General features: G+C 60.4%; 48 protein-coding genes. 46 read left to right on the top strand and 2 right to left on the bottom strand.

The genetic code is table 11. From position 1 onward, the window contains the following. Positions 1–165: 165 nt before the first annotated feature. Both HMPREF7215_RS09045 and HMPREF7215_RS12490 read left to right on the top strand, forming a co-directional pair. On the top strand, positions 166–891 hold the full coding sequence (locus tag HMPREF7215_RS09045; protein WP_009165522.1) for an HAD family hydrolase: 726 nt from the start codon (positions 166–168) through the stop codon (positions 889–891). Positions 892–995: 104 nt separating this feature from the next. Further along, on the top strand, positions 996–1,451 hold the full coding sequence (locus HMPREF7215_RS12490) for an arsenic metallochaperone ArsD family protein (protein WP_009165521.1): 456 nt from the start codon (positions 996–998) through the stop codon (positions 1,449–1,451). Between the two features lie 154 nt (positions 1,452–1,605). Here the strand turns inward: HMPREF7215_RS12490 and HMPREF7215_RS09035 are convergent, their stop codons facing one another. Continuing rightward, positions 1,606–2,781, bottom strand: a complete 1,176-nt coding sequence (locus tag HMPREF7215_RS09035; RefSeq protein ID WP_009165519.1) for an alanyl-tRNA editing protein — start codon at positions 2,779–2,781, stop codon at positions 1,606–1,608. 220 nt (positions 2,782–3,001) lie between these two features. Here HMPREF7215_RS09035 and HMPREF7215_RS09030 point away from each other — a divergent pair, with 220 nt between their 5' ends. The 40 genes from HMPREF7215_RS09030 (at position 3,002) to HMPREF7215_RS08835 (ending at position 48,557) form a co-directional block, all read left to right on the top strand. Further along, entirely contained in the window at positions 3,002–3,559 is a 558-nt protein-coding gene (locus HMPREF7215_RS09030) for a biotin transporter BioY (RefSeq protein WP_009165518.1), read from the top strand. A 151-nt stretch (positions 3,560–3,710) separates the two neighbouring features. Then, positions 3,711–3,986 (top strand): GNAT family N-acetyltransferase, encoded by a 276-nt coding sequence (locus tag HMPREF7215_RS09025; RefSeq protein WP_009165517.1) that lies wholly within the window; start codon positions 3,711–3,713, stop codon positions 3,984–3,986. Positions 3,987–4,074: 88 nt separating this feature from the next. Continuing rightward, entirely contained in the window at positions 4,075–5,151 is a 1,077-nt protein-coding gene (locus tag HMPREF7215_RS09020; protein ID WP_009165516.1) for a M24 family metallopeptidase, read from the top strand. 171 nt (positions 5,152–5,322) lie between these two features. Further along, positions 5,323–7,401 (top strand): sodium-translocating pyrophosphatase, encoded by a 2,079-nt coding sequence (locus HMPREF7215_RS09015; protein ID WP_009165514.1) that lies wholly within the window; start codon positions 5,323–5,325, stop codon positions 7,399–7,401. Positions 7,402–7,513: 112 nt separating this feature from the next. After that, on the top strand, positions 7,514–9,256 hold the full coding sequence (gene dnaG / locus HMPREF7215_RS09010; protein WP_009165513.1) for a DNA primase: 1,743 nt from the start codon (positions 7,514–7,516) through the stop codon (positions 9,254–9,256). Positions 9,257–9,471: 215 nt separating this feature from the next. Beyond that, on the top strand, positions 9,472–11,061 hold the full coding sequence (locus tag HMPREF7215_RS09005; RefSeq protein ID WP_009165512.1) for an ABC transporter substrate-binding protein: 1,590 nt from the start codon (positions 9,472–9,474) through the stop codon (positions 11,059–11,061). Between the two features lie 81 nt (positions 11,062–11,142). Further along, positions 11,143–12,105 (top strand): nickel ABC transporter permease, encoded by a 963-nt coding sequence (nikB, locus tag HMPREF7215_RS09000; RefSeq protein ID WP_009165511.1) that lies wholly within the window; start codon positions 11,143–11,145, stop codon positions 12,103–12,105. A gap of 12 nt (positions 12,106–12,117) precedes the next feature. After that, positions 12,118–13,041: an ABC transporter permease gene (locus HMPREF7215_RS08995; RefSeq protein WP_009165510.1), complete on the top strand. Its 924-nt coding sequence runs from the start codon at positions 12,118–12,120 to the stop codon at positions 13,039–13,041. Positions 13,042–13,049: 8 nt separating this feature from the next. After that, entirely contained in the window at positions 13,050–14,039 is a 990-nt protein-coding gene (locus HMPREF7215_RS08990; protein ID WP_009165509.1) for an ABC transporter ATP-binding protein, read from the top strand. After that, entirely contained in the window at positions 14,039–15,016 is a 978-nt protein-coding gene (locus HMPREF7215_RS08985; protein WP_040551046.1) for an ABC transporter ATP-binding protein, read from the top strand. The genes HMPREF7215_RS08990 and HMPREF7215_RS08985 overlap by 1 nt, the downstream gene beginning before the upstream one ends. Before the next feature lie 53 nt (positions 15,017–15,069). Beyond that, positions 15,070–16,248, top strand: coding sequence for an amidohydrolase family protein (locus tag HMPREF7215_RS08980; protein WP_009165507.1), 1,179 nt, complete (start codon positions 15,070–15,072; stop codon positions 16,246–16,248). 431 nt (positions 16,249–16,679) lie between these two features. Continuing rightward, positions 16,680–16,961 carry a S4 domain-containing protein gene (locus HMPREF7215_RS08975; protein WP_040551057.1) on the top strand — a complete coding sequence of 94 codons (282 nt, stop codon included), beginning with the start codon at positions 16,680–16,682 and terminating at the stop codon, positions 16,959–16,961. A gap of 63 nt (positions 16,962–17,024) precedes the next feature. Next, entirely contained in the window at positions 17,025–18,305 is a 1,281-nt protein-coding gene (gene eno, locus HMPREF7215_RS08970; protein ID WP_009165504.1) for a phosphopyruvate hydratase, read from the top strand. 16 nt (positions 18,306–18,321) lie between these two features. After that, entirely contained in the window at positions 18,322–18,993 is a 672-nt protein-coding gene (locus HMPREF7215_RS08965) for a redox-sensing transcriptional repressor Rex (protein WP_040551045.1), read from the top strand. Positions 18,994–19,093: 100 nt separating this feature from the next. Next, positions 19,094–19,552: a preprotein translocase subunit YajC gene (gene yajC / locus HMPREF7215_RS08960; protein ID WP_009165502.1), complete on the top strand. Its 459-nt coding sequence runs from the start codon at positions 19,094–19,096 to the stop codon at positions 19,550–19,552. Positions 19,553–19,639: 87 nt separating this feature from the next. Beyond that, entirely contained in the window at positions 19,640–21,043 is a 1,404-nt protein-coding gene (secD, locus tag HMPREF7215_RS08955) for a protein translocase subunit SecD (protein ID WP_009165501.1), read from the top strand. Positions 21,044–21,057: 14 nt separating this feature from the next. Then, complete coding sequence (secF, locus tag HMPREF7215_RS08950) at positions 21,058–21,936, top strand: protein translocase subunit SecF (protein ID WP_009165500.1); 879 nt, start codon at positions 21,058–21,060, stop codon at positions 21,934–21,936. 284 nt (positions 21,937–22,220) lie between these two features. Beyond that, on the top strand, positions 22,221–22,562 hold the full coding sequence (locus HMPREF7215_RS08945; RefSeq protein WP_009165499.1) for a lipopolysaccharide assembly protein LapA domain-containing protein: 342 nt from the start codon (positions 22,221–22,223) through the stop codon (positions 22,560–22,562). Between the two features lie 68 nt (positions 22,563–22,630). Beyond that, on the top strand, positions 22,631–24,289 hold the full coding sequence (locus tag HMPREF7215_RS08940) for a DHH family phosphoesterase (RefSeq protein ID WP_232205556.1): 1,659 nt from the start codon (positions 22,631–22,633) through the stop codon (positions 24,287–24,289). 73 nt (positions 24,290–24,362) lie between these two features. Beyond that, a complete protein-coding gene (locus HMPREF7215_RS08935) occupies positions 24,363–26,813 on the top strand; it encodes a RelA/SpoT family protein (protein WP_009165497.1) in 2,451 nt (816 codons plus the stop codon). Between the two features lie 3 nt (positions 26,814–26,816). Next, positions 26,817–27,275, top strand: coding sequence for a D-aminoacyl-tRNA deacylase (gene dtd / locus HMPREF7215_RS08930; RefSeq protein ID WP_009165496.1), 459 nt, complete (start codon positions 26,817–26,819; stop codon positions 27,273–27,275). Beyond that, complete coding sequence (locus HMPREF7215_RS08925; protein WP_009165495.1) at positions 27,272–27,901, top strand: MBL fold metallo-hydrolase; 630 nt, start codon at positions 27,272–27,274, stop codon at positions 27,899–27,901. Before dtd ends, HMPREF7215_RS08925 begins: the two co-directional genes overlap by 4 nt. 4 nt (positions 27,902–27,905) lie before the next feature. After that, positions 27,906–28,625: a JAB domain-containing protein gene (locus HMPREF7215_RS08920; protein ID WP_009165494.1), complete on the top strand. Its 720-nt coding sequence runs from the start codon at positions 27,906–27,908 to the stop codon at positions 28,623–28,625. 47 nt (positions 28,626–28,672) lie between these two features. Further along, entirely contained in the window at positions 28,673–29,719 is a 1,047-nt protein-coding gene (mreB, locus tag HMPREF7215_RS08915; protein WP_009165493.1) for a rod shape-determining protein, read from the top strand. 12 nt (positions 29,720–29,731) lie between these two features. Continuing rightward, positions 29,732–30,508, top strand: coding sequence for a rod shape-determining protein MreC (gene mreC, locus HMPREF7215_RS08910; RefSeq protein ID WP_009165492.1), 777 nt, complete (start codon positions 29,732–29,734; stop codon positions 30,506–30,508). After that, the gene (locus HMPREF7215_RS08905; protein WP_009165491.1) at positions 30,505–30,987 is read left to right on the top strand and encodes a hypothetical protein; all 483 of its coding nucleotides are present in this window, start codon (positions 30,505–30,507) and stop codon (positions 30,985–30,987) included. The genes mreC and HMPREF7215_RS08905 overlap by 4 nt, the downstream gene beginning before the upstream one ends. Beyond that, positions 30,968–32,746 (top strand): penicillin-binding protein 2, encoded by a 1,779-nt coding sequence (gene mrdA, locus HMPREF7215_RS08900; RefSeq protein WP_009165490.1) that lies wholly within the window; start codon positions 30,968–30,970, stop codon positions 32,744–32,746. The genes HMPREF7215_RS08905 and mrdA overlap by 20 nt, the downstream gene beginning before the upstream one ends. A gap of 33 nt (positions 32,747–32,779) precedes the next feature. Further along, entirely contained in the window at positions 32,780–33,448 is a 669-nt protein-coding gene (locus tag HMPREF7215_RS08895; RefSeq protein ID WP_009165489.1) for a septum site-determining protein MinC, read from the top strand. 355 nt (positions 33,449–33,803) lie between these two features. After that, a complete protein-coding gene (gene minD, locus HMPREF7215_RS08890; protein ID WP_040551043.1) occupies positions 33,804–34,604 on the top strand; it encodes a septum site-determining protein MinD in 801 nt (266 codons plus the stop codon). Positions 34,605–34,613: 9 nt separating this feature from the next. After that, positions 34,614–34,919 (top strand): cell division topological specificity factor MinE, encoded by a 306-nt coding sequence (gene minE, locus HMPREF7215_RS08885; RefSeq protein ID WP_232205554.1) that lies wholly within the window; start codon positions 34,614–34,616, stop codon positions 34,917–34,919. Beyond that, the gene (rodA, locus tag HMPREF7215_RS08880; protein WP_009165486.1) at positions 34,919–36,073 is read left to right on the top strand and encodes a rod shape-determining protein RodA; all 1,155 of its coding nucleotides are present in this window, start codon (positions 34,919–34,921) and stop codon (positions 36,071–36,073) included. Before minE ends, rodA begins: the two co-directional genes overlap by 1 nt. 83 nt (positions 36,074–36,156) lie before the next feature. Further along, positions 36,157–37,974, top strand: coding sequence for a TIGR03960 family B12-binding radical SAM protein (locus HMPREF7215_RS08875; protein WP_009165485.1), 1,818 nt, complete (start codon positions 36,157–36,159; stop codon positions 37,972–37,974). After that, entirely contained in the window at positions 37,971–38,582 is a 612-nt protein-coding gene (locus HMPREF7215_RS08870) for a TIGR03936 family radical SAM-associated protein (RefSeq protein ID WP_009165484.1), read from the top strand. The genes HMPREF7215_RS08875 and HMPREF7215_RS08870 overlap by 4 nt, the downstream gene beginning before the upstream one ends. A 208-nt stretch (positions 38,583–38,790) precedes the next feature. Beyond that, complete coding sequence (locus tag HMPREF7215_RS08865) at positions 38,791–40,293, top strand: Rne/Rng family ribonuclease (protein WP_040551041.1); 1,503 nt, start codon at positions 38,791–38,793, stop codon at positions 40,291–40,293. Continuing rightward, complete coding sequence (locus HMPREF7215_RS08860; RefSeq protein ID WP_009165482.1) at positions 40,268–42,907, top strand: AAA family ATPase; 2,640 nt, start codon at positions 40,268–40,270, stop codon at positions 42,905–42,907. The genes HMPREF7215_RS08865 and HMPREF7215_RS08860 overlap by 26 nt, the downstream gene beginning before the upstream one ends. Then, entirely contained in the window at positions 42,838–43,668 is an 831-nt protein-coding gene (locus tag HMPREF7215_RS13850; protein ID WP_332248893.1) for a coiled-coil domain-containing protein, read from the top strand. The genes HMPREF7215_RS08860 and HMPREF7215_RS13850 overlap by 70 nt, the downstream gene beginning before the upstream one ends. Continuing rightward, positions 43,659–44,426: a tRNA1(Val) (adenine(37)-N6)-methyltransferase gene (locus HMPREF7215_RS08855; RefSeq protein ID WP_009165480.1), complete on the top strand. Its 768-nt coding sequence runs from the start codon at positions 43,659–43,661 to the stop codon at positions 44,424–44,426. The genes HMPREF7215_RS13850 and HMPREF7215_RS08855 overlap by 10 nt, the downstream gene beginning before the upstream one ends. Positions 44,427–44,590: 164 nt before the next feature. Continuing rightward, positions 44,591–45,406, top strand: a complete 816-nt coding sequence (rsmI, locus tag HMPREF7215_RS08850; RefSeq protein ID WP_009165478.1) for a 16S rRNA (cytidine(1402)-2'-O)-methyltransferase — start codon at positions 44,591–44,593, stop codon at positions 45,404–45,406. A gap of 117 nt (positions 45,407–45,523) precedes the next feature. Continuing rightward, positions 45,524–47,479 (top strand): methionine--tRNA ligase, encoded by a 1,956-nt coding sequence (metG, locus tag HMPREF7215_RS08845; RefSeq protein ID WP_009165477.1) that lies wholly within the window; start codon positions 45,524–45,526, stop codon positions 47,477–47,479. A 247-nt stretch (positions 47,480–47,726) separates the two neighbouring features. Continuing rightward, on the top strand, positions 47,727–48,557 hold the full coding sequence (locus tag HMPREF7215_RS08835; protein ID WP_040551050.1) for a pyridoxamine kinase: 831 nt from the start codon (positions 47,727–47,729) through the stop codon (positions 48,555–48,557). Between the two features lie 101 nt (positions 48,558–48,658). Here HMPREF7215_RS08835 and HMPREF7215_RS08830 read toward each other — a convergent pair whose 3' ends face one another. Continuing rightward, entirely contained in the window at positions 48,659–49,708 is a 1,050-nt protein-coding gene (locus HMPREF7215_RS08830) for an alpha/beta hydrolase (protein ID WP_009165475.1), read from the bottom strand. Here HMPREF7215_RS08830 and HMPREF7215_RS13645 point away from each other — a divergent pair. From HMPREF7215_RS13645 to HMPREF7215_RS08810, 4 genes are all read left to right on the top strand, one after another. Continuing rightward, positions 49,662–50,798 (top strand): alpha/beta hydrolase, encoded by a 1,137-nt coding sequence (locus HMPREF7215_RS13645; RefSeq protein ID WP_198004589.1) that lies wholly within the window; start codon positions 49,662–49,664, stop codon positions 50,796–50,798. The genes HMPREF7215_RS08830 and HMPREF7215_RS13645 overlap by 47 nt on opposite strands. Then, entirely contained in the window at positions 50,795–51,586 is a 792-nt protein-coding gene (locus tag HMPREF7215_RS08820) for a TatD family hydrolase (RefSeq protein ID WP_009165473.1), read from the top strand. The genes HMPREF7215_RS13645 and HMPREF7215_RS08820 overlap by 4 nt, the downstream gene beginning before the upstream one ends. Further along, positions 51,579–52,706 carry a tRNA guanosine(34) transglycosylase Tgt gene (gene tgt, locus HMPREF7215_RS08815; RefSeq protein WP_009165472.1) on the top strand — a complete coding sequence of 376 codons (1,128 nt, stop codon included), beginning with the start codon at positions 51,579–51,581 and terminating at the stop codon, positions 52,704–52,706. Before HMPREF7215_RS08820 ends, tgt begins: the two co-directional genes overlap by 8 nt. Further along, positions 52,693–53,111: L-threonylcarbamoyladenylate synthase (locus tag HMPREF7215_RS08810; protein WP_009165471.1), on the top strand; the 419-nt coding region annotated here is incomplete at its 3' end. The genes tgt and HMPREF7215_RS08810, both read left to right, overlap by 14 nt.

The following is a 53,111-nucleotide window of genomic DNA, read 5'->3' as shown; positions in this document are numbered from 1 at the left end:
GAACGGGAAACGGGTAAAAAAACGGAGAGCCGCGGAGCGTTTTCGCTCCGCGGCTCTCCGTTTTTTTACGCCTTCGTGGCCGAAGCGCGAAGACGCGGGGGAACGCGGACGGTTTTTCTGGTACAATCGAGGAGGCTTCGGAAGAACCTCAGGGAGGCGGCGGAGATGTTCGGCGGGAAAAAAACGGTTATCTTCGACATGGACGGCACGCTGATCGACTCGGTGGGCGTGTGGAACGCCGTGGACGTGGAGCTGGTGAAGCGGATCGGCGGCGGCGAACGGGACGGCGGCGATCTGCAGAGGCAGCGCGACGCCCTGCTGCGCGAGCGCGCCGCCAGTCCCGACCCGTACGGCGACTACTGCGCCTATTTAAAGGAAAACTACGCTTCGCCGCTGACGGCCGACGAGATTCACAGGCTGCGCTACCGCATCGCCCGCGACTTCCTCGAGAACGTCGTCGATTACAAACCGCGCGCCGACGAGTTCGTCAAGGCGCTGAAAGCGCGCGGCTTCCGCCTCGCCATTGCCACCGCGACGCGCCGCGGCACCGTCGATATTTACCGTACCGTCAACCGCAACATCCTCGCCAAAGCTCCGCTCGACGAGTACTTCGCCCCCGTCTACGCGCGCGAGGACGTGCGCGCGATGAAGCCCGACCCGGAAGTGTATTTCCGTATCCTCGGCGACCTCGGCGCGGCGCCCGCCGAATGTCTGATCTTCGAGGACTCGCTGGTCGGCGTGGAATCGGCCCGCAACGCCGGCATCGAAGCCGCCGCCGTCTACGACCGCTACGCCGACGCCGACCGCGCCCGCATCGACGCGCTCGCCGATTACCGCCTCCGCGACTATGGCGAGGCGATCGAGATTCTAAAACGGGAAACGTCCGAGTGATCCCCTGCGGCTCGTGAGGAACGCCGCTTTATGGTAAGATACGGCTGTTCGGCGTCGAACTTTTCCCGGATGATACCGTTGTTTATTTCAAGGAGGAACCGATCATGCGCAAACTGGCAATTTACGAAGCTGCGGCCGAATGGGACGACGAGCAGGAGCTGGCCGATCTGGCCCAGTCGCTGGACGTGCTGACGCATCAGGGCGTCGAATGGGAGCGCCACGACTTGGCCAAAGAGCCGGCGGCGTTCGAGGCGAATCCCGCCGCCGCGCAGTACCTGAAAGTTTTCGGCGCGGAGCGCCTGCCCGTAATGCTGGTGGACGGCGTTATCGTCATCGCCGGACGCTATCCCGACGACGTCGATCTGATCGACTGGCTCGAACTGCCGCCGGAAGTCCTGGGCTACGATTGGGTGGACGAGGATGACGTTGAAGAGGGGCGCGACGGCGAGTGCGGCTGCGGCCGTGAGCGCTACGCCGAAGACGGCTGCTCGGACGACGCCGAAGGGCGCGAGCACGGCCACGGGCATCATTGCGGCTGCGGCCATCACGGACATCATTAGAAAAAGCTGCTGCCCCGTTTCTTTGGGGGGGCGGCGGAGATCTTTCGCGACGAACAGGGAGCGTTTCCGTTTTTTGGTCGGAGGCGCTCCCTGTTCGTTTTCACGCGCTGATTTTTTTTCGGAGTGTCCCGCGGGGAACGTTTTTTGCAAATCGTCATCGGCAGATCGCTTCGAGCGCGCGCTCGATGTCGGCGCGCCCGGCGAAGAACGTTCCCTGTACGAGCGTCGGGTCGCCGCCGCCGCGGCCGCCGAGCTCTTTGTTGAGCGTTTTGACGGCCTCGCGCAGCACGGGTTCGCGGGCGCAGATCACGTAGTTCCAGCCTTTTCTGCCGTTGCTTTCGGCGGGGGAGAGAACGGCGGCCGTCTTCGCCTTGCCGCCGGAGACGAGGGCGTCGCAGAACTTGCGCAGCTCCGCGGGCTTGAAGCCTTCTTCGAAATCGATCAGCAGACCGTCGCCGGCGGGGAACTGCGCGGTGCGCAGTTCGAAGTAGCGGCGCGCCAGCTCGGAGGCGCGGGCTTCCGCCGCTTCGGCGGCGGCGACGTGCTGGCGCACGGCTTCGACGGTCTCGTAGGGCTTGGCGGAAAAGATGCGCCCGATCTCGCGCTCCTGCTCGTTTTTGCGCGCGTAATCCTGCATGGCGAGACGGCCGCAGAGCATCTCGATCCTGACGCCGCCCTTGTAGCGGGCCATGGCGATGAACTTGATCAGGCCGATTTCGCCGCTGCGCTCCACGTGAGTGCCGCAGCACGCGCAGAGATCGACGCCGGGAAATTCGACGAGGCGCACGGCGCCGCTCAGTTCCTTCTTGCTGCGGTAATCGAGCGCCGCCAGCTCTTCCGGCGAAGGGAACGCGACGCGCACGGGAAGGTTGGCGTAGATCGCGGCGTTGGCATCGCGTTCCAGTTCGGCGAGCTGTTCCTCGCCGATGGGGCCGTTGAAATCGACGGTGACTTTGTCGGCAGCCATGTGGAAGCCGACGTTGTCGTAGCCCCAGCGCCTGTGGACCAGACCGGAGACGATGTGCTCGCCGGAATGGGCCTGCATGTGGTCGAATCGTTTCTGCCAGTCGATCGCGCCATGCTGGACGCTGCCGACCGGGAGCGGCTTGTCGGCGTAATGGACAATGGCGCCGTCTTTGCGGCGCGTGTCGCTGACGGCCGCATCGCCGATAACGCCGCTGTCGGCGAGCTGGCCGCCGCCTTCGGGATAGAAAGCGGTCTGCGAAAGCGTCACCTCGAAGCCGTTTTTGCCGGGCGCACAGCCGGTGACGACGGCGTCGAATTCTTTTACATAAGGAAGCCGGTAGTACAGTTCGTTCATCTCGTCCATGAAAATGTCCTCTTTGCGTCGGGAGTGTAAAACCGTGCGTTTCATGAAAATGATTATGCCACGTCTTACGCGCTTGCTCAAGCGGGATTGGCGGCGCGAAATTTTTTTTGCGCCGCTTTTTCGTTTATTGTCACCAATAAGATTTAATGAGTTGACAATATATCGGCGGAGACGTATGATCGTGGCGCGGTAAAAATTTTGCGAAGACGGAGTGAAAGCGATGGAGAAGAATCGTGTCAGGAATATGGCGGCGGTCGCAGTGATGACGGCGCTGATGTGCGTGCTGGGGCCGCTGTCGGTGCCCGTCGGGCCGGTCCCTTTTTCCCTTCAGGTATTCGTCGTCTACCTTTCGGTGTATGCTCTCGGCGCCCGGCGCGGCGCGTTAGCCGTCGTCCTCTATCTGCTGATCGGCTGTGTCGGGCTGCCGGTGTTTTCGGGATTTGCCGGCGGTCCGGGCAAACTGTTCGGGCCGACGGGCGGCTTCCTCGTCGGCTTTGTTCCACTGGCGGCGGTCAGCGGCTGGTTCATCGACCGCTGGGAAAGCAACGTCGTCGTGCAGTTCGCCGGGATGCTGCTGGGGCTGGCCACGCTTTATCTGTTCGGCGCCGCGTGGTTGGCGAAAGTCGCGAATCTGAGCTTTGACACGAGCATGGCCGCGGCGGTTTACCCGTTCATCCCCGTCGACGCACTGAAGATCGTGTTGGCGATCCTGCTCGGCCGCGTGCTGCGCCGCCGCCTGCGCGCCGCCGGGACACAGGGCGAGCCCCCGGAACGTTAAAATTTGGAACGTCATAAAACGCCTGACGGCTGCTGAGCCGTCAGGCGTTTTTCGTAAACGGTGTTCCACGTGGAACATTGCCAGATGTCTTTCCCGCAAAAAAAACTTCATGATACAATAACGTCATAAACGATGGAAAGGGAGCGTTGCCGTGATCGAAATCGTCTTTGAGGAAACGGAGAAACGCACGGCCGCCTACGACGGCGAAAGGCGCGTGGGACTGTGCGCCTATGCCGAAGACGGCGCAGTCTGGACCGCGTATCACACCGAAGTCGATCCCGCCTACGGCGGGCGGGGCATCGCCGCGCGCCTGGTGGACGAACTGGTTCGGGCGGCCCGCGAGCGCGGCGTCAGAATTGTGCCGACGTGCTCCTATGTGCTCCGTCGGTTTGAGAAGAAGGCGGAGTGCCGCTCCGCTCAGAGCTGAGAGCGACTTACGGACGACGCCTTGGCGGCGGGCAGGTGTGTGGAGAAGATTTTCTGGACTGGAGAGCCCGAGGAGGAAAGAGAGAATCATGAATCAGCGGCGAATCGACAAAATCATGGACAGTCTGAAGGAAGCGGGGCTTACGCAGGCCCTGCTGAGCGATCCTTTCTCGCTGACCTACGTGACCGGCGACAACTTCCGTCCCGGCGAACGTTTTCTGGCGCTTCTGCTGCGCGAGGGGCAGAAGCCGGCACTGTTTTTGAACCGGCTGTTCTTCGCTCCCCATGTGGCGCCGGGGAACATCGTCCCCTACGACGACACAGAGCGCGGCGCGCTCAAGGCGCTGCCCCTGATCGACCGTTCCCGGCCGCTGGGCGTCGACAAGAAAATGCCTGCCGAGTTCCTGCTCGAACTTCAGCAGCGAAACGCCGCTTCCGGCTATGTGAACGCTTCTCCCTGCGTGGATCATGTGCGCGCCTGCAAGGATGCCGAGGAGATCGCCCTGATGGTGCGCGCCTCGCAGATGAACGATCAGGCCATGCTGGCACTCCGTGAGCGAGTCCGCGAAGGCGTGACGGAGATCGGGCTGGCCGACGAACTGGCCGGCATCTACCGCGAGCTGGGCGCCGACGGCCTCTCGTTCCCGTCGATCGTCAGCTTCGGCGCCAACGCTGCCGATCCGCACCACTCGCCCGACGGCACCGTGCTGAAGCCGGGGCAGTGCGTGCTCTTCGACATCGGCTGCGTCAAAGACGGCTACTGTTCCGACATGACGCGCACCTATTACTTCAAAACGGTCGGCGCCAAAGACCTCGAAATTTACGAGATCACGCGCCGCGCCAACGAGTCCGCGGAAGCGGCGATGAAGCCCGGCGTGCGTTACTGCGATCTGGACGGCATCGCCCGCAAAGTGATCGCCGACGCCGGATACGGACCGTATTTCACGCACCGTCTCGGACATTCCATCGGCCAGCAGGGGCACGAGTGGGGCGACGTGAGCAGCGCCAATACGGAACGGGTCAGGCCGGGGAACGTTTTTTCCTGCGAGCCGGGCATCTACCTTCCCGGCGAGACGGGCGTGCGCATCGAAGATCTGTGCCTGATCACCGAGACGGGCGTACAGATCCTCAATCGGGTTCCCAAGGAGCTTCAGATCATCGAATGACGCCGACGCCGCGCCGGGGATGCGAGAATAAAATCGTTTCGCTCTCTGCGCGCGGAAAAAGTTTTTTATCGCTTGTATTTCGTCAGCGCTGCGCATATAATAATCAAGCTTTTATAGAGGATACAACGGCCCTAAAAAGAGTTGTTCTTAATTTCTAAGGAGGTTTGCGTAATGGTATCGTTTCTGTTTTGGGTGCTGCTGCTGGTAGTTCTTGGCAGCGCTGTGCTCGCTCTGGGGTACGCTTTCATTACCTACGGCTTCGTCAAGAACATCGTCATCGACGAAGAGCACAAAAAGGTGACTGAGCTCTCCGACATCATTCACGAGGGCGCGATGGCGTTCCTCAACAGCGAATACAAATGGCTCGCGCCGTTTGTCGTCATTGTCGGCGCCCTGCTGTGCACCTTCCTGAGCGTTCCTTCGGGCGTGTGCTTCGTCTTCGGCGCGCTGTGCAGCGCCCTGACCGGCTACTGCGGCATGATCGTCGCCACCCGCTCCAACGGCCGTACGACCTTCATGGCCACCAAGAGCATGAACGACGCTCTGGGCGTTGCGTTCCGCGGCGGCTCCGTGATGGGCATGACCGTGGTCGGCGTCGGTTTGGCCGGCGTGGTGCTTTCCTATGTGCTGTTCCGCGATGCGAACGTCATCACCAGCTTTGGCCTTGGCGCTTCGTCCATCGCCCTGTTCGCCCGTGTCGGCGGCGGCATTTACACCAAGGCCGCCGATGTCGGCGCCGACCTTGTGGGCAAGGTCGAAGCCGGTATCCCCGAGGACGATCCCCGCAACCCCGCCACCATCGCCGACAACGTCGGCGACAATGTCGGCGACATCGCCGGCATGGGGGCCGATCTGTTTGAATCTTACGTCAACTCCATCATTGCCGCCATGGCCGTCGGTTTCGCGACCACGCTGTCCGGCGACGGCGCGCCGCTCGGCCTCATGGGGGTGCTCTATCCTTTGGCGCTGTCCGCCCTGGGCATTGCCGCGGCGATCTTCGGTTCGGCCTGCGTCACCGGCAGCCTGACCGAGGAGAACGACAGCAAAATGGGACAGTTCGCCAGCAAATACCTGTTCAAGTTCATGCAGTCCGAGCACGGTACCGATCCTGCCAAGGCCCTGAGCCTGGGCACCTACATCACCGGCATCATCGAGATCGTCGGCGCGTTGATCCTCTCGCTGGTCCTGCTTCAGGACATTCGCATCTTCTTCGCCGTCGTTTCCGGCGTTGTGGCGGGCGTGGCCATCGGCGTCGTCACCGAGTACTATACCTCTGCCGACTACAAACCGGTGCGGAAGCTCGCCGACACGACCGAGACCGGTGCCGCTACCGTCATCCTCGGCGGCATCTCGCTGGGCATGACTTCCACGGTCGTTCCCGTGCTTCTGATCTGCGCCGCGACGCTGATCAGCTATTTCTTCAGCGGTCTGTACGGCGTGGCCTGCTCTGCCGTGGGCATGCTTTCCATCACCGGCATGAGTCTCAGCGTCGACGCTTACGGCCCCATCTCCGACAACGCCGGCGGCATCGCCGAAATGTCCGAACTGCCCGAGGGCGTCCGCAACATCACCGACAAGCTTGACGCCGTGGGCAACACGACCGCCGCCATGGGCAAGGGGCTGGCCATCGGTTCCGCCGCCCTGACCGCGCTGTCTCTGTTCTCCGCTTACGCTCAGGCGGCCGGACTCAAGTCGATCGATCTGAACAATCCCCACGTCATGGTCGGACTGTTCCTCGGCGGCATGCTGCCCTTCCTGTTCAGCGCTCAGACTATCGCCGCTGTGCAGGAAGCGGCCGGCAAGATGGTCGAAGAAGTGCGCCGTCAGTTCAAGGAACACCCCGGCATCATGGATTACAGCGAGAAGCCCGATTACAAGAAGTGCGTCGCCATTTCCACCGAGGCTTCGCTGCACAAGATGATCGTGCCCGGCCTGCTGGCCATCGTCGCTCCTGTCGTCGTCGGTTTTGTGCTTGACGCCGAAGCTCTGGGCGGTCTGCTCGGCGGCGCCATCGTCACCGGCGTGATGCTGGCCGTTTACATGTCCAACGCCGGCGGCGCTTGGGACAACGCCAAGAAGTACATCGAATCCGGCGTGCACGGCGGCAAGGGGTCCGCCAACCACAAGGCGGCCGTCGTCGGCGACACCGTGGGCGATCCTTTCAAGGACACCGCCGGTCCCAGCCTGAACATTCTCATCAAGCTGATGACCGTCGTCGCTCTCGTCATCGCTCCTCTGATCATGAAGTAAGGGCGCGTTCTCGACAGGACGAAAAGAAAAAGCTAAAATAAAAAGCGGGGAGGGCGCAAAAGCTCTCTCCGCTTTTTCTGTCGGATTTCAAAATTTGAAGAGGTGAACGCTCATGGCCGACGAAATCGTCGCGAAAATAAAGGACGCCGTCGACATCGTGGAACTGGTCGGCGATTCGGTGCGGCTCGTGAAAAAAGGACGCAATTACAGCGGCCTCTGTCCTTTTCACGACGAAAAGACGCCGTCGTTCATCGTTTCGCCCGACCGCGGCACCTGGCACTGTTTCGGCTGCGGCAAGGGCGGCGACGTTTTCAGTTTCGTCATGGAGAAGGAAGGGCTGAGCTTTCCCGAAGCGCTCGAGTATCTGGGACGGCGCGCCGGCATCGAGATCCCGCGGCGGAAAAACCGCGGGCAGACGACGGATCTTTATTCGGTCATGGAAATGGCCGTCGACTTTTACCGCGCCGAACTGAAAGGCGCGGCCGGCGCCGTCGGCAAAGGCTATCTGAGCCGCCGCAGCATGTCCGTGCAGGATGCCGACGCCTTTGAACTGGGGTGGTCCCCGTCGGCGTGGCGGGCTCTGAACGACGCGCTGCGCCGCGAGGGCGTCACGCAGGAGCAGCTGCTTAAATGCGGACTGGTGATCCAAGGCGAAAAAGGCTGTTACGACCGTTTCCGCGGGCGCGTAATCTTTCCCATCCGCAACGTCTCCGGGCGCGCCATCGCTCTGGGCGGCCGCATTGTTGACGGCGAAGGCGCCAAATACTTGAACAGTCCGGAAGGGCCGCTCTACAACAAGAAGGAAAACCTTTACCTGCTGGACAAGGCCAAAAACGCGATCCGCGAGAAAGGACGCTCGATCCTCGTCGAAGGCTATATGGACGCCATCCGTCTGCACATGCACGGGCACAGGGAAACGGTCGCCTCGCTGGGCACGTCGCTGACGGAAGAGCAGGCGCTGCTGCTGAAGCGATTCTCCGACAAATGCTATATCTGCTACGACTCCGATACGGCCGGGCAGAACGCGACCCTGCGCGGCATGTATATTTTGCAACGCGCCGGGCTTCAGGTATTTGTGGTGCTGTTCCCCGGCGGCAAGGATCCCGACGAGATGCTGCAGAGCGAGGGCGGCGAGCAGCTCTTCAACGAAGCGGTGGAGAACGCCCGGCCGCTGGTGCTCCATCACATCGGCCTTTTCAAGGCGGCGGCCGAGAAGGACGGTCAGGCCAAAGCCGCCGAAGAATTGCTGGAAGGCATGGCGCAGCTGACGGCCGTGGAACTTGCCCCTTATATGCAGGAGATCGCCCACGCCGTGGGGCTGCCCGATTATCAGCTGGCGTCGGAACTGAACCGTCTGCGCCGCGGCCGCCGCCTCAGCCCCCGCGCGGAGGAAAGTCTGGCCGGCGACGTGCAGCCTCTCGAGCTCGAAACGGCCGATTCGGAAACGCCGCCAAACTGCGATCCGGCGGAGACAGGGCTGCTTTACCTGCTTTGGATCAGCCGCGAGTTGCGCATGTCGGCGTCTGTGGCGGAAGTGGTCCGCATGTTCCAGGATCCCCGCCTCAAAGACATCGCCGGCGCGCTGCTGACGGGCGAACAGCCGGAGAGCCTTGAGCACCGCTGGCTGGAAATGGGAGATCATTTTCCCATGTCGGCGCTCTCCGGCGGCGCGTCCTTCTGCGACACGCTGTCCGGCACCGACATGGAGAAATGGCAGAAACTGAGCGCCGATCAGGGACGCCGTGTCAAACAGGCTCGCTACATTCAACTGAAAGCCATGATGTTCCGCGGCGAAGCCTCGCCGGAAGATCTGACCGAGTACTCGGCGCTGGCCGCGGAACTGAAACGTTATTGAGCCTTGGAATTCATTCTTGAGCAATACTTTTTCAGAGTAATTGCGATTCCTTGCTGAGGAAGAGCAGTTACTCTGAAAATTTTATAAATAACAGATTAATATAAAATAATGAACGTTTAGCGTTTACTTATTTTCATGATTGCTGTATAATTAATAGAGTAATAAATATATTTTATTACGTATTTCTCTAGAAAATGAAACGGGGGGCGAAGGTAATGAAAAAGAAGTTGGGGATATTTATCTTGTTGGCAGTGGTTTTGAATTTATTTTCGGTTGTCCCGGCGCTGGCTGCTGAAAAAACGCTTAAAATCGGCACCTATATGACGATCACAACGTTGTGGCCGTGGAGGACGACGTCCGACGGCGACGGGTACATTATTCGCCAGATTTATCACACCCTTGTTGAAATGGATGAAAATTCCAAGTTTACTCCCGGACTGGCGACCAGCTGGGAATGCGCTGACGACGGAGTGACGTGGACCGTTCATCTTCGCGACGACGTATATTGGCAAAGGGGCAACGGTCTCTTCGGCGATGAAAAAGTCAAGGTGACGGCTGAAGACGTCAAATTTTCGTACGATTACTATCTTGATCCTGCAAATGGTTCCGTGCGCTATGACGCTTTAAGCAAAACGCTGAAAGAAATCAGAGTGATCGATGATCATACGGTTCAGTTTGTAACAAAAGATATAGACGTTTTGTGGGAATACTCTATGTATCAGAATTATGTTATCCCTCGGCGCGCGATTGAAAAGAAATGGGATCTTGCAAGCTACCCCGTTGGATCGGGAGCGTATAAGTTTCAGGACTATGTAACTGACACGTCATTGACGTTGATCAGGAACGAAGATTTCTGGCGCGAACCGGCTCTTGACAAAGTGGTCTATAAGTTCATTACTGATAAATCCGTATCGTCGATGGCGCTGCAAAATAAGGAGATTGACATCGCCCTTGCGATTTTGCCCACTGAAATCGAAAACATCGCCGGCAAGGATTATTTGACCGTAGCGCCTTCGGCGATCGGATCTCTGCGCTGGATCGGGTTCAATTGCAAGAAAAAGATCTTTTCCGATTCAGAAGTTCGCCGCGCATTGGCCATGGCCGTGGACATGGACGGCGCGATAAAAGCTATTTTTTCAAACAAAGCGGGCGCAAAGCTGGCTGTGCGGGGGTATGGATGCATTCCCTACGAACGGCCGGGCGGGGACCTTGAGTCTAACAAGGCCGTAACTCCCCGGTATAATCCGAAAGAAGCCGTAAAACTTCTTGATAAGTTGGGTTGGAAGACGGGGCCTGGCGGAGTGCGGAGCAAGGACGGACAGAAAATGAGTTTTGTTCTGCAAGTGGGGAACAACGACGCGAACCGGGAAAAACTGTCAGTTATCGTGGCCACTCAGCTGAAGGCTATCGGCGTAGATTGTACGGCCAGAACCGCAGAATGGGCCACGCATACCTCCGACATCGCGAAAGGCACTGTGGAAATGTATATCATGGGAGGTTACAGCAATCTGGACGGCGGTAAACGTTTGATGGAAACAAACACCAAACGCTTCAGTCCTAACTGCGGTTATTCTAATGAAGATGTTGATAAGCTGATTCAAGAAGCGTTCCGCACGATGAATTATGACAAACGTTGCGCTCTTCTTCGCAAAGCCGATAATATTTTCTCGTCTGAATGTCCTCATCTCGGCGCATATTTTGAATATTCGCAAGTCGGATACAACAAGCGCGTCACGGATTTTGGATACGCCACAGTCTATCAGGCGCTCTGTTCGCCTGTGCGCAATGTGGGGGTCGCCGAGTAATTCGTACCGGAACGATTTATTTACGCGGGCTTATGGGGCGTTTCTCCATAAGCCCTTTATTTAAAAGACGAGGGTAAAATCATGTGGGCTTATATAATAAGACGTATTTTTCAGACTGTCCCGACGCTGCTGATCAGCTCTCTGCTCATATTTTCGCTGCTGTACGTGACCCCAGGCGATCCTGTTGAACTGATCCTTGGAACGGAAGATGCGAACGTGTCGGAAGAACAGCGTAAACTCGTTGAAGAGCAGTGGGGGCTGGACAAACCATTCCTTGTCCGTTACATACGTTTTATAAAAGGCGCATTTGTAGGCGATCTTGGCACGTCATACGCTACGGGGGAAGACGTGTTCTCCAGCGTGGCAAAACGTATGCCGAACACCCTCAAGCTGGCTGGGAGCGCTATGGTGATTGCTCTCGTCGTTTCGTTGCCTTTGGGGATATTGGCGGCTCTGAAACACAACGGCATCTTGGATTCTGTAGCAACAGCTCTGGCGACGATTGGCGTATCGCTGCCAAGATTCTGGTTCGGTTTGGTTCTGATTATATTCTTTGCTCTGCATTTAGGCTGGTTGCCGACTATGCCGGAAACTACGAACATCGCGGACGGCGTTGTGCCTTTTCTGCGCTCGATCATACTGCCGGCCTCATCTTTGGCGTTAAGCATGGCGGCTACCCAAACGCGGATGATCCGGTCCAGCATGCTGGACGTTCTGAATCAGGATTATGTGCGGTACGCGCGTAGCAAGGGATTGAAGGAGCATGCCGTTATTTGGGGGCATGCGCTAAAAAATGCCATGATTCCCGTTGTCACCGTTATAGGCGGAGAAATCGGCAGTTTGCTGGGCGGAGCGGTCATTACGGAGTCTATTTTCTCTTGGCCCGGCGTCGGCCGTTTGACGATTAGTTCCATTGCGCGGAGGGATTATCCAATGATCCAGGGCGCGACTCTCATGCTTTGTATAAGTTACATGCTCGTAAATCTGGTTGTCGATATTTTATACGCGTGGTTCAATCCCCGCATTCGCCTCGACTCGAAATAGGAGACTCGTGCTATGAATGATAATTCAAAAAATGCGCGGAGCAGGAGCGTTGTAGCGCAGAATCAAATTGGAAACGAGTCGTTGCCTTTGACCACGTATTGGAAGGACGTAAGACGCCGTTTCTTGAAAAATAAAATCGCGGTCGTTGGCCTGGCGATCCTTCTGATTATCATTGTCCTTTGCGTCGGCGCTCCGTGTTTTACACGATATGATCCTATGATGGACATGGATCTGATGAACACCTTGGTCCGGCCATTTTCCCAGGAGCATATTTTCGGCACTGACGACTTGGGGCGCGATATTTGGTCGCGTCTGTTGTATGGAGGACGTATGTCGGCAATGACGGGGATGTCGGTCACGTTGCTCTCCGCAGCTTTTGGCATTGTGATCGGTTTAGCCAGCGGCTATTATGGCAGTTGGGTTGACGCATTACTTATGCGCTTTACAGATATCATGTTGTCTTTTCCGTTTCTTATCATCGCCATTGCTATCATGGCGGCTCTAGGATCGAGCCAGGGTAACGTGATTTTGGCGTTGGCAATCGTCGGATGGCCAAAGTTTGCCCGTCTTACTCGCGGGCAGGTACTGGCGATTAAAAATACGGAATACGTTGAGTCTGCGCGCGTCGCTGGTTTTAAAAATACACGCATTATATTCAACCATATTTTCCCTAATTGTATCGGCCCGCTGATTATCCAGGCTACGCTGTCAACAGGAAGCGCGATTCTTTCGGCGTCGGGGCTTTCGTACCTTGGTTTGGGATGCGATGCGGCTGCGCCTGACTGGGGCGTCATGCTGAACCAGGGACGTAATTACCTGCAGCAGGCGTCGTATCTAACGACGATCCCAGGCATCGCGATCTCGCTTACGGTTCTTTCTATGAATTGGATCGGCGATGGACTTCGAGACGCGTTTGATCCTAAGATGAGGAAGTAGGTTGGATCATGGCGGAAAAAATGAACGATGAATATCTGCGCGTGGAGAATCTGCACACTTACTTCCATACACCCGAAGGTGTTGTAAAATCGGTGGATGGCGTTTCGTTTCATATCGATGCGGGAGAAACGCTCGCGCTGGTCGGCGAATCCGGTTGCGGCAAAACCGTGACGTCGCTTTCTCTAATTCGTCTCTTAGCGGATTCGGCGGAAGTCTTTGCCGACAAAATGACGATTGACAGGCGTACGATTAAAGGTCTCTCTAAAGAAGAGGCGCGAAAAATTCGCGGTAAACAGATCTCCATGATCTTTCAGGAACCGATGACTTCGTTGAATCCGGTTTATCGTATTGAGAAACAGCTAGGCGAGGTGTTCCGCCTGCATGACCCGAAGATCTCCAAACGCGAAATCTATGAACGTTCCGTTGCCATTTTGAAAAGGGTTGGCGTCCCCAAGCCTGAAGAACGATTGAGAGTCTATCCTCATCAGCTTTCCGGAGGGCTTCGTCAACGAGTGATGATCGCGATCTCTCTGGCGTCTGCTCCGCGCATGCTCATAGCCGATGAGCCGACGACGGCTCTTGACGTCACTATCCAGGCTCAAATTATCGATCTGCTTAAGAGTCTGCAAAAGGACATGAACATGGCGATTCTACTGATCACTCACGACTTCGGCGTTGTTTCTCAGATTGCCGATCGAGTGGCGGTGATGTATGCTGGTAAAATTGTGGAGAGCGGGAGACTTGAAGATATTTTTCAGGATCCTTGGCATGTTTACACCAAGCTGCTGATCATGTCCATTCCAGGGATCAAGGTGACTCGGGGCGGACGGTTGGAATCTATTGCGGGGACGGTGCCAAATCCTCTGAACTGGCCGAAGGGCTGCCGTTTTGCGCCGCGCTGTCCTGAAGCTTTGGATATCTGTTTTGAGGATGAACCTCCCGAATATGTATGCGGCGAACGCCGCGTGCGCTGTCATTTGAAGCGGGGGAGCGTCTGATGGATAATAAAGAAACTATTCTCAAGATCGAGGACCTTAAGGTGCATTTCCCGATAAAACGCGGCCTTATGCAGCGTACGGTCGGGTACATTCGGGCTGTCGACGGGGTATCTATGGATATATACCGGGGCGAAACGGTTGGGCTGGTCGGTGAATCAGGATGCGGGAAAACGACCATAGGCCGCGCTATTGTTCGTCTGAACGAGCCGATGTCGGGCAGAATTATTCTGGATGGCAAAGATGATATCTTGAAAATGCATGGCGACGCGCTTCGACGACTGCGCAAAAAGGTGCAGATCATCTTTCAGGATCCTTATTCTTCTTTGAATCCTTCGCAAACAGTACGCCGACTCATTTCTGAAGTGCTGACGGTGCAGATGGGCTATGCGGCGAAAGAGGCGGCGGAAAAGACGGCCGAACTTCTTCGGCAGGTAGGTCTTGCGCCGGTCTATGCGCTTCGATATCCACACGAATTTTCCGGCGGTCAGCGTCAAAGGGTCGCGATTGCCAAAGCGATCGCCCTGCAGCCGGAATTCCTCGTTTGCGACGAAGCTGTGTCAGCATTGGACGTTTCCATACAGTCTCAGATTATCAATCTTCTCATCGATCTCAAAGAACAGATTGGCAACATAACATATCTCTTTATTTCTCATGCCCTGAACGTGGTGGAACATATTTCGGATCGGGTCGCCGTTATGTATTTGGGAAAAATCTGCGAGTTCGCCCCAACGGAAGAGCTCTTCGATCATGCGCTGCATCCTTATACTCAAGCGTTATTATCGGCTATACCGATTTTATCGGGACGCAAAAATCGCGAACGTATCTTGCTGAGGGGCGAAGTTCCCAGCGCGGCTTGCGTGCCCATCGGCTGCCGTTTCCATACGCGCTGTCCTTATGCGGAAAAACGTTGTCTGGAAGAGGAGCCTCTCTTCAGGGAATGCGCGCCGAACCATTTCGTGGCATGCCACAGGGATTGACGAAAAGAATTCAGCAGCTAGATCGTTATTTTATTAGGAGGGAATTTTTGCTTATGTTGGCGCTGAAAAACGCAAAGGTTATCACTGTCGCTGGAACAACGTACGAAAAAGGAACGATCCTCGTTGATGCGGGCAAGATAAGAGCCGTGGGAAAAAACGTGAGGATCCCCCAGGGATGCGAGGTCATGGATCTGACGGGAAAATGGGTCACTCCGGGGTTTATCGACGCCCATACGCATATTTCCACGTTCAACGAACCTACGACGCTGCCGTCGATTGTCGATGGGAATGAGAAGACCGACCCCGTTACGGCTCAGGTTCGCGGCATCGACGCCTTGAATCCGTTCGACATGGCCATAGAAGCTTCCCGACGTGCCGGATTTTCTACCTGTTACACTGGGCCTGGTTCCGCAAACGTGTGCGGCGGGATCGGCGTCGGCTTCAAGACGAAGCAAGGTTCTACAGTGTATGATATCGCGCTTCCCGGCACAGAGCACATGAAGTTCGCCATGGGTGAAAATCCCAAGCGCGTGTACGGTCTGGAGCAGCACAAGATGCCCATGACCCGGATGGGGCTGGCCGCGGTGATGCGTAAAGTTTTGTACGAAGCTCTTGACTATTCGGATGAACTTCGTCTTGGCGAAAAAGATCTTGCGAAAAAGCCCAAGCGCAATTTTTTGCTCGACGAATTGGTCCCGGTCGTGCGTGGAACTCGTAAATGCCGTATCCATGCTCATCGCGCCGACGATATTGTTACCGCCGTACGCATCGCCGAAGAATTCCATCTTGATTTTTCTATCGAGCACTGTACCGAGGGTTACAAGATCCTTGACTTTCTTAAGGAACATCGTGTCGACTGCGTCGTTGGCCCGCTGACTATGGGGCCGTCGAAAATGGAAATTTGGGGACGGCGTCTTACGACTCCCGCCCAATTTGAAGCTGCGGGGATCAATTTCTGTCTGACTCAGGATACTTCTTCAGGAACGAAGTATTTGCCTGTCTATGTTGGTATGTGCATTGCCCGTGGTTTAAGCGAGAAGACGGCGTTTGAAGCCGTTACGATCCGCCCGGCCAGATTGCTTGGTCTTGCTGATCGTATAGGCAGTATCGAAGTCGGCAAGGATGCCGATCTTGCCATATGGAGCGGGAATCCGTTCAGCAATCTGACGCTGTGCGAAAAGACCATCATTGACGGAGAAGTGTACGATAACCTTGCGGCTGGATTAGATTAAAAACGACATAGCGCCGATTGGAAGGCGTCTTTTCGTTTATGTGAGCATTTACCTCTGAAGATCTCATGAAAGAACCGTGAAAAGGCCGCCTCAGTCATACCTGAGACGGCCTCTTTTTTGCGCCGGGAAAATTGTCGCCGCGGATGAAGCGGAGTCTCTATGATTAGAAGAATGCGGCCGAAATTGTGAATATCCGGCAGAAGCCGGTATTGAAAATGTTGAAAAAACAATGTAAGTAAATGCGGGATGCAAGCGCGAGCTTCGCAGACCTGACATCCTCTCCGTTCTTCAGCCTCTAGGATTGACGCCGGTTGGCGTTGTTTCGTAAGCGCGATCGCCTGAAAGGGCTTTGTTAAAAGATGAACGCTTTGTGAAAAAACTGCTATAATAAAACGTCGTTGTAAATTTGAGGAAACGAGGCGATGCGCGTGATTCGGCTGGACAAATTTTTGAAGCTTTCGCAGCTGGTGAAGCGCCGCGCCGCGGCGCAGGAAATGATCGAGGTCGGCGCGGTGCGCGTCAACGGCCGGAAGGTCAAACCGGCCAGCGACGTCAAAGCGGGCGACCTGATCGAGGTGGCTTTCCCCCGGCGCGTGATTGCCGCCGCCGTTCTCGTTGACGACGAAGCGGCGCTTCGCCGCCGCGGTACGGTTGCTTGCGAGATGCGCGGCGAACGGAGGGTCGATCCCGCCGAAGATCCTTGGAGTGAATAGCCTTCATTCCGACGTTGCTTGGCGATAACTGAGAACAGAATTCTTGAGAGGAGTTTGGATAAGATGAGCGCAATCGTAGGCGTACATGCAAGAGAAATCCTGGATTCCCGCGGCAATCCAACGGTGGAGGTCGAAGTTGGCCTCGAGACCGGCGAGATCGCTCGCGCCGGCGTGCCTTCCGGCGCTTCCACGGGAACGTTCGAAGCCGTTGAACTGCGCGACGGCGGCGGCCGTTACGGCGGCAAGGGCGTTCTGAACGCCGTCAAGAACGTCAACGACGTGATCGCTCCCGAGATCTGCGGCATGGACGCCGACGATCTCCGCGCCGTGGATCGCGTTATGCTTGATCTCGACGGCACGTCTAACAAGAGCAGACTGGGCGCAAATGCGATCCTTGGCGTTTCCATGGCCGTGACCCGCGCCGCGGCTCTGGAGCACGACATGGCCCTGTGGGACTATATCGGCGGTCTGAACGCCAAGACGCTGCCTACGCCGATGATGAACGTCATCAACGGCGGCGCTCACGCCGACAACAATCTCGACATTCAGGAGTTCATGATCGTCCCCCATGGCGCCGAGTCGTTCTGCGAGGCGCTGCGCATGGGCGCCGAGACGTATCACGCCCTGAAGAAACTGCTTGTCAAAGAGGGGTTCAGTACCGGTCTGGGCGACGAAGGCGGCTTCGCGCCGAACTTTTCCAGCAACCGCATGGGCTTCGAATATCTCGTCAAGGCCATCGAAGCGGCCGGCTACGAACCCGGCAGGCAGATCTCGATCGCCTGCGACGTGGCCATCTCCGAACTGTATTCCGAGGGAAAATACCGCTTCAAGGGCGAAGGTCGCGATTTCACGCCCGCCGAGCTAGCCGATTATTACGCGCAGCTCTGTGCCGACTTCCCCATCGTTTCCATCGAGGACGGTATGAACGAGGAAGACTGGGAGGGGTGGAAGCTGCTCACCGAGAAGTTGGGCGGCAAAGTGCAGCTCGTCGGCGACGATCTTTTCGTCACCAATCCCGAACGTCTCGCCAAAGGCATCGAGACCGGCGCGGGCAACTCGATCCTGATCAAGCTGAATCAGATCGGTTCCGTTTCCGAGACGCTCGACGTCATCGGCATGGCTCGCGACTCCGGTTACAGTTGGGTCGTCTCGCACCGCTCCGGCGAGACCGACGACAGCTTCATCGCCGATCTGGCGGTGGCGACTGCGGCCGGACAGATCAAGACGGGGGCCCCCGCCCGCATGGACCGTATCGCCAAGTACAACCAGCTGCTCCGCATCGAGGAGGCGCTGGAGGGCGAAGCTTCCTACGCCGGGCTGTCCACCTTCCGCTGCGCCAGATGAAACGGACGTGAACGAAATGGGATTCCTGATCCCGTCGAAGAAGGAACGGATCACCGACCCGACCGTAGGACGTCTCGTCGCCTACCGGCGTCTGCTGATGCGTCTTGTGGACGACGGCGTGCCGGTGGTCTCTTCCAAGGAGATCGGCGAAATGCTGCGCCTGAAGTCCAGCCAGGTCCGCAAGGATCTGTCTTATCTGGGCGAATTCGGCAAGCGCGGCGTCGGATACGATGTCGGCCGTCTTCTGGAAGATCTGGCCGGCATCTTGGCGCCGTTTGAAATGTGGCGCATCGGTCTGGTGGGCATCGGCCGTCTGGGCGAAGCTCTGCTGAACCACCGCTCGTTCCTCAGCGAAAATTACGAAGTGACGGCTGTTTTCGACTCCAACCCCGACAAGATCGGGCGCAGCTATGCGGGAAAGCCCTGCTACCATATCGACGATCTGCCGCGGATCATCGCGGAAAAGAACATCACCGTGCTGATTCTGACCGTCCCGCAGCAGGCGGCGCAGACGGTGCTCGACATGGCGGTCAAGACCGGGAGAATCGAAGGCGTGCTGAACTTTTCAGCTGCGGTTCTGCAGGCGCCCCCCGGCGTTCAGATCAAGGACGTGGATATTTTCATCGAGCTGGAGAAGTTGCTTTTCAAGCTGAAAGCCTCTGAGCAGAAGAAGAAACAGAACTTTTGATCTCCCGTCCTCCGCTAATTTGTAAAAACATGTCTTCACATGTTAAAATATGCCCCGTGTTCTTTAGTTGAGAGAAAAAATTTTTAGGAGGTTTCAGTACATGAAAAAGACTCTGTTCGCTTCGTTTTTCACTCTTCTCCTGGCCGGTGCGGCCGGTGCGGCCGGTGCGGCCGACGCTCCTGCGGCTGCTCCAGCTGCTCAGGGCGGCAGCGCGTTGCAGGCGTTTTTCCCGCTGATTATTTTCGTGGTGATCTTCTATTTCTTCATTCTTCGCCCTCAGAAGAAACGCCAGAGGACCCACGACAGTCTCGTCAACAGCTTGCAGCGCGGCGACCGTGTCATCACCGCCGGGGGCTTCTTCGGCATCGTCCGCGAAGTGAAGGATGACAGCGTTATCATCGAAATCGCCGAAGGTCTGGTCGCGCGTGTGCTGAAGAGCTCCATCTCCACGAAGATCACCCCCGAAGCCCCCAAGGCGGCCCCCAAGGCCGAAGAGGCTGCGAAGCCCGAAGAACCTGTCACGCCCGAAGAAGCGCCTGCGGCCGAGGACAAACAATAAGGCATTTTTGCTGAGGGGCGGATGGATTACCCCGTCCGCCTCTTTTTTGCTTATTGCAGGAATGACTTCTTCTGGGAGGTATGAAAAATGTTGAGAAAGGATCGTTGGCGGCTGATTTTCATGGCGGCCGTCATCGCAGTTTCGGCCATCGTGGTTCTGCGCGGCAAAGTGAATTTGGGGCTGGACCTTCGCGGCGGCGCTCATATCGTGCTTCAGGCCAGCGGCACCAAGGACGTGCCGCTGACGCCCGACAGTCTTGACCGTCTTCGTACGGTGCTCGAGAAGCGAGTGAATCAGTACGGGCTGACCGAGCCGACGCTGCAGAAGCAGGGTGTCGATCGCATGATCGTCGATCTTCCCGGCGTGGAAGATCCTCAGGCGGCCCTGAGGCTGATCGGCAGTACCGCTCTGCTGGAGTTCCGCGAAGTGATACAGACGCTTTACAGCGCCGCGCCTCTGCCGCCTCAGGCGGAGCGCAAGAATTACGACAGCGACGAGGAATTCAACGCTGCTGTCAAGCGCTGGAACGATTACAGGACTCAGCTCGAAGAGAGCCAGGCCAAGGCCATGGAACAGGCTAAGGATTTCAAGGGCGAAGAAGGGCAGATCGTCGCCGGCGACGACGGCGGTTCCATTTATCTGCTCGGCAGGCCGATGCTGACGGGCAACGAACTGAGCAACGCCACCTCCGGCTTTGACCAGCTGGGGCGTCCCGATGTCTCTCTTGAGTTCAACAGCAAGGGTTCGGAGCTCTTTGAGAAGGCGACGGAAGCGACCGTCGGCCGTCAGCTGGCTATGGTGCTCGACGGTTCGGTCATCTCGGCTCCCCGAGTCAACGAACGGATTTCCGGCGGCAAAGCGCAGATCACGGGACACTTCTCCGTGGAAGAGGCCAAAGGGCTGGCAGTCATGCTCCGCGCCGGCGCGTTGCCTGTGAACGTGTCCATTCTCGAGAACCGTTCCGTCGGCCCGTCGCTGGGGTCGGACTCGATCAACGCCGGCGCTTACGCAGGAATGATCGGTCTGGCGGCCGTGTTCCTTTTCATGCTGCTCTATTATCGCCTGTGGGGCGTCACGGCCGATCTGTCGCTGTGCACCACGCTGCTGGTGCTTTTCGCGCTGCTGATGGCGTTCAAGGCGACGCTGACGCTGCCCGGCATCGCCGGCATCATCCTCACCATCGGCATGGCCGTAGACAGCAACATCCTGATCTTCGAGCGCATCAGGGAAGAAACTCGCGCGGGCAAAACGCCCAATGCGGCGCTGACTTCGGGGTTCAGCAACGCTCTGACGACTATCCTTGACTCCAACATCACCACGGTCATCGCCGCCGCCGTTCTGTATTATTACGGCAGCGGCCCTCTGCGCGGCTTCGCCATGACGCTGACGCTCGGCATCATCGCCAGCCTTTTCAGCGCGCTGGTGGTCAATCGCGTGCTGCTGCAGCTCATGGTGAACTACGGAAGCAAGACCTTTCAGGCGCGCAAGTAAGGAGCGGAGCAAAAATGAGACTGAATATCCCTTTTATGCGTTATCGTAAGGTCTGGCTGGCGATCGCGGCGTTCTTCGTGCTCGGCAGCTTGGGGCTGGTTGCGGCTCGCGGCTTCAACCTCGGCATCGACTTCACGGGCGGCAATCTGCTCCAGATCGAATTCCCCGAAGCGGTCGAGGTCGGGCAGGTGCGTGAAGCCATGGCGAAAGTCGGCTACGGCAGCGCCGTGATCCAGTCGTACAGCGACAAGGGCGTGATGATCCGTTTGCAGGGCAGCAGCGAGCTGACGCCGGCAGAATTGCGCGACAAGATCATCAAGGCGGTGGACGCGCTCCATACGGGCAGCGTCAAGCTGGTCAACTTCGAAATGGTCGGCCCCACGGTCGGCTCCGAGCTGCGCAATCAGGCTATTTTTGCCTCGGCGATCGCGCTGGCGGGCATTTTGCTGTACATCACGATCCGCTTCCGCTTCCGCTTCGCGCTGGTCAGCGTGCTGGCGCTGGTTCACGACACAGTGCTGACGCTCGGTCTTTTCAGCTTGCTGCACGTGGAGCTGGGCATGACGTTCATCGCCGCCATTCTGACGACGATCGGCTATTCGCTGAACAACACCATCGTCATTCTGGACCGCGTGCGCGAGAACTGGCGCACCCTGCCCAAGGTCGGAATGCCGCAGCTGCTGGACAATTCCATCAACCAGACGCTGGCCCGCACGATCAACACGTCGCTGACCACGTTCTTCCCGGTGTTGGCTTTTTACATTTGGGGCGGCCCGGTCCTGGCCGGCTTTTCGCTGGCCATCATGGCGGGCATCATCGTCGGCGGTTTCAGTTCCGTCTGCGTGACGACGTCGATCCTGTGCCTGTGGCATGAGATCTCTCCCGAAAAATAACGTGAACCATGGAACCCGTTCGGAAATATCCGGACGGGTTTTTTCGTTTGAAGTTTTTGAGACAGCGGATTTCGTTCGGCGCTTTTCAGCGGGGCGGAAAACGTCATACGGAAGAAAATTCCCGCGCGGGCGGGAAAAGTTGTTTCGCCGCGAAGAAAACTTGATGTTACTGCGGTTTTGTGAGCGCAAATCTGGTAAAATGTCTTTGGTATTGTCGGTCGCCGTTTTTGTCCGGCGCAAAATTTCAACGCGCGTGAAAAGGCGCGGCGAAGGAGGAGTGCCTGATGAGAAGTTACGGGCTGGGGCTTGGCTTTGTCGCCATCTGGGCGGCGACTTACGCGGTGCAGAATCAGGATATTCTGGCGGTGCGCTTTTTGGCCTGGGATTTTGCGCTGTCTCAGGGACTCTGGGAGATTTTTTTGTTTTTCTTCGGTATCGTCGTGATGTGGCTGATTTCGCTGGCCGCTTCATGGGAAGGCCGGTTCCGCAGCCGTCGTGAGATCGAGCGCGCCCGCCGCCGCATCGCCGCGCTGGAGAAGGAGCGCGGCGCGTTGCTGGCGGCGATGAAGGCTGCCGGCGCGTCTCAGGAAGAGATCACTTTTATCGAAAACGGTACGTCGCTGTAAATCAAAAAAACGCCGCCGCTGGGTTCGCCGGCGGCTTTGTTGAGGAAGGACTGTTTGCGTTGATCCCTGTGTGTTCGTTCAATGATTTGGATATTTACCAGCCCGGCGAGAAGACCCGCGACCTCGCCCGCCGGCTGGAATGTTCGGAGCTGGCCGCCGCGGTGCTGGACAGCCGCGCGGCGGACGAGGAACAGTTCCGGCAGCTGCTGAACGTCCCTGATCTTCGCCGGCAGTTGGACGAGCTTTTTCTGGGGCGCGCGGCCTCGGCGGCGCGGGAACTGTGGCTGAAAGCGGTGCCCGGGAAAAGGGTTTTCGTCTACGGAGATTACGATGTGGACGGCGTCTCGTCCACGGTGATCGCGCTTGAATTGGCGCAGCAGAGCGGCGCGGCCGAAGCGGTCTATTACATTCCCGACCGCCGTTCCGAAGGCTATGGCCTGCATCCTGCGAACATGCGGCGCATCATCGCCGACGGTTTCGACACGCTGATCGTGACCGACTGCGGTTCGAAGGACGTTGAAGCCGTGGATCTGGCGCGCGCCGCCGGGATGAACGTCCTGATCTTTGACCATCACGCCGCGGAGGGCGACATCGTTCGGCTCGAGTCATTGGTCAATCCTCAGATGGACGGTGACGCCGAAGCCAAACGGCTCTGCGCGACGGCCGTTTTATGGTGCTGGGCCTGGCAGTCGCACATTCTGCCCGAAAATCGCCTGGCCGGCATGCTTCAGCTGGCCGCGCTGGCCACGGTGTCGGATTGCATGCCGCTGGGGCCGCTGAACCGCTCGCTCACGCGCGAAGGCATCAAGATGATGCGCCGCGCGCCTCGCCGCGGGTTGCGCGAGCTGCTTCGCTCCCTGTGCCCGAACGAACCCGACTCGATGATCGACGAAAATCGTCTGTCCATGAGGGTGATCCCCTGTCTCAACGCCGCCGGGCGCGTGCAGGTGGCCGACGTGGCGGTCAACGTGCTCTCCGGGCTGGGATCGCCTCTGGAACTGCAGCGCAGCGTCGATCAGCTGCTGGATCTCAACCGCCGCCGCCGCGACATTTCCGCGTCGATCTGCGCGAGCATCAACGCCGGTTTGGAGCAGGGCGACCGGTCGCAAGTCCTGTTCAACGGCAGCTGGCCGGTGGGGATCTTGAGCGCGATCGCCAGCCGTCTGTGCAATGAACACAACAAGGCTTTCGCGCTGGCCGCGCCGTCGGGTGGCGGGATCCGCGGCACCCTGCGCGTGCCCGGCGGCGCCAATGCGGTGGAGCTGCTGAAAAGCCTCGACGATCTGCTCGACGCCTGGGGCGGGCACAAAAGCGCCGCGGGCTTCTCCGTCGATCAGCTCAAGTGGCCCCGCCTGGAGCGGGAGCTGAACAGTCTGCTCCAAAATATCAAAGTCGAAAAAACGCCCGAAGAGGTGATCGAATTCGAACCCGATCGGATCACCGGCGCGGCCTGGGACGAAGTGCTGCGCATCGGGCCGTTCGGCAACGGCAACCCTTTGCCGGCCTTTTTCGTGCCGCTGGATTCCCGCACGACGTACGCGCCGCTGGGCAAGCGCGGCCTGCATACCCGCGTGCTCTTCGGCGGCAACGCTCTGATCGCCTTCAACGGCGCCGAGCAGATCGGGCGCACCGAAGGCATCCGCGGCTGGATTTACCGCCCCCGTCCGAATCTCTGGCAGGGGCGCGTCAGCCTGCAGTACATCGTTGAAGGCATCGTCGTGGCTTGATTTCGTGAGAAAACAGCGGAAGCGCCCGCCGGCGTTTCGCGGGAAAAAATAAAAGCGCGGGGGAGTGAGGATCATGGCATTGACGGAAGATACGGTTGCCGCCGCGGCCGCACGTGACCGGAAAAAGAATACGGAAGAGCTCGGCGCGCCCGTCGCGCAGGGAACCGCGGAAACGCCGCGCCATCCCGAGACGGAAACTTTCAAGTTCGCCGTTTCCCGCGTCAACCCCTCGATCCCCGACGGAGAAGGCGCCGGCGTCGTCCCGGCGCGGGATGACGCCGGGGCGGCGCTCAAAAAAGAGTTGAATATGCTGCGCGACAGCTACATGGGGCGCCTGCCGGCACCGCAGCGCTCGGTGACCGTCAGCTTCGCCTGGAAGGAGCTATGGGGCAAGGCGTCGCGCTACCTGTCGCATGACGACCTCAAACAGCTTGGCGAGGCGCTGGTGTTTGCCGCGCAGGCACACGGCGATCAGATGCGCGCCTCCGGCGAGCCTTACGTCATTCATCCCGTTTACGTCACGTCCATCCTCGCCGACATGCGCATGGATCTGCCAACGCTGCAGGCCGGCCTGCTGCACGACGTGCTTGAAGACACGCCCGTGACCGCCGACGAGATGAAAAACCGTTTTGGAGCGACCGTGGAAATGCTCGTGGACGGCGTCACCAAACTGGGCAAGCTGCCGTTCAAGACGTTCGAGGATTATCAGGCGGAAAACCTGCGCAAGATGTTTCTTGTCATGGCCAAGGACATCCGCGTCGTCCTCATCAAGCTGGCTGACCGCACGCACAACATGCGCAGCCTCGGCGCCCTACGCCGCGACAAGCAGCAGCGCATCGCCAAGGAAACGCTGGAGATCTATGCGCCGCTGGCGCACCGGCTTGGCATCTATCAGGTCAAGCGCACGCTCGAGGATCTTGCCTTCAAGTATTATGATCCGACCATGTATTACGACATCAAGCGGCGCGTGAAAAAGCGCCTGCCGGAGCGCGAGGCCATCGTCAACCAGGCCATGGAAGTTTTGGGCGAACGGCTCAGGTCCATAGGCATCGAAGCTCACATCAAGGGTCGGGCCAAACATTTTTACAGCATCTTCGAGAAGATGAACCGCAAGAAATTGTCGGTGGAACAACTTTACGACCTCCTGGCCCTGCGCGTGATCGTGAATGACGTGACGACCTGCTACACCGTCCTCGGCATCGTCCACACGCTGTGGAAGCCCATCCCCGGGCAGTTCGACGATTACATCGCCAACCCCAAGAACAACATGTACCGCTCCCTTCATACGACGGTCATGGGGCCGCAGGGCGAACCGCTGGAAGTGCAGATCCGTACCTGGGAGATGCACTGGCTGGCCGAGTACGGCGTCGCCGCTCACTGGCGGTACAAGGAAGGACAGGGACATATCGACGAGCTGGACCAGAAGCTCGAATGGATCCGCAAGACGCTCGAGAACGGGCCGGAGACCAACAGTCAGGAGTTTATGGAGCGCCTGCGCGACGACGTGCTGACCTCGGACGTATTCGTCTTCACGCCCGAAGGCGACGTCAAGAGCCTGCCCCGCGGCAGCTGCCCCGTGGATTTCGCTTATGCCGTGCACAGCCGCATCGGCGAGCAGTACGTCGGCGCCATGGTCAACAACCGCATCGTCGCCGCCGATTACGTGCTGCACAACGGCGACATCGTCAAGATCATGACCTCGCCGCAGGGAAAACCCTCGCGAGACTGGGCCAATTTCGTCAAGAGCAGCAAGGCGAAAAGCCGCATCCGCAGCTATTTCAAACGCCTCGATTCGCAGGAAAAAAACGAGAACATCCAGCGCGGCCGTGAGCTGTTGGAGCGCGAGCTGAAGACGCGCCTCGGCGAGAATTTCAAGCCCGTGGACGAAGTCATGCCCTGCATCAGCCGCATCGCTCACGACGTGAACTGTAATAACGCCGAAGACGTGCTGGCGGCGATCGGTTCCGGCGCGATTGGACCGGCAGGCATTGCCCGGAAAGTCTGCGCGGCGCTGAACACACCCGTCGCCGACGCGGTACCGCAGGTTCCGGAAGCGACGGGGCAGAAGCCACATGGCTTTGCTCAAAAAGGGGCCGACGTGATCGTCGAGGGCGCATCCGGCATCGTCGTGACATTGGCTCACTGTTGCCAGCCCGTGCCCGGCGACGCCATCGTGGGATTTTCCACGAAGGTGCGCGGCATCATGGTTCACCGCGAAAACTGCCCGCGCATCGAAAAGGCCGCGCCAGACCGCCTGATTCCCGTGTCGTGGGGCAACACGGACAAAAAGAAGTACGACGCGCGCATCGTCATCGACGCGCTCGACCGCCCCGGCCTTTTCGGCGACATCGCCCAGGTCTGCGGCAATGGCGGCATCAACATCACGTCGGTGATGGCCAGTCAGATGGGCAGCGGCAATTCGCGCATGAAAATGGATATCGCCGTGCAGGATCTGGAGCAGCTGTATTCCATCATCGCCCGCGTGAACGGCATCCGCGACGTGATCAACGTATACAGGGGGTAGAGCATGAGAGCTGTGGTGCAGAGGGTGACCTCGTCCTCCGTCGATTCCGAAGGCGCTCGCGTCGGCGCCATCGGCAGGGGCTTCTGCGTGCTGCTGGGCGTGACGCACGGCGATACCGAAGCCGACGCCCGTTGGCTGGCCGATAAAATCGCGGAACTGCGCGTGTTCGAAGACGAAAACGGCAAATTGAATCGTTCGCTGGCCGACGTGGGCGGAGCGATGCTGATCGTTTCCCAGTTTACGCTGTACGGCGACTGCCGCCGCGGCCGCCGCCCGTCCTTTTCGGAGGCGGCGCGCCCCGAACAGGCGAACGCGCTTTACGAAAAGTTCGTCGCATGCGTCCGCGCGCGGGGCATTCCCGCCGAAACGGGCGTGTTTCAGACCATGATGACGGTGAATATCGTCAATGACGGACCTGTCACGTTGATTATCGATACTCCGGAGAGAGAGAAAGAGTCATGAATTACAAACGTATTCCTCTTGGCCCGCTGTGGACCAATTCCTACGTGATCGACGACGACCGCGGCACGGCCTTCTGCATCGACGCCGGGGGCGATCCAGCCGACGTGCTTGCTTACCTGCGCAACGAACGGCTGAAGTTGGCGGCGATCGTTCTGACCCACTGCCATATGGATCACATCCTTGGCTGCGCAGCGCTGAAAAAAGCGACCGGCGCCGTGCTGTACGCGCCGGCGGACGACGAACCGTTGCTCGCGGATCCCAACAGGAACCTGGCCGGCGAGTTCGGCTACGAGATCGAGGCGGTGCAGCCCGACCGCCTTGTGCGCGACGGAGACGTTTTTTCCGTCGGCGGCATCTCGCTGACGGCTCTGCACACGCCGGGGCACACGCCGGGCAGCACCTGTTACGTCGCCGAACAGGACGGGGAAAAACTGCTCGTCTCCGGCGACACGCTTTTTGCCCGCAGCATTGGCCGCACCGATCTGACCGGCGGCGACCGCGAGGCCATGTCCCGTTCGCTGGCCCGTCTCAACGCCATTGCAGGCGACATGCCTGTGCTTCCCGGTCATGGTCCCGAGACGACGCTCCAAAAAGAGCGCGAATGGAATCCTTTTTTGAAGGGCTGAACCGATGGCGCTCGAGATGAACGCCAGCGAACGCCCGCGCGAACGGCTTGTGACCCGCGGCCCCGAGGCGCTGAAGACGGAGGAACTGCTGGCGATTCTTTTCGGTACGGGGCGCGAGGGCTGCAACGTGATCGAAATGTCGCGGGAGCTGTTGAACAAATACGGCTCTCTGAAAAATCTGTCTCGCGCTCACGCCTTGGAGCTGGCGGGGCGAAACCGCCCTTACGACGGCGTCAAAGGAATTGGCCTCGCCAAGGCAGTGACGCTGCTGGCGGCGCTCGAGCTGGGGCGGCGGGCGACCGGCGAAGAAGAACGCCGCGACAGCCTGAAAAGCCGTCTTGATTTTTGGACCATGCAGCTGTCGGCGGACGAACGCGAGTTCATCATCGCTATCTATCTGGATCGCAAAGACGTTCCGATTGCGGACGAACGCCTCTCGTACGGCGGCGTCGACGGCGCCATGCTGGACGCTCCCTATCTGATGCGCCGCGCCGTGCGGCTGAACTGCGCGGCGCTGGCGCTTGTGCACAACCATCCCGACGGCGACCTGACGCCGAGCGACGACGATCTTTTTCTGTCACGCTCGGTGGCAAGAATGCTTCAGGTGCTTCAAATCGGTTATTACGGACATTACATTGCCGGTGGCGGCAGAATCCGGCGCATTCCTGGCGACGGCAGCACGGGCAAAGATGTTGTGTTGAATGCTGCCGCGGTAAAACCGTGAAATCGTTCTTTTCCGCGCGGAAAAAGAACTGTTGAGGAGGAACAATCGTGGCTCTTTTCGGAAGATCCGGCGGCGTTGGCGTGGGCATCGATCTTGGCACTGCCAATGTCGTTGTTTTTCAGAGCGATCGGGGAATCGTCTTCGACGAGCCTTCCTGTGTGGCGGTGCGCAAGCTGCCGCGCGGCGGCGTGGAGGTAATCGCTTACGGTCACGAGGCGAAGGCGATGATCGGCAAAACGCCGATGGGCGTTTCGGTGATCCGACCGTTGCGCGACGGTGTCATCGCCAATTTCGACATGACCGAAGCCGTGCTGCGCCATTTTATCTCCAAAGCCTGCACGGTCGGACATTTTTCCAATCCGCAGGTCGTCGTCTCGGTGCCCGCCCGGGTGACCGAGGTCGAGCGCCGCGCCGTCGTCGACGCTGCTCTGGGCGCCGGCGCCCGCGAAGCGTACATTCTCGACGAGCCGCTGGCGGCGGCGCTTGGCGCCGGACTGCCGATCAACGCGCCGGAGGGCAGCATGGTGCTCGACATCGGTTCCGGAACCAGCGAAGTGGCTGTCATCTCTCTCGGCGGCCTGGTGGTGAGCAATTCGCTGCGCATCGCCGGCGACAGCATGGACGAGGCGATCATCGGCCTGTTCCGGCAGAAGCACGCGCTGCTGATCGGCGAGAGCACGGCCGAAAACACGAAGAACGAGATCGGTTCGGTGCTGCCGCTCAAGGAAGAACTGGAGATGGAAGTGAAGGGGCGCGACCTGGCCGACGGCTTGCCCAAGGTGAGCCGCGTCAGTTCGGTGGAAGTCCGCGAAGTGCTGTTGCCGATCGTGTCCCGCATCGAGGACATGGTGAAAGTGGCCCTCGAACAGACGCCCCCGGAACTTTCCCGCGACATCGTGGACAACGGCATCGTGCTGACCGGCGGCGCTTCGCAGCTGCGCGGCCTGCCGGAAAAACTGACGCGAGTGCTGAACGCCCCCGTGATCCTTTCCGAAGATCCCATCCACGCGGTCGCCAACGGCGTGGGCCTGACGCTGCAGAATTTAGGAGAAATGAAAAGGATCCTTACGACCGTCCACAAGAGTCAGCTCTAACGAGTCCCGATCATGGCAGAGCGTTGGAACTTTGAGCGGGAGTTGGTTATCGGCCTGATCTGCGTCGTCGCCTGCGTGCTTCTCGCCCTGGGAGCGACTGGAGGCGAGCGGACGCGCCATGCCATGGATATAACCGCATCGGTGCTGGCACCGCTTGAGAAACCGGCAGTCTTTGTGATCGATCGCGTCGAGCGGTTTCGTCGTTGGACCTCGGAACGCCGGGATCTGCTGATGGAGCTGGAGGAGTTGCGCGAAGAGAATCGCGCGCTGCGTCTGCAATCGGGAGAAAAAATCTCGGCGGAGTTCAAACGGCGCGCCCGCCCCGGCAATCGTTTCCCGATCATTTTTCGCGACCCCGGCATGTGGTGGGAAGAACTTCGCATCGGCACCGGCGCCGAGAAATACGATCCCGGCTGCGCCGTGCTCGACGGTTCCGATCTGGTCGGCGTGATCACTTCGCAGAGCGGCGGCAGCTCCTGGGTGCGTTTGATTACCAGCGCGGGCTTTTATGTTCCCGTGGTCGTGGAAGAGACGCGTGAAATCGGCGTTGTTACGGGGGATAACGAAGGCGGCGTGTGGGTCAGGTATCTGCCTTCCGACGGAGATTACAAGCCGGGGATGAAGATTCTCACGGTACTGGGCAGTCGTTTGCCGGTCGGCTTGCCGGTGGGCGAACTGACTTCCGAACGCCGGACGGTGACGGCGGGCGTCGATGAATTTCGCGTCAAAACGGGCGCCGATCTGTTCAGACTTCAATATGTGTCTGTGCTGGGAGGTTTGCAGCCATGAAAAATTTTCTGGCGCTGATTTTCGGCTGGTACGCTCAGGACATTGTGCAGATCATGATGACTCAGACCTTTCTGGCGCCGGAAATCTATTTGATGATGTTGATCTGGTGCGTGACTCAGGAGAAGCAGCTGAGCGTGCCGTGGCGGTGGTTCGCCGCGGCGCTGTGCGGCGGTTTGCTGATGGACCTGCGCTGGATCGGAGTGCCGGGATTATATGGAGCTCTTTATACGGCGGCGGTTTTGGTTGCGCATTGGGCGTGGTTCCAGATTCCCGCGGCCAACCGTCGGACGTTGCCCTATGTGGTCATTACGACGTCGCTCTGCGCCGTGATGACGTTGTCGCGACTGCTCTTTTGGGATACCGGCGTCTTAGCCGGTCGAATGGGGCTCGTCATCGGCGTGCAATGGATCGCGAACGCCGTGGTGCTGACATTTTCGGCACTTTTGAGGTTTCACCTTCATGACGACCAATCTTTCTGAACAGCCGACTCAGCGCCTGCTGTCCGACACGCGCTTGAATTTCTGGCGTGCCGTCGCGACCGGATCCTTTGTGGTTTTAGCTGCCGCGCTGGCGCTTTTTCAGGTGCTCTGGTCCGACCGCTACGTAGGGCTGGCACTGAAAAACCGCCTTCGGCTGATCCGCATGCCGCCGGCTCGCGGACAGATCTATGACCGCAAGGGACTGCCGCTGGCTCTGAACGTGATGACGTTCGATATCATGGGCTATCCGCTGGACCTGCAGCGCGACGAGGTCAAACAAAAGCTGCTTGGCGCCCTGCAGCGCGCCCGTTTGCCTCATGATCCGGAGAAACTCGAACGGCGCATCAAAAACCTTTACTGGGCTCCGTATCGGGCTATTTCGCTGGTCTCGAATCTGACGCTGTTGCAAATGACCAGCCTGATGGAAGATCCGGAATTTCCCGAAGTGCTGTTTCCGTTGCCGGTGTGGCGCCGCACCTATCCTGCCGGTCCCCTGGCATCTCACGTGGTGGGATACGTGGGCGAAATTTCCGAACAGGAGCTGCGCAGCGTCGAAACTGATGAAAACAAAAGCTACATCGGCGGCGACGTGATCGGTAAGTCCGGCGTAGAAAAATATTATGAAGACGTTTTGCGCGGCTCCATTGGCGAATGGGCGGTAGAAGTGGACGCCCGCGGCCGCCAACGCCGCACGCTGAATGAAACGATGCCGGGCATCGGACAGGATCTGACGCTGACGCTCGATCTGAGCGCGCAAAGTTATGCCTCGGATCTCATGAAGGATTACAATGGCGTAATGGTGGCTCTCGACGTAAACAACGGCGAAGTGGTCGTCATGTGGTCGAATCCTTCTTATGATCCGAATCCGTTGGCGTGGGGAGTATCCGGGACTGAATGGGCCGGCCTGAACTTCGACGCCTCTCGCCCCTTGTTGAATCGGGCTATCAGCGGGCAGTACTCGCCCGGCTCCATATTTAAAGCGGTAACCGGCTATGCGGCGCTTGAGTCCGGCGTGGTCGACAAAAACACGGCGATTCACTGTTCCGGAGTCTTCCGCCTTGGCAGTAACGTGTATCGTTGCTGGCGACGCGGTGGGCATGGGCGCGAGAGTTTCGTGCATGCGTTGCGCGATTCGTGCGATGTTTATTTCTACGAAACCAGCCAAATGGTCGGCGTAAAAAGGTATGATGAAGTGGGAGAGCGCTTCAGTCTCGGTCGTCCGCTGGGCATCGATCTTCCCGGTGAGGCGGCAGGCCTTCTGCCCAGTCCCGATTGGAAAAGGAACGCGATGCATCAGGGCTGGTTTCGGGGCGACTCGGTCAACATGTCGATCGGGCAGGGTTTTGTACTGCTTACGCCGCTGCAGATGGCCAGCGTCTACGCGACTATTGCCAACGGCGGCATTTTCTATCGTCCGCACGTGTTGAAAACAGCCAAAGTGGAAGGGCAACCTACCGGGCTTCGCCAGGAATATCTGAAACTGGTCAAGGCCGGATTGCGAGCGGTGGTTGCCAAAGGCGGCACCGGTCATCGCGCCGCAATGTCCGGAGTGGAAATCGCGGGCAAAACCGGTACGGTTCAGCACGATCACGGCAAGGATCATGCTGTGTTTGCCGGTTATGCGCCGGCGTCAAAGCCGCGTTATGCCGTCGTCTGCTTCATCGAAGGCGGCGAGAGCGGCGGGCGGGTGGCCGGCCCCCTGGTTGGACAGCTGCTGAGCTTTCTGCTGAACGAAAATGGTGGCACGAAAGAAAGATAAATCCGCATTTCAGTGAAAGGAATGGAAAAATAGATGGAACTTGCCTCACAGAAGAAGGAAATCAGCTTCAAAGGACGCGGCACGTCGGTGTGCGTGGCCTTCGAAGGCGCGATCCTGCCGGGCATCCCGGACGTGCTGCGAGAGCTGCGCGATGCCGGGGGCATGGTGACCGGCCATCAGATCGTCTTTGATTTCAAGAAACTTCAGGTGCCGAGAAACTGGCTGCTTGATCTGCTGCGCGACGTGATTTTCCCGATGAACCTTTCCGTCTCGCTGTGGAGCGCTGAAGAGCCGTCGACGAAAGAAAATCTGGCGTCGCTGGGATTTAAAGTCGATGGTTCGGAACGTCCCATGGTGACGCAGGGAACTCTCAAGATCGTCTCGATTCCTCTGCGCGGCGGACAGGCGCTGCAGCATGACGGAGATGTGCTGATGCTGGGCGACCTGCATCACGGCGCCGAGATCAATGCCACCGGCTCGATTATCGTCCTTGGCGCCATTCAGGGGCAAGTGCACGCCGGATGTAACGGCGATAACAGCGCTTCGGTGATCACGCTGAGCTACCGGACCAATCAGCTGCGTATCGGTTCCATGATCAGCAACGCCATGGAGCCCGGGGCTTCGCCCTGGTGGGGCAGGCCCGTACGGATTGTCGTGGAGGGCGGTGTCTTTGTAGCCAGCGATATCTCGTGGGAAAAATAGAAAGGCAGTCCTGATGAGCAGAAAAGACAGACAGAAGAAGCAGAACAAGTTGGAAAAGAGGCAGGCTTTGATCGCCGCCGCAAGAAAAAGCCAGGCCCAAGCCGTGGCGCGGTCTGCGGAGAACGAAAAGCAGCCGGAACTTTCCGAAACAACACGGCTCGCAAACGAGTCGGGACAGTCGATTGTTTCCGTCGCTGAGGAAAATGTAACGGCGGCACATCAGCCTGACGTCCCCCAAGCGGCGCCGGCTGAAAAGAAAGCGAAACGGCCCGACGTTTCCGGAACGTCGCAATCTGCACCGGAGACAGGGGAGAAAACGGCATTGACGGAAAGAACTCAAAGGAGGAGATCCCCCATGGCGGGACGCGTGATCGTAGTGACTTCGGGAAAGGGCGGCGTCGGCAAGACGACGACGACGGCTAACATCTCCATGGCTTTGGCGAAGCTGGGCAAAAAAGTCGTGGTCGTCGACGGCGATACGGGACTTCGTAACCTCGACATCATCCTCGGATTGGAAAACCGCATTGTCTATACGCTGGTCGACGTCGTCGAAGGCAACTGCGAGCTGAAGAAAGCTTTGATCCGCGACAAGCGCGTCGATGGACTCTATCTGTTGCCTACGGCTCAGACCCGTCAGAAGGACTGCGTCAGCGAAGAGCAGATGAAGAACCTCAGCGACGAGCTGAAGAAGGACTTTGAATTCGTCCTCTTCGACTGCCCCGCCGGCATCGAGTCGGGATTCAAAAACGCCTCCGCCGGCGCCTCCGAAGCCCTCGTGGTGACCACGCCCGACGTAGCCCCCGTGCGCGACGCCGACCGCATCATCGGCATGCTCGAGGCCCAGGGCAAAGAGCAGATCCATCTGATCATCAACCGTCTGGTGCCGAAGATGATGCGCAAAGGCGACATGCTCGGCGTCGGCGATGTGCTCGACATTCTTTCCGTGCCCCTGATCGGCGTGGTGCCCGAGGACGATCTGGTGTTGCGTTCGTCCAACAACGGCGAACCTCTGACGCTTTCGCCCAACTCTCCGGCGGCGACGGCTTTTACCAACATCGCGCGCCGGCTGCTGGGCGAGGAAGTCCCCTTCCTCGACGTGGAGAGCATGGACAAAGGTTTCCTTGCCAGTCTTCGCCATTTTTTTGGCCGTAAGTAGGTGATCGTGATGGCATCTATGACTGATTTTCTGAACCGGATCTTCAAAAGGACGAAGTCCAAGGACAACGCCAAAAAACGTCTGCAGATCGTGCTCATGCACGACCGCAAGGATATTTCTCCCGAGGTTATGGCGGCGATCCGCGAGGACATTCTTAAAGTCATCAGCAAGTACATGGACGTTGATAACACAGGAATCGATATCGATCTGAACGACGACGAGAACATGGTGGCGCTCGAAGTTTCCGTGCCTGTGAAAGGCATGAAGCGGGCCTCTACGGCCATAGGCAGGGTGGCCAAGAAAAACAACGCTTGATGAACAACCATGGTTCCTTGCGGAACACGTTGCATGCGCTGGATTATCCGCTGCTGATCGCCGTCTTGTTGATGTACCTGACGGGCGTGGCGACGATCTACAGCGCCGGCGGCGGCCCCGCGGGGCTGGGAAAATTTTATGCCGGGCGTCAGCTGATCTGGGGCCTCGCGGCGATCGTGATGCTGGCCGTCGTGCTGCGGTTGGATTACGAGTTTTTCCTCGACGCTTCCTATTGGCTCTACGGCGGCTGCTGTTTGCTGTTGTTGCTGTTGTTTGCGATGGGGCATCGGGCCAAGGGCGCCCAGTCATGGATCAACTTGGGATTCTTCAAGATTCAGCCGGCGGAATTTGTCAAATTGGGATTGGCCTTTGTGATGGCGCATCATCTGACTCTGTTTCCGCCGTACAATCTGAAAAATTTTGCCGGAGCGCTGGCGCTTGGCGGCGTCTCTGCGCTGCTGGTGCTCGTGCAGCCCGATCTCGGCAGCACGCTGGTCTATGGCGTCATGATCTTTGTGGCGCTGCTGGTGGCGGGCGCTCCGAAACGCTATCTGCTCTCGCTGATGGGCGGCGCGGCGGCGCTGCTGCCGCTGGGCTGGATGTTTCTGAAGGAGTATCAGAAGAAGCGCATTCTCGTGTTCATCAACCCGGAGCTGGATCCTCTCGGCGCCGGATATAACGTGATCCAGTCGCGCATCGCCGTGGGCTCGGGGCGTTTTTTCGGGAAGGGATTCATGCAGGGGGCGCAGAGCAAGCTGCGCTTTTTGCCGGAGCCGCATACCGATTTCATCTTCAGCGTTTTCGCCGAGGAGTTTGGCCTGGTGGGCGGGCTTTTTGTGCTGGCGCTGCTGTCGTTCATTCTCTGGCGCATGATCCGCGTCGCCCTGAGGGCGCGCAGCGTGACGGTCAAGATTCTTGTGGCGTCGCTGTCGGCGTCGCTGTGGTTTCACAGCTTTGAATCCGTCGGCATGAGCATGGGGCTGCTGCCCGTGACGGGGCTGCCCCTGCCGCTGATGAGCTACGGCGGCAGTTCGCTGCTGGCGACGGTGCTGGCGATCGGCGTAACGGTAAAGCTTGGCGCCCAGAACGAGATCAGCCGCCGCGAAAATTCGGTGCCGGATTCGCGGACGCCGTATTCCGTCCGCCGTTCCTGATGCGCTTCTGAACCTGCGAATTCAGGCGCGGCGATTTCTTCGCCGCGCCGCGAGCTTCTTTACTCGATTGAGGATGATTGATTTTGCGATTTGAAGAATTTGACGATCCGCGCTGGCCTTTGATCGCCGGAGCGAAATGGCCGTCGCGGTACGCCTGCTCCGAATGGGGGAACACCAAGCCGAAGGAAAACGCCGATTTTCGCGTGTGCTTCTGTTTTCCCGACGTGTACGAGGTGGGCATGAGCTATCTTGGCTTTCAGCTGCTCTATCCCCGTACGAAAAACATGGACGGCGTCGACGCGGAGCGCGCCTACTGTCCGTGGATCGACATGGAACAGTCGCTGCGGAAAGCGCGGCTGCCTCTGGGGTCGATCGAATCGGGGCGGGCGCTGAAAGATTTCGACGGGTTGGGCTTTACGCTTCAGCACGAGATGAGCTTTACGAACATCCTCACCATGCTCGATCTGGGCGGCGTGCCGCTGCTGGCCGCACGCCGGGCGGACGGCGACCCGATCGTCATGGCCGGCGGGCCGGCGGCGCTGGTGCCGGAGCCTGTAGCGGATTTTATCGACATTTTCTGCCTCGGCGACGGCGAAGTCGTCAATCCGCCGCTGTTCGATCTGCTGAAAAAGACGAAAGGACGGCCGCGCGCCGAACGGCTGCGCGCCGCGGCCGAACTCGACGGCACATACGTTCCGGCGCTGACGTCGTGTACTTACGACGAGGCGGGGACGCATTTTGCCTCGGAATTTCCGCTGCCGCGGCAGCGCCTGATCTGCCGCGACATGGACGCGATCGTTCCCGAGAGCATGATCGTGCCCGCTTCGGGCATCATCCACGACCGCGTGGCGGTGGAGCTGTTCCGCGGCTGTTCGCGCGGCTGCCGTTTCTGTCAGGCGGGCATGATCTACCGGCCCATCCGCGAGCGCAGTCCGGAGGTTATCGACGCGTGCATCCGCGCGCTGATCCGTCAGACGGGCTGGGAAGAGTGCAGTCTGGTTTCGCTGGCCAGCTGCGATTATCCGCAGATCGGCCCCTTGCTCCAGTCGCTGGCGGATCTTCATGACGACGGCATCAAGGTCAGCCTGCCGAGCCTGCGCGTGGATAATTTTTCCGTCGGCTTGGCGGCCGGGCTGGAAGTGATGAAAAAGGGCGGGCTGACGCTGGCGCCCGAGGCCGGGTCGCAGCGTATGCGCGACGTGATCAACAAGGGCGTGACCGAGGCCGATCTCGACGCGGCGCTGAACGCGGCGTTCGAACATGGCTGGCAGAAAGTCAAGCTCTACTTCATGATGGGGCTGCCGACGGAGACCGACGACGATCTGCAGGGCATCGTCGAGCTGGCAGAGCGCGCCGCTTCGATCGGCCGCCGCCACACTAAACGCGCGGCGATCAACGTATCCGTGGCCGGCTTTGTGCCGAAGGGGCACACTCCGTTCCAGTGGGCGGCGCAGAATACGCGCGAAGAACTGGCGCGCAAGGGCGCTTTTATGAAAAAGCAGATCCGTTCGCGCGCGATCAGCTTTAAATATCACGAATCGGAGCAGTCCTTCATCGAAGGCGTGCTGGCCCGCGGCGACCGTCGCGTCGGCCGCGCGATCCTCGAAGCGTGGCGGCTGGGCGAACGCTTCGACAGCTGGAGCGAGACGTTCAGTCTCGAGCGCTGGATGGAAGCGTTCGCCCGCGCCGGCGTCGATCCGGCGTGGTACGCTCAGCGGGAGCGCGCCGAGGACGAGGCGTTCCCGTGGGACCATATCGATACGGGCGTGTCCAAATCGTTTTTGCTGCGCGAATATCGCCGCGCGCAGGCAGCGAAAGTCACGCGCGACTGCCGTTCTTTCGGCTGCAACGCCTGCGGCTGGGAGCGGCGCGGCTGCGAGTGGAGCGCGGCGAACGCATGAGCCGCCTCCGCGTTGTTTTCGAGAAGCGGGGCTTCGCCTGCTTCGTGCGCCACGTGGAACTGCCGCAGCTTTTCGGCCGCATCGCCCGCCGCGCCGGGCTGAAAGTCGCCCTGACGCAGGGCATGTCGCCCCATCCGCACATCGTCATGGGACCGGCGCTGCCCGTGGGCGTGATCTCGCTCTGCGAGGCGGCGGAGATCTGGTTCGAAGAGAACGTCCCGCCCGAGGAAGCTCTGGAAAAGATGAACGCCCAGGCGCCGACGGGGTTCCGATTTCTCCGCGCCGCCCACATCGCGCCCGACGCCATGTCGCTGAACAAGTGCTTCGACGCGGCGTCTTACTGGCTCTGCCCGCGCGATCCGGACAAGCTGGCGGCGGTGAAGCGGATCCTGTCGGAAGAGTTCGGCGCGGAAATTCTGCTGGCGCTGCGCGAATGCGGCGACGGGCTCGAGCTGGTCATGCACGATCCGTCGCAGACCGGCCCCGGCGCGCTCGTCAAGGCGCTGGTCGCCCGCGAAGCGATCTCCGGCTGGCCGGAAGTCTGTATCGCCCGACTCTGCCTGGGACGCTGGCGCGCCGACGCGGGCGGGATCGCGCCGCTGCTGTGAATCGCTGGGAACGAAAGCCGCCGCTTCCTGGAAGGGAACGTTTCGCGGCGCCTCGCTTTCGTCCGCGATGTTCCACGTGGAACATTGCGGACGAAAAATCCGGCGGGGCGCGCCCGCAAATTTTTCATCCGTTTTCTTCGCGTTCGGGCGGCGGCTTTTTGTTCCAGGCGTTTTGTCGATAAAATCATGTGTTTTCGGAGGCGTGGAAATGAACCAGCCGGATATACTCATCCTGGCGAACACCATCGACCCTGAAGAAGCCCGTGTGGCGATCGTGGAAAACGGCCGTTTGAGCGAGCTCTTCATCGAACGGATGTGGGAATGCCAGAAGAGCGGGGAAATATACAAAGCGCGCGTGGAAAGCGTTCTGCCGGGAATGAACGCCGCGTTCGTCGGACTCGGCGACGGGCGGAACGGTTTCCTCTATCTGAACGACGCGCGCGGCGTGAAAGTGCAGCAGAACGGCGAAGTGCTAGTGCAGGTCGTCAAAACGGCGCGCAAGAACAAAGGGGCGCGCGTGACCGCGCGCATTTCGCTGCCCGGGCGCTATCTCGTGCTCGTGCCCGGCGGCCGCGACGTGGGCGTGTCCAAGCGCATCGTCAAGGAAGAAGAGCGGATGCGTCTCAAGGAAACGATCCGCAGTCTGGATACGGTCGGTTACGGCGTGATTTTGCGCACGGCGTCGGAGGGCGTCGACGCCGACGCGCTGGCCGACGATTTGAAGCGGCTGAAAAAGCTCTGGCGCGACATCGAGGACAGCGCCGCCAAGCAGACGGCGCCCTGCCTGCTCTACAAGGACATGGGGCTGGTCGGCCGCGTGCTGCGCGACGAGCTGAGCTCGGAAGTGTCGCAGATCGTCGTCGACAATCAGGAGGAATACGACCGCGTCGCCGATTATCTGGAACGCTACCGCGCCGCGGAAAAAACGCCGACGCTGAGCTTTCACCGCAGCAACATCCCGCTGTTCGAATACTACGACGTCGAAAAGGAGATCGACGCGCTGCTGGACAATAAAGTCTGGCTCAAGTCCGGCGCCTATCTCGTCGTCGATCAGACGGAAGCGCTGACGGTGATCGACGTGAACACGGGCAAGTACACCGGCGGGCGCAATCTGCGCGAGACGGTGCTGGCCACCAATCTCGAGGCGGCCGAAGAGATCGCCTGGCAGCTGAAGCTGCGCTCCATCGGCGGCATCGTCGTCGTCGATTTCATCGACATGGAACCTGAAGAGGACAAAAAGGCGCTGCTGGCGAAACTGGACGAGGTCTTCGCGGCGGACCGCTGCCGTGTGAGGGTCTATGGGATCTCGCCGCTCGGCCTGGTGGAAATGACGCGCAAGCGCGCGCGGGCCGACCTGAGGTCGGTGCTGACGCGTCCCTGCCCGCTCTGCGGTTCCGGTTCGCGGGTGCTGAAAGAAGATTCGCTGGCGCTGATGCTGAAGCGCTTCATCCGCAAGGTCTTCCTTTCCGGACGCGCCGAGGCCGTGCTCGTGGACGTCAACGAATCGGTGGCGGCTTATGCGGCTCAGGTTTATCTGAGTTCGTGGGAAGAGACGTTCGGTCGGAAAATTTTTTTGCGCGGGCGGCTGGACATGCCGCTGGAAAAGTTCCGTCTCGACCTGCAGGGCTCGCTGAGCAGCGTAGAATCGCGCGTCGAACTGACGCGCAGCAGAGGAGATACCAGCGTTGTTTATCGAACGACTGACCCTTAAAAACTTCAAGAGCTTTGGCGGCACGCACGAGCTTCCTTTCGCGCCGGGCTTCACGGCCATCGTGGGGCCGAACGGCAGCGGCAAAAGTAACATCCTTGACGGGCTGCGCTGGGTCCTCGGCGAGAGTGGCGCGGCCCGTCTGCGCATTACCCGCCAGAGCGACCTGATCTTTCAGGGGTCGGCCGGCCTTTCCGAGGCGGCGGAGACCGACGTGGCGCTCGATCTGAACGACGGAGGCGGCCGCGGCAGCCTCCGCCGCCATCTTGACGCCTCGGGCGGCGCGCTTTACGTCAACGGCGTCCGCATGCGCATCCAGGACCTGACGCAGTTCAAACAGCAGTGGCGGCTCGAAGGCGACCGCTCGGCCTTCATCGGTCAGGGCGAAGTGGGCGCGGCCGTTCTGCAGAAGCCGTTTCAGCGCCGCCTGCAGCTGGAAGAACTTTTCGGCATCGACCTGTACCGCAAAAAACGCGACGGCGCCCTCGACGAGCTCAAACAATCCGGCGACGAGCTGTTGCGCCTGCACACGCTGATGGGCGAGCTGCGGGTCCGCCGCGAGGAAATCGCGCCGGATCTCCAGAACGCGCGCAAAGCCAAAGACTATCAGGAACGTCTCGAAGACCTGCGCCGTGTTCTGTATCATTACCGGCGCTGCAACGAAGAGGCGCGGCTGAAAACGCTCGAGCGAAAGCACGAAGAGGCCGGCTCGCAGCTCGATTCGGCGGGGCGCTGGGCGTCGCTGTGGAAGAACGCCCTCGAACGCCTCCGCGCCCGGGGCAGCGAGTACGCGCGGCGCCGCGGCGAACTGAACGACCGGCTGGAAGAGCTGACGCCGCGACTTGACGACGCGCTGCGCCGCGAGATGGCGCTCAACGCGGAAAAAAGCGAGAGCGAATTCGCCGCGCGCCGCGCCAGCGAAGAGCGCGACCGTCTCGACGAACAACTGAAACAGGAAGAAGCGCAGCGCAGCGGGCTGGCCGTTCAGGTCGGACGGCTGACGCAGGAGTCGTCGTCGCTCGACGTGCAGATCCACGATCTGGAAGACCGTCTCGCCTCCCGCGACGCGGCGCTCGAAGCGTCGCGTCGCAGACGCCGCGAACTTCTGGAACGCGAAGCCGGACTGCTCGAAGAGGCCCGTCAGATGGAAACCCGCGCCGAGACTCTGGGGCTGCAGAGCCGCGAGCGCTCCGCCGTGCTCGAAGACCTGCGCGCCAAACGCGACAGCCTGGTCTCGAAGATGACCGAATCCGACGAAGCGCTGGAAGCGCTCGAGGACAAACTGGAACAGCTGGAGAAAAAGCGCGGCGAGGCGGCGGCGCAGAGTCAGGAGATGGCGATCCGCGCCCAGAGCGTGCGCCGTTCCGTCGCCAAGGCCGATGCCGAACTCGATACGCTGCTGCAACGCGCCGAGGCGGGGCTTTATCCGCGCCCCGTGCAGATGGTGCTCTCGGCCGTCAAGCTCGGGCGCCTGAAGATCGAGACGATCCCCGCCGTCGAAGGCTTTTCCTGCGACGGCGCGCTGGCCCCCTGCCTCGAAGCCTATCTGGGGGGCCGCCAGTATTGGCTGCTCGTCGACACGATGGCGCAGGCCCGCGTCGGCATCGACCTGCTGAAAGAACGCAGCGGCGGGCGCGCGACGTTTTTGCCGCTGGAACGCTGCCGCAGTTCCCGCGCCGGCAAAGCTCCCGCGGGAAATGGCGTGCTGGGCTGGGCCATCGATCTGGTCGCGCCCGATCCGCGTTGGCTGCCCGCCATGGAGCATTTGCTCGGCGACCTGCTGGTCGTCAAAGATTACGATACCGGCGCGCGCTTGGCGGCGACGGCCCGTTACCCGATCGTCACGATCGACGGCGAAGTCTTTTCGCCTTCCGGCACCGTCAGCGGCGGCAAAAACGCCCGTTCCGCAGGCGCGATCACGTTGCGCAACATGATCGACGAGACGGAAAAACAGATCGCCGCCGACAAAAAAGCGCAGGCGGAGATCGCCAAATCTCTCGAAGCAGCCGAGCGCGCCGAAGCGAAAGCCGGCGAAGCGCTGGAAAAACAGCGCGCCGCCGCCGCCGAACAGAAGTCGCGGACCGAGGCGCTGCGCCGCGTCTTGCGCGAACAGACCGAAGAACTGAACGCGCTGCTCCAGGAAGACAGCAATTCGGCGGAACGCATCGGCCATTGCCGCGCCGAAGCGAAGAAAATGCGCGAGAGCGCCGCCCAGGCGCGCGCCGAGGTCGACGCCCTGCCGCTGTCCGACGGCGACGACGCCGAAAGCGCCCGCCTCGCCGAGCTGCGCACGCAGGGACTGCTGGTCGGCGAGCGCCTGACGGCCAAAAGGGGCGAACTGGAAAAGAGCGTGCGCGCCGTGAGCGACCTGCGCCGCGCGCTCAGCGACAACAACGAGGAATCGCGCCGCATCGTTCAGAAACTGGCCGAGCTGGCCGAGCGGCAGGAATCGGTGCTGAAGGAAAAGGGGGGCGCGAGGCCGAGAAACGAGCCGTGCAGGAGCAGATTGCCGAGCTGGACAAGCACAACGCCGACGCGGCGCGGCGCATGGAGCGCCAGCTGCTGCGCAGCCAGCGCGCCCAGACCGCGTTCGATTCGCTCACCCGCGACGAGCTGATGGCCCGCAACGAGATCGAAAAGGTTCGTGAACGCCTCGACAGCCTGATTGCCGACAACGAGGAGAAGTATCCCTATCCGACGGATTTCGTCCCCGGCGACGAGAGCGCCGACAAACTCGAAAGCAGCTGCCGCTATCTCGAACGCTCGCTCAAGGAACTCGGCGACGTGAACATGGGAGCGCTGTCGGAAGATCAGTCGCTGGCCGAACGCCTCGAATTCCTCGGCGGCCAGCTCAAGGACGTGCAGCAGGGCATGGACGAGCTGCGCGCCCTGATCGCCAATACCGACAGGCAGGCGGGGACGATGTTCAACGGCGCGCTCGTGAAGATCGACCGCCGCTTCGACGAACTGTTCCAGCGCCTTTTCGGCGGCGGCGAAGCCCACCTGAAAGCGCAGGAAGACATGGACCTCTGGGAAGCCGGCGTGGAGATCGTCGCCCGTCCGCCCGGGAAGAAGCCGCTGTTCCTCGCCCAGCTTTCCGGCGGCGAGCAGTCGCTGACGGCGCTGTCGCTGCTGTTCGCCTCCATGGAAGTGGCCAAGGTGCCGCTGGCCGTGCTCGATGAGGTGGACGCGGCGCTCGACGAGGCCAACCTGACGCGCTTCGCGCAGATGGTGGCCGATTATTCGAAGAACCTGCAGGTGATCGCCATGACTCACCGCCGCCAGACCATGGAACACGCCGAAGTGATGTACGGCGTCACCATGTCCGAACCCGGTTTGTCGCAGATCGTTTCCGTCAAGGTGGACCAATGGGATTAGACCGCGAAAAAAAAGAAATCGCCCCGCCCGCGGACGGCGAGGCGATCCTGTACGGATTTCTGCGCCTGCACCAGCCCGACGTGGGGCCGCGCGTCAACATGGACACGGTGCTGCTGGCCGGCTTCGCCCGGCCGCGCCCGGGCGAGCGCGTGATCGAGCTGGGCTGCGCCCACGGCGGCGTGTCGCTGATCCTGGCCAAGCGCTTCCCGCACAGCCGTTTCGAAGGGCTGGATATTCAGCCGCGGCTGATCGAGCTGGCGCGGGAAAACGCCGCGCGCAACGGCCTGACCGCCAACGCGCGCTTCGAAACGGGCGACCTGCGCGAACACCGACGGCTGTACGAACACCAGAGCTTCGACGCGGTCGTCGTCAACCCGCCCTACGAAGATCCCGGCTTCGGCCGCCGCGCCGAGGCGGAAACGAACCGTCTGGCCCGCCAGGGCGAGATGTGCCCGCTCGCCGATGTGTGCGAGGCGTCGCGCTTCCTGCTGAAAAACGGCGGCCGCCTGTACATGGTCATGCGCGCGCTGCGTCTGGCCGAAACGCTCGGGCTGCTGCGGGCGCACAGGCTCGAGCCGCGCGAGCTGCTGATGGTCCATCCCGCGCCGGGCAAAAACGCTTCCGTGTTCCTCGTCGAAGCGCGTCGCAGCGGCGGAGCGGCCATGACCGTGCCGCCGCCGCTGTTCATTTACAACGCGGCAGGCGAATACACGCCCGAGCTGCGGCGCTTCTACGCCCCCGCCCCGCCGCTGCCGTGAAACGGAACCTGCCGCGGCGAAGCGGCGAGAAGCGAAGACGCTCTCCAAGCCACGAAGACACGGAGAATTTCCCGCCGAAAATCCGCCGCCAGTTTGATTGTTTTTGTTTTCTCCGTGTCTCCGTGGTTGCTTTTGTTTTATGACAAAGAAAGGACGCTGGAACGATGCCGCTGATCCTGATCCCGACGCCCATCGGCAACATGGGCGACATCACGCTGCGCGCGCTGGAAGAGCTCAAGTCCGCCGACCTGATCGCCTGCGAGGACACGCGCCATAGCGGCCTGCTGCTGAGCCGTTACGGCGTCAAGCGGCCGCTGATGAGCTACCAGAAGTTCAACGAGCAGGCCCGCGTCGATGAACTGCTGGCGCGCCTCGCCAAGGGCGAAAAAATCGCCGTGATCAGCGACGCCGGCACGCCCGGTATGTCCGACCCCGGCTACGTTATTTTGAAAGCCGCCGTCGAAGCCGGGCTGCCCGTCGATGTTCTGCCCGGCGCGACGGCCTTCGTGCCCGCCGTGCTGCTGTCGGGGCTGGAGCCGCATCCGTTCTCGTTCGTCGGCTTTCTCTCCGATCAGAAGGGCGAGCGCGTCGCCGCGCTGGAAAAACTGAAAGGCCATCCCTACACGATGGTTTTTTACCTCTCGCCGCACAAGGCCGCGAAGCAGCTCGAAGACTTCCTCGCCGTGCTCGGCGACCGCCGCGCCGCGCTCGTGCGCGAGATCAGCAAAGTCTATCAGGAAGCGCGCCGCGGCTCGCTGTCCGAGATTCTTGCTTCGGTGGCCGAGGGCGTGAAAGGCGAGCTGGTCCTCGTCGTCGAAGGCGGCGTCGCCGAAGCGCCGTCCGACGGCGCCTGGCGGGAAGAGGCGCTGCGCCGGCGCGCCGAAGGGATTCCCGTGAAGCGGATCGCCGAAGAGCTCGCGGAGCGTTTCGGCGCGCCGAAGAACAAAATCAAATCGTGGTTGCTTGAGCAGAAGCGCTGAAAATCTGTTACAATAACAAAATATTCCGCCGCGTACGGAATCGCGGCGGAATTTTTTTGTCGCGGGACGAAGCGGCCCCGGCGGCCGCATTTTTTACAGGCAATGGAGGCATGAGCAATGGCTGAAAAAAGTTTCTACATCACCACGCCGATTTATTACGTCAACGACGTGCCCCACATCGGGCACGCCTATACGACCATCGCCGCCGACGCCATGGCGCGCTACAAACGCATGGACGGCTGCGACGTGTTCTTTCTGACCGGCACCGACGAACACGGCCAGAAAGTCAGCGAAAGCGCCGCCAAGAAGGGCATGACGCCGCAGCAGCTCACCGACGAGCTGGCGCAGAATTTCCGCGACCTGCTGCCGCTCATCGACGCCAGCAACGACGACTTCATCCGCACCACCGAAGCGCGCCACGTCAAAGTCGTGCAGCAGATCTTCAAAAAACTGCTCGATCAGGGCGACATCTACAAGGGGACGTACAAGGGCTGGTACTGCGTGCCCTGCGAGACCTACGTGCCCGAGGCCAGCCAGGGCGAGAACCACACCTGCCCCGACTGTCATCGCCCGCTCAAGGAGATGGAGGAGGAAAGTTATTTCCTGCGCACTTCTGCCTACGCCGACCGGCTGCTCGAATTCTACGAGGCGCACCCCGACGCCATCAAGCCGAAAGTCCGCTACAACGAGGTGGTCAGCTTCCTGCGCATGGGCATGAAAGACCAGTCCATCTCGCGCACCAGCGTGCCGTGGGGCATCCCCGTGCCCGGCGACGAGAAGCACACCGTCTACGTTTGGTTCGACGCTCTCATCAACTATCTCACCGCCTGCGGCTACGGCAGCGACGAGGCGAAGATGAAAAAGTTCTGGCCCGTCGTCAACCACCTCGTCGGCAAGGACATCATCCGCTTCCACTGCATCGTCTGGCCGATCATGCTGCTCGCTCTCGGCCTGACGCCGCCCGCGTGCGTATACTCGCACGGCTGGTGGACCCGCGACGGCGAAAAGATGTCCAAGTCCAAGGGCAACGTCGTCGATCCGCACGAGATGGTCGGCCTTTACGGTTCCGACGTGTTCCGCTATTTTCTGCTGCGCCAGGTCACCTTCGGCTTCGACGGCGACTTCTCCGAACTCGCCCTCGTGCAGCGCGTCAACTCCGACCTCGCCAACGACCTCGGCAATCTGCTCAGCCGCACCGTCACCATGATCGAAAAGTACCGCGGCGGCGCCGTGCCCGCGCCCGCCGCGCTCGAATCCCTCGATGTGGAAGTGAAGGAACAGGCTTTGAACGCCTTCGCCGAGTACCGCGCCTTCATGGACAACTATCAGTTCGACGACGCCCTCAAGGCCCTGTGGAGCATGATCGGCCGCGCCAATAAGTACATCGACGAGACCATGCCGTGGAAGCTCGGCAAGGACGAGTCGCTGGCCGCCCGTCTCGACACCGTGCTGGCCACGCTGGCCGAGGAGCTCAAGCTGGCCGCCCTGATGCTGGCCCCCGTCATGCCCAAGACCGCCGTCAAAATCTGGGCGCAGCTCGGCCTGCCCGGCGACGTGAAAGACCAGCGCTTCGGCGACTATCGCTGGGGCGGCATGGGCGAAGAGCGCCCGACCGTCCGCCGCGGCGAAGGCGTGCTCTATCCCCGCATCGATCTCGACGAGTGGAAGAAGCAGGCCGAAGCGCGCGCGAACGCCAAAAAAGGCCTCGCCGCCGACCCCGGCGAGCACGAGCCGGAAATCTCCATCGACGACTTCGCCAAGATCGAGCTGCGCGTCGCGCAGATCGTCCACGTGGAGGCCGTCCCCAAGTCGCGCTCGCTCTACAGGCTCGATCTCGACCTCGGCTACGAGAAGCGCGTGATCGTGTCGAGCATCAAGGATTTTTACAAGCCCGAAGAGCTGGAAGGCCGCCGCATCGTCGTCGTCGCCAACCTCAAACCCGCCAAGATGTGCGGCGTCGTGAGCAACGGCATGCTCCTCGCCGCCGGTTCCGGCGCGCCCCACACGCCCGAGGAAAAACTCTCGCTGCTCGCCCCCGCGGAAGACATCCCGCTGGGCAGCCGCGTGCACTGAATCTGAGCGATCTCAATGAAAAAAAGCGTCCCGAAAATCCCGCGCGGGATTTTCGGGACGCTTTTTTCATTCATTGACGCCGCGCGGCGGAAACAAAAGCGTTCGCCATGCAATTTTATTATTGCGTGGCGATTTTTCATGTTCTATAATAGGAACCGCATCTCGGGATCGTTTCGCGCCGGAAAGCTCCGGGTGCTTTTTTGCGTTCCCGGCGGAAGGAAATAAAATGGAAAAAGGAGAACGGAACATGTCGTACAAAAGGATTTTGACGGTGCAGGACATTTCCTGCGTCGGGCAGTGCTCGCTGACGGTGGCGCTGCCGATTTTGTCCGCCTGCGGGCTGGAGACGGCGATCTTGCCGTCGGCCGTGCTTTCCACGCACACCGGCGGCTTTACGGGCTACACGTTCCACGACCTGACGGCGGAAATGCCGCGCATCATCGAGCACTGGGAACGCGAACAAATCCGTTTCGACGCGGTGTACAGCGGCTATCTGGGCAACGCCTCGCAGACCGAATACCTCAAGGAAATTTACGGCACGCTGCTTCAGCCCGGCGGGCTGCGCATCGCCGACCCGGCCATGGCCGACAACGGGCGGCTCTATCCGGGATTCGACGCGGCGTACGTGGAGGCCATGCGCCGCTTCGTCTTCGCCGCCGATCTGATCCTGCCGAACATCACCGAGGCGGCGCTGCTCACCGGCGTGGAATACCGCGAGCGGTACGACGAAAGCTACGTCGACGCCCTGCTCGCCGCGCTGCGCAAAGCCGGCGCCAAAACCGTGGTGCTGACGGGCGTCAGTTACGACGACGCGACGACGGGCGTCGTGGTGGACGACGGCGCGCAGAAACGCTATTACCGCCACGAAAAGCTGCCGAAGGGCTGCCACGGCACCGGCGACGTTTTCGCCTCCGTGTTCGCCGGCATGCTGACGGGCGGAAGATCCGCCTACGACGCGGCCGTCGCCGCCGCCGACTTCACGCTGCACTGCATTCGGTTCACCGCGCAGGATCCTTCGCACTGGTACGGCGTCAAGTTCGAGCCGCTCCTGCGCGAGCTGACCGAACAGTGCAAGTAGCGCCGGAACGTTCCGGCGAAGTTTTGTTGGCCTCGCGACGCAAAAACGCCGCCCGTTCCGAAGCGCGCTTCGGAGCGGGCGGCGTTTTTGCGTCGCGTTTTCTACAGATTCTTTTTGAAGAACGCCTCGATGGCGTCGAAGGGGATCTTGTCGAGGCGGTCGTACAGATCGGTGTGATTGGCGCCGGGGATGATCATGAGCTCTTTGTTGCTGCCGGTGAGCTTCTTGAAGGCGTCCTCGCTGAAGTAGCGGGAGTGCGCCTTTTCGCCGTGGACGATCAGCACGGCGGAACGGATCTCGGAAGCGTAGGCGAGGAGCGGCATGTTGAGAAAGGAGAGCGCGGACGTGACGTTCCAGCCGCCGTTGCTGTTGAGGGAGCGTTTGTGATAGCCGCGCGGCGTCTTGTAATAATCGTAATAATCGACGAGGAACTGCGGCTCCGCGGGGCGGACGTCGGGCAGGCCGCCGGCCAGGGCGCAGCTTCCGTTCCGGTAATCTTCGGTGCGCTGGGCGTTCAGCTGCCGACGCAGCTCGGCGCGGCCGTCCGCATCCATCTGGTCGAAGTAGCCGTTGGCGATGACGCGGCTCATGTCGTACATGGTGGAGGCCACGGTGGCCTTGATGCGGGTGTCCATGGCCGCCGCGTTCAGCGCCATGCCGCCCCAGCCGCAGATGCCGATGACGCCGATCCGTTCCGGATCGACGCTGTCCTGAACGGACAGAAAATCGACGGCTGCGGAGAAATCCTCGGTGTTGATGTCGGGCGAAGCCACATAGCGGGGTTCGCCGCCGCTTTCGCCGGTGAAGGACGGATCGAAGGCGATGGTCAGAAATCCGCGTTCGGCCATGATCTGGGCGTACAGCCCGCTGGACTGCTCCTTGACGGCGCCGAAGGGGCCGCAGACGGCGAGGGCGGGAAGTTTTGTGCCGCCGCTGTCCTTGGGAATGTACATGTCGGCGGCGAGAGTGATTCCGTAGCGGTTTTTGAAGAGCACTTTTTTATGCTCCACCTTCTCGCTTTTGGGGAAGACCTTGTCCCATTCCTGTTCAAGCTGCGGCGCGGCGGCCGTCGTTTCCGCCGCGAAGGCGGCCCCCGCCAGCGACATGGCGCCGAAGGGCGCCCCCAATGAGAATTTTTTACCGATTTTCATGACGTTTTCTCCTTTCGTATGCCGGCGCCCTGCGCCGGACGCATCGTACGTCGCCGGACCGCGCGATGCGCGTCGTCTTCGAGCGTATGGTCACATTATAAGGACGCGACAGATATATAGCAAATACCTGCATTTGATGAAAAACGATTCATTTGAGGCATGGCATGTGAATAAAGCCGGCTTTCTCCGCGAGAAAAAAACGTTGCCGGAGTTTTCGCCCCAAGCGGACGAAAGTCGTTCGTTCCGCTTTCGGTTTGACGGCGTTTGGGGTACAATGAACGACAGGCATTTGATACTCATTTCCAATGAAAAGGCATTGTTGAAAATGTCGCGCTTCTTGCGAAAGGAAATGGACGGAACGATGGATGCGAGTATGAAAGAAGAACGGCTCGAGATCGACGGCATTCCCGTTTTGATCCGCGGAGAGACGGCTGAAAAGGCGTTTGTGATGATCCACGGCCGGGGCGGCTGCAAAGAAGAGTGCCGCGATTTTTCGGAACTGGCGGCGAGCCGGGGCTGGCAGACGGCGGCGCTCGATCTGCCGGGGCACGGCGAGCGGCGTGGAGAACGGGACGGCCTTGTCCCCTGGAAGGCTGTGCCGGAACTTGAGAGAGTGACGCGCTGGGCGCGCTGCCGGTGGGCATCGGTCGCTGTGCGCGCGGTCAGCATCGGCGCGTGGTTTGCCATGTTGGCTTGCGCCGACGAAAAACTGTCCGGCGCCCTTTTCGTTTCGCCGCTGCTCGATATGGCCGGCTTGATCCGCAGGATGATGCAACGTGCCGGAGTGAGCGAGGAGCGTCTGCGCCGCGAAAAAATCATCCGCACGGCGACGGGGGAGGAGCTTTCATGGCTGTATTACGAATACGCGCGGCAACATCCGGCACGCGTCTGGCGTCAACCGTGCGAAATTCTCTTGGCGGGCCGTGACGAATTGACGGACCGCGGCGCCGTGGAAAAGTTCGCGACGGCTTCGGGCGGCCGCGTGACGGTGATGGAAACAGGAGAACATTGGTTCCATACGCCGGAACAAACGGCTTTCATGCATCGCTGGGAAGAACGAGCGCTTGCCCGGCTGGAGGTTTTATCATGAACTACGTCGACAGCCACTGCCATCTCAACTCGCCGGAGCTGCGCGGCGGCATTCCCGCGGTGCTGGAGCGGGCGAGGGCCGCGGGCGTCGTCCGCATGGCGGTGATCGGCAGCACGCTGGCCGACAGCGCCGAGGCACTGGAAATCTGCCGTCGGCACAAGCCGTACGGTTTGTTCCCCGTGGTCGGGATTCATCCGCACGAAGTCAAGGATCTGCCGCTGGGGGAGCTGCCGCGGGAGCTGCTGGACATGGCCGCGCTTTCCGAAGTGAAAGCCTGGGGCGAGATCGGCCTCGACTACTATTACGATCTGTCGCCGCGCGCCGCGCAGATCGAGAAGCTGGCGCAGCAGCTGGAAGCCGCCCGGGCGCTGAACAGGCCCGTGGTGTTCCACGTGCGCGACGCTTACGACGATTTCTGGCCGCTGATGACGGCGGAACGCGCGCCGGAAAAGGCGGAGCTGCACTGCTTCACCGGCTCGATGGCCGACGCGCGCAGGGCGCTCGACCGCGGCTGGAAGATCGGCGTCACGGGCATGGTCACGTTCGCCAAGGCCGAAGACATCCGCGCCGTCGTGCGCGAACTGCCGGCGCAAGCGATCCTGTGCGAGACCGATTCGCCCTGGATGTCTCCCAAGCCGTTCCGCGGCACGGTCAACGAGCCGTCGCGCGTGCCGCTGGTCTACCGCAAGGTGGCCGAAGTGAAAAACATGGCGCTGGACGAACTGGCCGCCCAAGTCTGGCGCAACAATATGGAATTTTTCGGTCTGGAGGAAGACGCATGTGTTTGAATACCGTTTGATCGCTCAGGATCCGGAGACGGGCGCGCGCGCCGGCGAGTTCACGACGCCGCACGGCGTGATCCCCACGCCGGTTTTCATGCCGGTGGGCACGCAGGCCACGGTCAAGGCCATGAGTCCCGACGAGCTGAAGCAGATCGGCGCGAAGATCATTCTGTCGAATACCTACCATCTGTTTCTGCGCCCCGGCCCCGATCTGATCGCCAAGGCCGGCGGGCTGCACGGCTTCATGAACTGGGACCGCCCCATCCTCACCGACAGCGGCGGCTTTCAGGTGTTTTCTCTGGCGGGCATCAGCAAGGTCATGGACGACGGCGTCGAGTTCCAGTCGCATCTGGACGGCACGCGCTATCTGATGACGCCCGAACTGGCCACGCAGATCCAGGAAAAGCTGGGCAGCGACATCGCCATGTGCTTCGACCAGTGCGTCAAGCTGCCCTGCACGCGCGAGCAGGCTCAGGCCGCGGTGGAGCGCACGCTGCGCTGGGCGGCGCGCTGCAAAGCCGCTCATTCCCGCGCCGACCAGGCGCAGTTCGGCATCGTGCAGGGGGCGCTGTTAGACGACCTGCGCGCCGCCTGCGCCGACGAACTGGTGCGGATGGATTTCCCCGGCTACGCGATCGGCGGCCTGTCGGTGGGCGAGTCGCACGCCGAGATGTACCGTTGCCTCGACGCCCTGATGCCGCGCCTGCCGGCGCACAAGCCGCGCTACCTGATGGGCGTCGGGCACCCCGCCAATCTGATCGAGGGCATCGCCCGCGGCGTCGACATGTTCGACTGCGTGCTGCCGACGCGCAACGGCCGCACCGGCACCGCGTTCACCTGCGAAGGCAAGATGAACGTCAAAAACCGGCGCTACGCCGAAGACTTTTCGCCCATCGACCCCGAGTGCGGTTGCTACGCCTGCCGCAACTTCACGCGCGCCTACGTGCGCCACCTCTACAAGGCCGGCGAGATCCTGGCGGTGCGGCTGCTTTCGTGGCACAACATTCATTTCCTCGTCCAGCTCGCGGCCGGCGCGCGGCAGGCCATCGTCGAAGGGCGCTTCGGCGCTTACCGCCGCGAGTTCATGACGCGGTACGAAGGCGGCGCTTACCTTGAAAAAATATGACAATATCGTCCCCGTCGATTTTTGGAACCCCGACCCGGCGGTGATCGCCCGCGCCGCGGCGCTGATCCGCGCCGGCGAGCTGGTGGCCTTTCCCACCGAGACGGTTTACGGCCTCGGCGGCAACGCGCTGGACGGCGAGGCGGTGAAAAAAATTTACGCCGCCAAGGGACGCCCTTCCGACAATCCGCTCATCCTGCATTTTCCCAGCCCCGAAGCGGTAGAGCGGGCGGCGTTCGTCGACGATCGCGCGCGGCGGCTGATGGCGCGCTTCTGGCCGGGACCGCTGACGCTGGTGCTGCCGGCTCGCGACTGCGTGTCGAAAGAGGCGCGCGGCGGGCTGACGACCGTCGGCTGCCGCATGCCCGATTATCCCGCGGCGCTGGCGTTCTTCGCCGCCTGCGGCGT

It is taken from the genome of Pyramidobacter piscolens W5455 (assembly GCF_000177335.1).
Taxonomy (GTDB): Bacteria; Synergistota; Synergistia; order Synergistales; family Dethiosulfovibrionaceae; genus Pyramidobacter; species Pyramidobacter piscolens.
The sequence above is the reverse complement of the archived record's forward strand: the minus strand, read 5'-3'. Positions and strand labels throughout refer to the sequence as shown.

Excerpts from the sequence above, each read along its gene's own strand:
- HMPREF7215_RS09045 (WP_009165522.1), top strand. The coding sequence starts at position 166 with ATGTTCGGCGGGAAAAAAACGGTTATCTTCGACATGGACGGCACGCTG.
- HMPREF7215_RS12490 (WP_009165521.1), top strand. The coding sequence starts at position 996 with ATGCGCAAACTGGCAATTTACGAAGCTGCGGCCGAATGGGACGACGAG.
- HMPREF7215_RS09035 (WP_009165519.1), bottom strand. The coding sequence starts at position 2,781 with ATGGACGAGATGAACGAACTGTACTACCGGCTTCCTTATGTAAAAGAA.
- HMPREF7215_RS09030 (WP_009165518.1), top strand. The coding sequence starts at position 3,002 with ATGGAGAAGAATCGTGTCAGGAATATGGCGGCGGTCGCAGTGATGACG.
- HMPREF7215_RS09020 (WP_009165516.1), top strand. The coding sequence starts at position 4,075 with ATGAATCAGCGGCGAATCGACAAAATCATGGACAGTCTGAAGGAAGCG.
- HMPREF7215_RS09015 (WP_009165514.1), top strand. The coding sequence starts at position 5,323 with ATGGTATCGTTTCTGTTTTGGGTGCTGCTGCTGGTAGTTCTTGGCAGC.
- dnaG (WP_009165513.1), top strand. The coding sequence starts at position 7,514 with ATGGCCGACGAAATCGTCGCGAAAATAAAGGACGCCGTCGACATCGTG.
- HMPREF7215_RS09005 (WP_009165512.1), top strand. The coding sequence starts at position 9,472 with ATGAAAAAGAAGTTGGGGATATTTATCTTGTTGGCAGTGGTTTTGAAT.
- nikB (WP_009165511.1), top strand. The coding sequence starts at position 11,143 with ATGTGGGCTTATATAATAAGACGTATTTTTCAGACTGTCCCGACGCTG.
- HMPREF7215_RS08995 (WP_009165510.1), top strand. The coding sequence starts at position 12,118 with ATGAATGATAATTCAAAAAATGCGCGGAGCAGGAGCGTTGTAGCGCAG.
- HMPREF7215_RS08990 (WP_009165509.1), top strand. The coding sequence starts at position 13,050 with ATGGCGGAAAAAATGAACGATGAATATCTGCGCGTGGAGAATCTGCAC.
- HMPREF7215_RS08985 (WP_040551046.1), top strand. The coding sequence starts at position 14,039 with ATGGATAATAAAGAAACTATTCTCAAGATCGAGGACCTTAAGGTGCAT.
- HMPREF7215_RS08980 (WP_009165507.1), top strand. The coding sequence starts at position 15,070 with ATGTTGGCGCTGAAAAACGCAAAGGTTATCACTGTCGCTGGAACAACG.
- eno (WP_009165504.1), top strand. The coding sequence starts at position 17,025 with ATGAGCGCAATCGTAGGCGTACATGCAAGAGAAATCCTGGATTCCCGC.
- HMPREF7215_RS08965 (WP_040551045.1), top strand. The coding sequence starts at position 18,322 with ATGGGATTCCTGATCCCGTCGAAGAAGGAACGGATCACCGACCCGACC.
- yajC (WP_009165502.1), top strand. The coding sequence starts at position 19,094 with ATGAAAAAGACTCTGTTCGCTTCGTTTTTCACTCTTCTCCTGGCCGGT.
- secD (WP_009165501.1), top strand. The coding sequence starts at position 19,640 with ATGTTGAGAAAGGATCGTTGGCGGCTGATTTTCATGGCGGCCGTCATC.
- secF (WP_009165500.1), top strand. The coding sequence starts at position 21,058 with ATGAGACTGAATATCCCTTTTATGCGTTATCGTAAGGTCTGGCTGGCG.
- HMPREF7215_RS08945 (WP_009165499.1), top strand. The coding sequence starts at position 22,221 with ATGAGAAGTTACGGGCTGGGGCTTGGCTTTGTCGCCATCTGGGCGGCG.
- HMPREF7215_RS08935 (WP_009165497.1), top strand. The coding sequence starts at position 24,363 with ATGGCATTGACGGAAGATACGGTTGCCGCCGCGGCCGCACGTGACCGG.
- dtd (WP_009165496.1), top strand. The coding sequence starts at position 26,817 with ATGAGAGCTGTGGTGCAGAGGGTGACCTCGTCCTCCGTCGATTCCGAA.
- HMPREF7215_RS08925 (WP_009165495.1), top strand. The coding sequence starts at position 27,272 with ATGAATTACAAACGTATTCCTCTTGGCCCGCTGTGGACCAATTCCTAC.
- HMPREF7215_RS08920 (WP_009165494.1), top strand. The coding sequence starts at position 27,906 with ATGGCGCTCGAGATGAACGCCAGCGAACGCCCGCGCGAACGGCTTGTG.
- mreC (WP_009165492.1), top strand. The coding sequence starts at position 29,732 with ATGGCAGAGCGTTGGAACTTTGAGCGGGAGTTGGTTATCGGCCTGATC.
- HMPREF7215_RS08905 (WP_009165491.1), top strand. The coding sequence starts at position 30,505 with ATGAAAAATTTTCTGGCGCTGATTTTCGGCTGGTACGCTCAGGACATT.
- mrdA (WP_009165490.1), top strand. The coding sequence starts at position 30,968 with ATGACGACCAATCTTTCTGAACAGCCGACTCAGCGCCTGCTGTCCGAC.
- HMPREF7215_RS08895 (WP_009165489.1), top strand. The coding sequence starts at position 32,780 with ATGGAACTTGCCTCACAGAAGAAGGAAATCAGCTTCAAAGGACGCGGC.
- minD (WP_040551043.1), top strand. The coding sequence starts at position 33,804 with ATGGCGGGACGCGTGATCGTAGTGACTTCGGGAAAGGGCGGCGTCGGC.
- minE (WP_232205554.1), top strand. The coding sequence starts at position 34,614 with ATGGCATCTATGACTGATTTTCTGAACCGGATCTTCAAAAGGACGAAG.
- rodA (WP_009165486.1), top strand. The coding sequence starts at position 34,919 with ATGAACAACCATGGTTCCTTGCGGAACACGTTGCATGCGCTGGATTAT.
- HMPREF7215_RS08870 (WP_009165484.1), top strand. The coding sequence starts at position 37,971 with ATGAGCCGCCTCCGCGTTGTTTTCGAGAAGCGGGGCTTCGCCTGCTTC.
- HMPREF7215_RS08865 (WP_040551041.1), top strand. The coding sequence starts at position 38,791 with ATGAACCAGCCGGATATACTCATCCTGGCGAACACCATCGACCCTGAA.
- HMPREF7215_RS13850 (WP_332248893.1), top strand. The coding sequence starts at position 42,838 with ATGGAGCGCCAGCTGCTGCGCAGCCAGCGCGCCCAGACCGCGTTCGAT.
- HMPREF7215_RS08855 (WP_009165480.1), top strand. The coding sequence starts at position 43,659 with ATGGGATTAGACCGCGAAAAAAAAGAAATCGCCCCGCCCGCGGACGGC.
- rsmI (WP_009165478.1), top strand. The coding sequence starts at position 44,591 with ATGCCGCTGATCCTGATCCCGACGCCCATCGGCAACATGGGCGACATC.
- metG (WP_009165477.1), top strand. The coding sequence starts at position 45,524 with ATGGCTGAAAAAAGTTTCTACATCACCACGCCGATTTATTACGTCAAC.
- HMPREF7215_RS08835 (WP_040551050.1), top strand. The coding sequence starts at position 47,727 with ATGTCGTACAAAAGGATTTTGACGGTGCAGGACATTTCCTGCGTCGGG.
- HMPREF7215_RS13645 (WP_198004589.1), top strand. The coding sequence starts at position 49,662 with ATGGCGCCGAAGGGCGCCCCCAATGAGAATTTTTTACCGATTTTCATG.
- HMPREF7215_RS08830 (WP_009165475.1), bottom strand. The coding sequence starts at position 49,708 with ATGAAAATCGGTAAAAAATTCTCATTGGGGGCGCCCTTCGGCGCCATG.
- HMPREF7215_RS08820 (WP_009165473.1), top strand. The coding sequence starts at position 50,795 with ATGAACTACGTCGACAGCCACTGCCATCTCAACTCGCCGGAGCTGCGC.